55 protein-coding genes (2 of these 55 running past the window's edge) are annotated in these 56571 nt (G+C 61.3%); 23 read left to right on the plus strand and 32 right to left on the minus strand.

Annotated features, from left to right (window positions below; all coding sequences use genetic code 11):
- Positions 1-75, minus strand: partial view of a hypothetical protein gene (locus JKL48_RS11125; RefSeq protein ID WP_201982407.1) — the 5' portion only. 219 nt of this gene lie to the left of the window's left edge; the window shows 75 of its 294 coding nt (coding positions 1-75); its start codon is at positions 73-75; its stop codon lies beyond the left edge, outside the window.
- Positions 76-247: 172 nt separating this feature from the next.
- Positions 248-1048 carry a PhzF family phenazine biosynthesis protein gene (locus tag JKL48_RS11130; RefSeq protein ID WP_201982409.1) on the minus strand — a complete coding sequence of 267 codons (801 nt, stop codon included), beginning with the start codon at positions 1046-1048 and terminating at the stop codon, positions 248-250.
- A 193-nt stretch (positions 1049-1241) separates the two neighbouring features.
- Between JKL48_RS11130 and JKL48_RS11135 the strand changes: the two genes are divergently transcribed.
- From JKL48_RS11135 to JKL48_RS11145, 3 genes are all read left to right on the plus strand, one after another.
- Complete coding sequence (locus tag JKL48_RS11135) at positions 1242-1814, plus strand: RNA polymerase sigma factor (RefSeq protein ID WP_201982413.1); 573 nt, start codon at positions 1242-1244, stop codon at positions 1812-1814.
- Positions 1811-3586, plus strand: coding sequence for a hypothetical protein (locus JKL48_RS11140; protein ID WP_201982416.1), 1776 nt, complete (start codon positions 1811-1813; stop codon positions 3584-3586). Before JKL48_RS11135 ends, JKL48_RS11140 begins: the two co-directional genes overlap by 4 nt.
- A gap of 82 nt (positions 3587-3668) precedes the next feature.
- Positions 3669-4691, plus strand: a complete 1023-nt coding sequence (locus tag JKL48_RS11145) for a hypothetical protein (RefSeq protein ID WP_201982418.1) — start codon at positions 3669-3671, stop codon at positions 4689-4691.
- Between the two features lie 50 nt (positions 4692-4741).
- Here the strand turns inward: JKL48_RS11145 and hutI are convergent, their stop codons facing one another.
- The 3 genes from hutI to JKL48_RS11160 all read right to left on the minus strand — a co-directional run bounded on the left by hutI (position 4742) and on the right by JKL48_RS11160 (position 8788).
- On the minus strand, positions 4742-6010 hold the full coding sequence (hutI, locus tag JKL48_RS11150; protein WP_201982419.1) for an imidazolonepropionase: 1269 nt from the start codon (positions 6008-6010) through the stop codon (positions 4742-4744).
- Between the two features lie 340 nt (positions 6011-6350).
- Positions 6351-6836: a BLUF domain-containing protein gene (locus JKL48_RS11155; protein ID WP_201982421.1), complete on the minus strand. Its 486-nt coding sequence runs from the start codon at positions 6834-6836 to the stop codon at positions 6351-6353.
- Positions 6837-7156: 320 nt separating this feature from the next.
- A complete protein-coding gene (locus JKL48_RS11160) occupies positions 7157-8788 on the minus strand; it encodes a glycosyltransferase family 39 protein (protein WP_201982423.1) in 1632 nt (543 codons plus the stop codon).
- A 167-nt stretch (positions 8789-8955) separates the two neighbouring features.
- Here JKL48_RS11160 and JKL48_RS11165 point away from each other — a divergent pair, with 167 nt between their 5' ends.
- Positions 8956-9573 carry a hypothetical protein gene (locus JKL48_RS11165; protein WP_201982424.1) on the plus strand — a complete coding sequence of 206 codons (618 nt, stop codon included), beginning with the start codon at positions 8956-8958 and terminating at the stop codon, positions 9571-9573.
- Between the two features lie 85 nt (positions 9574-9658).
- On the opposite strand, the gene JKL48_RS11170 is transcribed toward JKL48_RS11165, so the two are convergent.
- Positions 9659-10660 carry an alpha/beta hydrolase family protein gene (locus JKL48_RS11170; RefSeq protein ID WP_201982425.1) on the minus strand — a complete coding sequence of 334 codons (1002 nt, stop codon included), beginning with the start codon at positions 10658-10660 and terminating at the stop codon, positions 9659-9661.
- A gap of 51 nt (positions 10661-10711) precedes the next feature.
- Entirely contained in the window at positions 10712-11002 is a 291-nt protein-coding gene (locus JKL48_RS11175; protein WP_201982428.1) for a hypothetical protein, read from the minus strand.
- Positions 11003-11119: 117 nt separating this feature from the next.
- On the opposite strand from JKL48_RS11175, the gene JKL48_RS11180 reads away from it, so the two are divergent.
- Positions 11120-12466, plus strand: coding sequence for a YfcC family protein (locus JKL48_RS11180; protein WP_201982430.1), 1347 nt, complete (start codon positions 11120-11122; stop codon positions 12464-12466).
- A 39-nt stretch (positions 12467-12505) separates the two neighbouring features.
- Here the strand turns inward: JKL48_RS11180 and JKL48_RS11185 are convergent, their stop codons facing one another.
- Both JKL48_RS11185 and JKL48_RS11190 read right to left on the minus strand, forming a co-directional pair.
- On the minus strand, positions 12506-12913 hold the full coding sequence (locus JKL48_RS11185) for a DUF6960 family protein (protein ID WP_201982432.1): 408 nt from the start codon (positions 12911-12913) through the stop codon (positions 12506-12508).
- Positions 12914-13055: 142 nt separating this feature from the next.
- Positions 13056-13736, minus strand: a complete 681-nt coding sequence (locus JKL48_RS11190; RefSeq protein WP_201982434.1) for a hypothetical protein — start codon at positions 13734-13736, stop codon at positions 13056-13058.
- Between the two features lie 192 nt (positions 13737-13928).
- Here JKL48_RS11190 and JKL48_RS11195 point away from each other — a divergent pair, with 192 nt between their 5' ends.
- Positions 13929-15851, plus strand: a complete 1923-nt coding sequence (locus tag JKL48_RS11195; RefSeq protein WP_236668731.1) for an alpha-amylase family glycosyl hydrolase — start codon at positions 13929-13931, stop codon at positions 15849-15851.
- An 89-nt stretch (positions 15852-15940) separates the two neighbouring features.
- Entirely contained in the window at positions 15941-16825 is an 885-nt protein-coding gene (locus tag JKL48_RS11200; protein ID WP_201982436.1) for a YitT family protein, read from the plus strand.
- Positions 16826-17012: 187 nt separating this feature from the next.
- Here the strand turns inward: JKL48_RS11200 and JKL48_RS11205 are convergent, their stop codons facing one another.
- A complete protein-coding gene (locus JKL48_RS11205; RefSeq protein WP_201982439.1) occupies positions 17013-17642 on the minus strand; it encodes a nitroreductase family protein in 630 nt (209 codons plus the stop codon).
- Between the two features lie 179 nt (positions 17643-17821).
- On the opposite strand from JKL48_RS11205, the gene JKL48_RS11210 reads away from it, so the two are divergent.
- The 7 genes from JKL48_RS11210 to trpS all read left to right on the plus strand — a co-directional run bounded on the left by JKL48_RS11210 (position 17822) and on the right by trpS (position 24758).
- Positions 17822-19660 (plus strand): glycosyltransferase, encoded by a 1839-nt coding sequence (locus tag JKL48_RS11210; protein WP_201982440.1) that lies wholly within the window; start codon positions 17822-17824, stop codon positions 19658-19660.
- A gap of 118 nt (positions 19661-19778) precedes the next feature.
- A complete protein-coding gene (locus JKL48_RS11215; protein ID WP_201982442.1) occupies positions 19779-20648 on the plus strand; it encodes a DUF4198 domain-containing protein in 870 nt (289 codons plus the stop codon).
- A gap of 70 nt (positions 20649-20718) precedes the next feature.
- Positions 20719-21093, plus strand: a complete 375-nt coding sequence (locus JKL48_RS11220) for an STAS domain-containing protein (RefSeq protein WP_046246220.1) — start codon at positions 20719-20721, stop codon at positions 21091-21093.
- Between the two features lie 161 nt (positions 21094-21254).
- Positions 21255-22166: a ribonuclease Z gene (locus tag JKL48_RS11225; protein WP_201982444.1), complete on the plus strand. Its 912-nt coding sequence runs from the start codon at positions 21255-21257 to the stop codon at positions 22164-22166.
- A gap of 141 nt (positions 22167-22307) precedes the next feature.
- Entirely contained in the window at positions 22308-23054 is a 747-nt protein-coding gene (locus JKL48_RS11230) for a queuosine precursor transporter (RefSeq protein WP_201982445.1), read from the plus strand.
- A gap of 64 nt (positions 23055-23118) precedes the next feature.
- A complete protein-coding gene (locus JKL48_RS11235) occupies positions 23119-23697 on the plus strand; it encodes a hypothetical protein (RefSeq protein ID WP_201982446.1) in 579 nt (192 codons plus the stop codon).
- An 86-nt stretch (positions 23698-23783) separates the two neighbouring features.
- Entirely contained in the window at positions 23784-24758 is a 975-nt protein-coding gene (gene trpS, locus JKL48_RS11240; RefSeq protein ID WP_201982447.1) for a tryptophan--tRNA ligase, read from the plus strand.
- A gap of 81 nt (positions 24759-24839) precedes the next feature.
- Here trpS and JKL48_RS11245 read toward each other — a convergent pair whose 3' ends face one another.
- The 5 genes from JKL48_RS11245 to JKL48_RS11265 all read right to left on the minus strand — a co-directional run bounded on the left by JKL48_RS11245 (position 24840) and on the right by JKL48_RS11265 (position 28927).
- Entirely contained in the window at positions 24840-25760 is a 921-nt protein-coding gene (locus tag JKL48_RS11245) for a hypothetical protein (RefSeq protein ID WP_236668732.1), read from the minus strand.
- Between the two features lie 138 nt (positions 25761-25898).
- Positions 25899-27068 (minus strand): CaiB/BaiF CoA transferase family protein, encoded by a 1170-nt coding sequence (locus JKL48_RS11250; RefSeq protein ID WP_201982448.1) that lies wholly within the window; start codon positions 27066-27068, stop codon positions 25899-25901.
- Positions 27069-27119: 51 nt separating this feature from the next.
- Positions 27120-27809: an ATP-binding cassette domain-containing protein gene (locus JKL48_RS11255; protein WP_201982450.1), complete on the minus strand. Its 690-nt coding sequence runs from the start codon at positions 27807-27809 to the stop codon at positions 27120-27122.
- Positions 27806-28138, minus strand: a complete 333-nt coding sequence (locus tag JKL48_RS11260; protein ID WP_201982452.1) for a hypothetical protein — start codon at positions 28136-28138, stop codon at positions 27806-27808. The genes JKL48_RS11255 and JKL48_RS11260 overlap by 4 nt, the downstream gene beginning before the upstream one ends.
- Positions 28139-28180: 42 nt before the next feature.
- Positions 28181-28927: a methyltransferase domain-containing protein gene (locus JKL48_RS11265; RefSeq protein ID WP_201982454.1), complete on the minus strand. Its 747-nt coding sequence runs from the start codon at positions 28925-28927 to the stop codon at positions 28181-28183.
- 259 nt (positions 28928-29186) lie between these two features.
- Between JKL48_RS11265 and JKL48_RS11270 the strand changes: the two genes are divergently transcribed.
- On the plus strand, positions 29187-30911 hold the full coding sequence (locus tag JKL48_RS11270; protein ID WP_317191925.1) for a DEAD/DEAH box helicase: 1725 nt from the start codon (positions 29187-29189) through the stop codon (positions 30909-30911).
- Positions 30912-30966: 55 nt separating this feature from the next.
- On the opposite strand, the gene JKL48_RS11275 is transcribed toward JKL48_RS11270, so the two are convergent.
- From JKL48_RS11275 to JKL48_RS11315, 9 genes are all read right to left on the minus strand, one after another.
- Entirely contained in the window at positions 30967-31569 is a 603-nt protein-coding gene (locus JKL48_RS11275) for a hypothetical protein (protein WP_201982456.1), read from the minus strand.
- Between the two features lie 38 nt (positions 31570-31607).
- Positions 31608-32507: a 1,4-dihydroxy-2-naphthoate polyprenyltransferase gene (locus JKL48_RS11280; RefSeq protein ID WP_201982457.1), complete on the minus strand. Its 900-nt coding sequence runs from the start codon at positions 32505-32507 to the stop codon at positions 31608-31610.
- A 155-nt stretch (positions 32508-32662) separates the two neighbouring features.
- Positions 32663-33250, minus strand: coding sequence for a glutathione peroxidase (locus JKL48_RS11285; RefSeq protein ID WP_201982458.1), 588 nt, complete (start codon positions 33248-33250; stop codon positions 32663-32665).
- Positions 33251-33449: 199 nt separating this feature from the next.
- Positions 33450-35495: a HelD family protein gene (locus tag JKL48_RS11290; RefSeq protein WP_201982460.1), complete on the minus strand. Its 2046-nt coding sequence runs from the start codon at positions 35493-35495 to the stop codon at positions 33450-33452.
- A gap of 69 nt (positions 35496-35564) precedes the next feature.
- Positions 35565-36146 carry an LOG family protein gene (locus JKL48_RS11295; protein ID WP_201982461.1) on the minus strand — a complete coding sequence of 194 codons (582 nt, stop codon included), beginning with the start codon at positions 36144-36146 and terminating at the stop codon, positions 35565-35567.
- 84 nt (positions 36147-36230) lie between these two features.
- A complete protein-coding gene (gene argS / locus JKL48_RS11300) occupies positions 36231-38027 on the minus strand; it encodes an arginine--tRNA ligase (protein ID WP_201982463.1) in 1797 nt (598 codons plus the stop codon).
- 427 nt (positions 38028-38454) lie between these two features.
- Complete coding sequence (locus tag JKL48_RS11305) at positions 38455-38964, minus strand: carboxypeptidase-like regulatory domain-containing protein (RefSeq protein WP_201982465.1); 510 nt, start codon at positions 38962-38964, stop codon at positions 38455-38457.
- Between the two features lie 246 nt (positions 38965-39210).
- A complete protein-coding gene (locus JKL48_RS11310) occupies positions 39211-39561 on the minus strand; it encodes a VOC family protein (protein ID WP_201982467.1) in 351 nt (116 codons plus the stop codon).
- Between the two features lie 110 nt (positions 39562-39671).
- Positions 39672-40646 (minus strand): arginase, encoded by a 975-nt coding sequence (locus JKL48_RS11315; RefSeq protein WP_201982469.1) that lies wholly within the window; start codon positions 40644-40646, stop codon positions 39672-39674.
- A 312-nt stretch (positions 40647-40958) separates the two neighbouring features.
- Between JKL48_RS11315 and JKL48_RS11320 the strand changes: the two genes are divergently transcribed.
- Positions 40959-42356, plus strand: coding sequence for a type III PLP-dependent enzyme domain-containing protein (locus tag JKL48_RS11320; protein WP_201982471.1), 1398 nt, complete (start codon positions 40959-40961; stop codon positions 42354-42356).
- A 96-nt stretch (positions 42357-42452) separates the two neighbouring features.
- A complete protein-coding gene (locus JKL48_RS11325) occupies positions 42453-42608 on the plus strand; it encodes a hypothetical protein (RefSeq protein ID WP_201982472.1) in 156 nt (51 codons plus the stop codon).
- A gap of 134 nt (positions 42609-42742) precedes the next feature.
- Here the strand turns inward: JKL48_RS11325 and JKL48_RS11330 are convergent, their stop codons facing one another.
- Both JKL48_RS11330 and JKL48_RS11335 read right to left on the minus strand, forming a co-directional pair.
- Positions 42743-43033: a GIY-YIG nuclease family protein gene (locus JKL48_RS11330; protein ID WP_201982473.1), complete on the minus strand. Its 291-nt coding sequence runs from the start codon at positions 43031-43033 to the stop codon at positions 42743-42745.
- An 82-nt stretch (positions 43034-43115) separates the two neighbouring features.
- A complete protein-coding gene (locus tag JKL48_RS11335; RefSeq protein WP_201982475.1) occupies positions 43116-43655 on the minus strand; it encodes a D-glycero-alpha-D-manno-heptose-1,7-bisphosphate 7-phosphatase in 540 nt (179 codons plus the stop codon).
- 69 nt (positions 43656-43724) lie between these two features.
- Between JKL48_RS11335 and hemG the strand changes: the two genes are divergently transcribed.
- The 3 genes from hemG (at position 43725) to JKL48_RS11350 (ending at position 46917) form a co-directional block, all read left to right on the plus strand.
- A complete protein-coding gene (hemG, locus tag JKL48_RS11340) occupies positions 43725-45062 on the plus strand; it encodes a protoporphyrinogen oxidase (protein ID WP_201982476.1) in 1338 nt (445 codons plus the stop codon).
- Positions 45063-45185: 123 nt separating this feature from the next.
- Positions 45186-45926 carry a polyprenol monophosphomannose synthase gene (locus JKL48_RS11345; RefSeq protein WP_201982478.1) on the plus strand — a complete coding sequence of 247 codons (741 nt, stop codon included), beginning with the start codon at positions 45186-45188 and terminating at the stop codon, positions 45924-45926.
- Between the two features lie 70 nt (positions 45927-45996).
- The gene (locus tag JKL48_RS11350; protein ID WP_201982480.1) at positions 45997-46917 is read left to right on the plus strand and encodes a TerC family protein; all 921 of its coding nucleotides are present in this window, start codon (positions 45997-45999) and stop codon (positions 46915-46917) included.
- Between the two features lie 99 nt (positions 46918-47016).
- Here the strand turns inward: JKL48_RS11350 and JKL48_RS23555 are convergent, their stop codons facing one another.
- Positions 47017-49146 carry a transglycosylase domain-containing protein gene (locus JKL48_RS23555; RefSeq protein ID WP_201982482.1) on the minus strand — a complete coding sequence of 710 codons (2130 nt, stop codon included), beginning with the start codon at positions 49144-49146 and terminating at the stop codon, positions 47017-47019.
- Positions 49147-49485: 339 nt separating this feature from the next.
- Here JKL48_RS23555 and purB point away from each other — a divergent pair, with 339 nt between their 5' ends.
- The 3 genes from purB (at position 49486) to JKL48_RS11370 (ending at position 52535) form a co-directional block, all read left to right on the plus strand.
- Positions 49486-50826 carry an adenylosuccinate lyase gene (gene purB, locus JKL48_RS11360; RefSeq protein WP_201982484.1) on the plus strand — a complete coding sequence of 447 codons (1341 nt, stop codon included), beginning with the start codon at positions 49486-49488 and terminating at the stop codon, positions 50824-50826.
- Between the two features lie 32 nt (positions 50827-50858).
- Complete coding sequence (locus tag JKL48_RS11365; protein WP_201982485.1) at positions 50859-51335, plus strand: DUF6252 family protein; 477 nt, start codon at positions 50859-50861, stop codon at positions 51333-51335.
- Positions 51336-51437: 102 nt separating this feature from the next.
- Entirely contained in the window at positions 51438-52535 is a 1098-nt protein-coding gene (locus JKL48_RS11370) for a glycosyltransferase family 9 protein (RefSeq protein ID WP_201982487.1), read from the plus strand.
- A gap of 42 nt (positions 52536-52577) precedes the next feature.
- Here the strand turns inward: JKL48_RS11370 and JKL48_RS11375 are convergent, their stop codons facing one another.
- From JKL48_RS11375 to JKL48_RS11395, 5 genes are all read right to left on the minus strand, one after another.
- Positions 52578-53711, minus strand: a complete 1134-nt coding sequence (locus tag JKL48_RS11375; RefSeq protein ID WP_201982489.1) for a glycosyltransferase — start codon at positions 53709-53711, stop codon at positions 52578-52580.
- 13 nt (positions 53712-53724) lie between these two features.
- Positions 53725-54702, minus strand: a complete 978-nt coding sequence (locus JKL48_RS11380) for a glycosyltransferase family 2 protein (protein WP_201982503.1) — start codon at positions 54700-54702, stop codon at positions 53725-53727.
- Entirely contained in the window at positions 54695-55219 is a 525-nt protein-coding gene (locus JKL48_RS11385) for a DUF4199 domain-containing protein (RefSeq protein WP_201982490.1), read from the minus strand. Before JKL48_RS11385 ends, JKL48_RS11380 begins: the two co-directional genes overlap by 8 nt.
- Positions 55220-55253: 34 nt before the next feature.
- Positions 55254-55811: a DUF4199 domain-containing protein gene (locus JKL48_RS11390; RefSeq protein WP_201982492.1), complete on the minus strand. Its 558-nt coding sequence runs from the start codon at positions 55809-55811 to the stop codon at positions 55254-55256.
- 81 nt (positions 55812-55892) lie between these two features.
- Positions 55893-56571: the 3' portion of a BatA domain-containing protein gene (locus JKL48_RS11395; RefSeq protein WP_317191926.1), read on the minus strand. 1379 nt of this gene lie beyond the right edge of the window; 679 of the gene's 2058 nt are visible here — the last part of the coding sequence; the start codon falls outside the window, past its right edge; it ends in the stop codon at positions 55893-55895.

Here is a 56571-nt window from a genome sequence, read left to right on the forward strand (position 1 = left end):
AGCGCTTCCAACGTTTTTGGTGGTCGCGCAGGCTGTAATAACCAGTAAACCCACCGAAAGTCCGATTTTGCTCATTTTGCTCAGTGTAATTGTGTAAGCCATGCATCCAGTCCTTTGCGCACAACTGCTTTGCTTCGGAAATAGTATGCTGCCTGCTTGATGCCCAATTTGTCTCAATTACACAGGTTACGCTTTCGGGCGGCTACCGCTTTGCGCAAGCCCCGTCTTGCCTGGTCAATGAAAGGGCTCAACTCATTACTGCAATTTCCCCCGCCGCATACGTCACCGCGTAGCCGCTGATGTCCACCCGGTCGCCTTCGCGCAGGCGGCACCACAAGTCGCCACCGCGGGGCGAAATCTGGCGGGCGCGCAGCTCGGTTTTGCCTAGCTTCTCGGCCCAATAGGGAATGAGCGTGCTGTGGGCCGAGCCGGTCACGGGGTCTTCGGGCACGCCCACGCGGGGCGCGAAAAACCGGGACACAAAATCGACGCCGGGACTACCGGGCGCGGTGGCGATGACCCCCACGTACTCCAGCGCCGCGATGCGGGCGTAGTCGGGGCGCAGGGCCAGCACTTCGGCTTCGGTGTTGAAGACGACCAGCAGGTCGCGGGCGGCCAGCACGTGCAGCGGCGTGGCGCGTAGGCCGTCGACCAGGCCGGTGGGGTGCGCGGTTAGCTCCTGCGGCGGGCGCGAAGGGAAGTCCAGCGTGAGGCGGCCATCGGCTTCGCGGGCCACCCGCAAGGGGCCGCTCTGGCTGTGGAAGGTGACCTGCGCTTCGGAGAAGCCCAGGTGCGTGAACAGCACGTGGGCCGAAGCCAGCGTGGCGTGCCCACACAGGTCGATTTCCACGGCAGGCGTAAACCAGCGGATGTCGTACTCGGCCACGGTACCGGCGCGGGGCACGATGAAGGCGGTTTCGGCCAGGCTGTTTTCGGCGGCGATGTGCTGCATGAGCTCGGCCGAAGGAAAGGCATCGAGCGGGCACACACCGGCGGGGTTGCCGGTGAATGGGGCTTGGGCGAAGGCGTCGACGTGGAAATAGCGCATGGGGACGGCGGGAGCAGTGACGAATGGGTGCGGCAAGAATACGGCGGACAGCGCAAGGCGGAGGCATTGCCGGGGCCGGGCCGTGATTTTTTTCAAAATAACTTAGGGGCCACGCAACCGCGCCGGCCGGCCGCCGGTCATGAGCCCAGATGCCGGGGGCTGTACACCCCGGTTTCTTCTACTGTCCTTCTGCATGCCGCCTCCCCTCGCCCCGGTTGATGAGGCCCTGCTGGCGGCGTGCCGGCGGGGCGAATCGGCTGCGCAGCACCGGCTCTATCAAAACCTCTCTTATCTGCTGATGGGGGTGTGCCTGCGCTACTGCCCCAACCGGGCCGAAGCGGAGGACGCCCTGCAAAACACGTTCGTTAAAATCTTCACCCGCCTCGACCAATACCGCGGCCAGGGGCCTTTCGAGGCCTGGGCCCGGCGCATTGCCGTCACCACCTCGCTGCACGCCGTGGAGCAGCACCGCCTGCGCCACCCCGGCCCCGGCGGCGAGGCCCTCGAGGACATGGCCGCCGACCTGCCCACGGCCGAGCCTTCCGCCCTGGAGCACCTGGCCGCCGACGACCTGCTGGCCTTGCTGGCCACGCTGCCGCCCGGCTACCGCGCCGTGCTCAACCTCTACGCCGTGGAAGGCTACTCCCACCAGGAAATCGGCGAGCTGCTGGGCATCGCCGAAGGCACCAGCAAATCGCAGCTGGCCCGGGCCCGCCGGCTGCTCGAAACCCGCCTGGCGGCCCAACACCACCCCCAATTGCCATGACCGACCGCGAACCCGACGACTTATACGATGCCCTGCGCGACCGCCTGGCCAACTACGGCCAGGAGCCGCCCGCGCCGCTCTGGGCCGACATTCGGGCGCAGCTACCGCCGCCCGTGGCCGTGCCGCAGCTGCGCCAGCGCAAGCGGCGGCGCGCCGTTTGGCTGGCGGTGCTGTTGCTGATTGTGAGTGTGTTCTGGCAGTGGCGGTTATCGGAGTGGCTTCAAAAAGTATCTCGGTCCGAAACTACAGCTCGCTCCACTTCCATTCAGCACACGCAAACCCATAAAGCCCTACGCACCAATCCGGCTACGCAACTACCTGCCGCGGATGGGACAGCGGTCACTGCTGAGGGCACCTCCACCGGTATTGCCTCGAACAATGGTGGCGCTGGCTTGGCTGCCGGCACTCGCCCGGCCGACCAACTGATGGGTGCGGGTAGCAACACGGCGGCAACGGCCGGCACGCCGGCACCCGTTCGGTCGGCTACCGGCGCCGGCCGCGCTGCCACCGTGGCTGCTGGTCGGCTGGCAATGGCTTCGGTTTCCCCATCTGGCTCTCGCAGCGCAGCTAAAACGGCAGCAGGCATTTCGGCCAGGCGCCTGGGCAAGTTCCGGGCAAGCCGCAACGGGCGGACCGGCGCTGTCTCTCAGACCGAAGCGGCAACGGGGAGCAGTGCCGTTGCAGTGGCTACTACTCTTGCTACCCAGGCAACTTTTGCCACTGCTGGCTCCCGCCGTCGCGTCCGCTACGCCAAGGCAACCACTCGCCCGGCCGCCGGCCAACTGCCCCGGCCCCACCTCAACCCGCAGCGTCTGGCCACGGCAAAGAATGCGCTGCCAGGGCCTGCTGCATTCGCGTCAGCAGCAGGGCCTGCGAGTGCACCCGTATCCGAGCTTCCCACTGATGCTGGCTCTTTCGCGGCCTGGAGCCGGCTGCAGCCGCTTCTGGTGGCACTTACGCAAACAGCAGGAGCCACGCCAACTGGCCAGGCTCAACTCATCGGCCACCAGCACCCGGCCGTGGCACAAGTGTCCCGTTGGGCGGTGCAGGTGCTGGGTGGGCCGGCGCTCACGTACCGGTATCTGGGCACAGCTTCGGGCCTGAGCTACTCCACTACGCCAAACATTACCGCTGCTGCTCCCACGGGCAGTACTTCTACCGCTGCTACTTCTTCGGTGGCGGAGTTGGAACGGCCCGCTCTGGGCTACGGCGCGCAGGTGAGCGTGCGCCGGGTGCTCAACGGGCGCTGGGCCGCGAGCGCCGGCCTTGGCTACGCCGAATATGCCACCCGGCTGGCCCTGCAACGGGTGAGTTCGACAACCGGTTTGCCCTCGAATACCATACTACATGCGCTGGACAGCGCCAATCGGCTGAGCGCTGCCAATACCACCATTCACCGCCGCGACACTTACCGGTTTCTGACCGTGCCGCTACGGCTAAGCTATACCTGGGCGGCCGGCCCCCGCTGGCAGGTCAACGGCCTGCTGGGAATGGATGTGGCGGCCTACCTCGGCGGCAACAGCACCGAGGGCACGGCCTGCGCCTGCCAAACCCAAAGCTGGGGCGTGTCGGGCAGCCCGTACCGCCGCGTCAGCCTGGGCGCCAGCCTGGGCATCGAAGCCCGCTACCACCTCACCGATAAGTGGACCCTGCTGGCCCAGCCCACGGGCACCTACCTACTCACGCCGCTGGCCAAGTCCACTACCTCGCTCTACCAGCGCTACCTGTTTGGGGGTACGGCCCTGCTGGGGGTTTCCCACGACTTGCCTTAACCCAACGGGCTGCTTGCTTTGGGTTAAACAGTAAATTCTTATCTGATAATCTGATACTTATCCTCTTTTTCGATTTTACGCCATGAAGCCTTTCGTATTACTATTCTTAGGTGTGGCCCTGCTGGCCGCCTGCCGCAAAGATGACGTAATTGTGTGCGACCCGGTAGTCGCGCCGTCTTCATTCGCCGACATACGGGCTGCCGCTCCGGCGGTCCAAAGGTTCACGTTCAATCTGGCACAGGCCCAAAGTTTGCTCACCAGCAAAGGAACCAGACTGGCTTTCGGGCCCAATGTGTTCTATCTGCCCAACAATACCCTGGCCACCGGCCAAGCCGAATTGAGGATACGCGAGGTGTTTACGGTTGGTGATATGCTGCTGACCGATATGCCGACTACCACGGGCTCGCCCTTTGGTTCCTATAGATTCGGCAACCCTTTTTCTGGACAAGTGCTTATTTCTGGCGGCGAGTTCAATATCCAGGTGTGGCAAGGAAACAACCGCCTTCGCTTCGCCACTTTTGCTTCACCGGCCAATGGCGTTTCCGGATTTATGCTCGCCTCGCCGGTGCCTGCCGCGGGCCTCGATACCACGCGCATGCTGCTCTGGAACCAGCCGGCAACGGCCTGGGGTAGTATCGCGCGCGACACGGCCGGCTGGCAGCGTGTATTTTATCCTACGGCTATTGGTTTCGGCCCCCAAATTCCGGTTGCAACAGCGGCGGGCAATTTTTCGGTCGTTTTACCGCTTGACTCGCTCGGCAACTGGAATCTCGACCAACTATGGCATGCTTACCAGGGTGCTTCTTCGGGGCCCATTGGCGTAGAAGTGCCATTATCTACCTCTGCCACAGCCACCCGCGTGTATGTTCGGCCCGTGGGATTCAATGGCTTGGCGCGTTGTGGCTATACTAATTTCGGAACCGGCAGCCGCTGGTATTGCCTGTTGCCCTACGGTGCCGCCGTCATTGCGGTGGTGCTGCAAGAGCGCGGCGGTGTGCTCTACTATGGCACCCAGCGCACCACCACAGCGGCCAATCTGGTAATAACGCCCCCGCTGGAAGCCGTGAGCGCGGCCGAAGCAGTTCGGCGCATTCGTCTGCTGTAAGCAGGTTCAGCAAGCAGCCCCGAGCAACCCTTTAACACGCAACGCCCGCCCTACAGCTGTCCCCCAATAACCACGTCACGCACCGGGTTTTCGCCCAGCCAATACGGGATTTCGGCTACGCTGCCCACGTTTAGCACCAGCACATCGGCCCGCTTGCCGGGCTCCAGGCTGCCGCAGTCGGCGGCGTGGCCAATGGCCCAGGCGGCGTTGAGGGTGGCAGCGGCCACGGCCTCTTTGGGCGTGAAACCCATTTTGAGGCAGGCCACCGACAGGGCCAGCCACAGGTTTTTGCTGGGGCACGAGCCGGGGTTGAAATCGGTGCTCAGGGCCACCGGCAGGCCGTGGTCGATGAACTCGCGGCCGGGCGCGTACACCGACTGCCGCAGAAACAGCGGCACCAGCGGCAGCAGCACGGCCACGGTTTGCCCGGCGGTGTGCTGGGCAATGCGGGCGGCGGCGGCGGGCGTGAGGTAGTCGCAGTGGTCGACGCTGGTAGCGCCCAGCGCGGCGGCCATTTCGCAGCCGCCCAGGTCGTGCAGCTGCTCGGCGTGGATTTTCAGGCCGAAGCCCATTTTATGCGCCTGCTCCAGGTAATACTTCGACACATCGAGCGGAAAAGCCCCGGCTTCGCAGAAAACATCCACGAAAGCCGCCTCCCCTTTCAGGTCCGACAGCACCTCGCGCAAAATGAAATCGACGTAGGCCTGCGGGCCCGCTTCCTTGAACTCGGGCGGCACCACGTGGGCGCCCAGAAAGGTGGGCACCACCCGCACCGGCTGCTGCCGGCCGGCCGTGCGCGCCACCCGCACCAGGCGCAACTCGGTGTCGCGGTCGAGGCCGTAGCCACTTTTGGCCTCCAGCGTGGTGATGCCGTAGCGCCGAAAGCCGTCGAGGTGGTGCAGGGCATTGGCCAGCAAGTTGGCTTCGGAGGTAGCACGAGTGGCGCGCACGGTGCTCAGGATGCCACCGCCGCTGGCCAGAATGTCGAGGTAGGACTCGCCGCGCAGCTTGCGCTCGAACTCGTGGGCGCGGTTGCCGCCGAACACGAGGTGGGTGTGGCACTCCACCAGACCGGGCATCACCACGCAGCCGGTGGCGTCCACGAGGCGGGTTTCGGGGCCGAGGTGGGCCAGGTTCAGCTCGGCCATGGGGCCCACGGCCACAATTTCGGCGCCCACACAGGCCACGTAGCCTCGCTCAATAATGGTCCAATCGCCGAGTGCGGAGCCGGCCAGCGGGCGGTGCGGGGGGCCGCCGGCCAGGGTGAGCACCTGCGCGGCGTGCTGAATGAGCAGGGTGTAGGGCGTGGTCTCGAACATGGAAGCAGGCGCCAAGTTAACCAGAGAACGGTTTCAGACCGGTGTTCCATATGAAGTTAAAAGCCACGGCTGTTGAGAAAATGCTCTTCGCGCGGGCAGCCCGCTACGCCGAAGCACCTTCCTGAACAGCTTTTCTACAGCCGTTTCGAAGTCAATGTACGTGCGGTCAGTAGCGCGGACTTTGTCGTTCGCGTGCCAGAACGAGCTAGCGGCGCGGGGACGCGAACGATAAGGTTCGCGCTACGGTATACCGATTCCGAAACCGCTGTAGTAGCGGGCGTAAAAACCGAAAACCGCTCCAACAGTCCTTTTACACTCGCCTTCTTTGCCCGGCCCACCGTTAGCGCCGTGCTTTACCACCGGGCAGGCTGCCTACGGCGTGGTGCGGCTCGCCCAGCCCGGCAAGGCGCCCGGCGATGAATTCGTGGAGCAAATTCGCCACTACGTCCGGCATCGGGCAGGAGCGCGGCAGCAGGGCCGTGCGGGTTTGCGGGTCGAGGTAAGCGGCCAGGCGATGAAGCACCTCGGGCGATGCCTGCTGAAACCCCAGGCTCCAGGCGGGAAAGATGCGCTGCGGCACCGCCTCCTGCAACAGGACCCGGAGCTGGGTGTGCCGCTCGTCCTCGCTGATTTGCTCGTGCAACTGCTCAACGGCGGCGGCTTCGCCTTCCAGCACCTGCAGGATTTGTTGGTCGGCGTAAAGCAACACCCCCGTAATGTTCTGGCTGTAGTTGTAGATGCGGGCCTGCAAAACCAGGCGCTTGAGCTCCGTATCGCCCAGCAGGCGGGTGGCGGTGCTGCGGTAGATTAGCTGATGAATAGCCATGGTAGGAAAGCAGTATTTCCTTGGACAGGTAGAGCGCGAGCCCGGCAGGCAATCGCGGCGGCGAATCCGTAATAGTACGTATCAGAAACTTATTGTGAAGCTGTTTGGGAAGGGTGTTGTTTGCCGGTCCGACGCCGTAGGCGTCCGACCGGTCGTCGCCAGAACGATTCCCATACAACCGTCGACCAACAACCGGTCGGACGCCTACGGCGTTAGACCGGGCGGAACCGTCTTTCTACACAGCTTCTGTGGCAAAAGAAGCTCCAAACTGGCTAATGGAGCGGCTTTTAAAATTCAATAAATACGCAAAACAAGCTGCACTAATTCCCTGAAGACGTCGGCTTTTCCCAGGCTGCCAGCGCGGTGCGCCACTCGCGGCGCACCTGGTTGTGCAGGACGCTGTCGGGCCGGATGCCGATGGTGATGGCGGTGCCCCGCTCGCGGGCATACGGGTCGGCCACGGCGGCAAACCGGCGCCAGGAAGCAAAGTGGGCCGCCAGGGCTTCGTCCGGCTCGTCGTCGACGACAATGATGGCTTGCTCCGTACCCAGCGCCGGCTGCCAATACAGAAAGCTGCCGTTGAAGCTGTTAGCCGCGGGCAGGCCCTGGCCGTGGTTGAAGTAATTGATGGCGCTGGCCTGCCCGTAGTTGGCGCATTGGATGAGCGTGTGGGCTTGCAGCGCCGCGGGCAGGCTGTGGTAGGCGGCGCGGGTTTTGCGGGCCAGTTCGCGCCAGCCGCGCATGTCGGCGTAGTCCTGGGGCAGGTTGTGGTCCTGGCCATCTTCCCAGCGGTAGAGGCCCAGGCTGGCAAAGCGGGGCCGCAGGGCGGCCATCTCGGCCGGCCCGCGCAGCGGGTAGATGAAGGGCACTATGGGCAACAGCAGCAGCACGGGCAGGGCCACCAGCACCAGCTGGAGCGCCATTTTGGGGGAGGAGTAACGGGGTTGCCCAAGCGGTAGTCGCGGGTTGAAACGAGTCATTCGCCCCACATTTGCCAATGGCTCGGAGGGGTTGGCATGCTGGGAATGCCCCAGCAGCAGCTCCCACCACCGCGCCCCAAAGCTGAACAACACCGGGTAGTAGCCCAGGGCGTAATAGTCCTTGCCGTGCAGGGCAAACAGCAGGCCCACGCCCAGCACCACCACTAGGCCCACCGCCCGATAGGGCCGAAACGTGCTGCCCAGCAACAGCGCCAGCAGCCCCGGCACCCACACCCAGAGCGCCGCCACGCACATCAGCAGTTGCGCCTTCCAGAAATCGACGGCCGAAACGTGCACCAGCTGGCTGTCGTGCAGCAGCTGCATGTGGTGCCGGAAGGGAATGCCGTGGCTGATTTGCCAGGCCAGATTTGGCCCCCAAACCAACAGCGCCAGTCCCGCCGCGCCCAAGAAATGGCGGTTCAGGAACAACCGGCGCCAGGGCGTGAGCAGCAGCGCCCCACCCAGCGCCGCGATGAAAAACAGCGTGGTGTACTTGTTCAGCAGGCTCAGCCCCAGCCCTAACCCCAGCAAATACAGGTCCCGTGGATTTTCCTCCTGAAAATACCGCACCAGCCAATACAGGCAAAACACGAAGCCAAATACCTCAAACGAGTTGGGCTGAAACAACAGGTTGAGCCGCGCGAAAGCCGTGCCCAGGTAGCAGGTGCCGGCCAGCGCCGTGGCAAACCAGCCGCCGCCCAGGCGCTGCGCCAGCCGCATCACGAGGTAGAGCGTGGCCGCGCCCCACAGGTAGGGCCAGAACCTCACCCAGCCTTCCCCGCCGCCCAGCGCCATGCTTACCCAGCCCTGCGCCGCAATGAGCGGCGGCACCTCCAGGTAGCCCCAGGCCGGGTGCATGCCTTGGTTCAGATAGAGGTATTCATCGCGGTGCAGGTCGTAGGCGGGGCTGCTGAGGAAGTACCCGGAAGCAAACTTGAGCAGGGCAAAGGCAAGGGGCAGCAGGCGTTTCATGGACGGCAAGGTAGGGCGGCAGGGGCATTTTTCGCCGTAGGCTGCCCTGCTTTCATGCTCGGCTACAGGGGGCCATTTTTTTGCTCACCGGTTGGATTGGCTTGCTTCGGCACTTTACTTTTAGCCTTCCACTGTTGCCATTTTTCGTTGCCCGACTCCTACCCTACATGGTTATTTACGGATTAAACACCACTCCCCTGCGCACCGAGCCCTTGCTGGGGGTGCCCTGCCCGTCCTGCGCAACGCCCAACAAATTGCAGGTGAGCATTGCCGGCCGCTACGCCCACGCCTACTGGATTCCTTTTTTTCCATTCGGAAAAATTGCTACGGCTTCTTGCACCCACTGCGGCCTGTCCTTGCAGGGCAAGGCGCTACCCGAGGCCGCCCAGGAGCAGGCCCGCGACCTCAAAAAGCAAACGTCGCTGCCGCTCTGGACGTGGTCGGGAATGGGGTTGCTGGCAGCGGGGCTACTGTGGGCCTCCATCGCCGGCCGCCACCATGCCCAAGCCGAGGCGGGCTACCTGGCCGCGCCCCACCCGGGCGACATCTACACGGTGCGCGCAAACGACAAAGCCACCGATTACTCGCTCCTGAAGGTGGTGGACGTGAAAGGCAAAACCGTGGACGTAGTGGCCAACGAGTACCAAATCGACAACAGCCACCCGCTCGACGAGCTCAACTCGCCGGCCAAGTACAGCAAAACGCCCTACCCTCTCACCCAGTTTGAGCTGCAAATTATGAAAAACAAAGGCCAGCTCACCAGCGTGGACCGGCCGGAAGAATAACGAGCCGTAGCGCGGATTTTGCAGCCCGCGTGTCCACGTCATGGCGCGGGTTTCTGTTGGGGACACGCGGACTACAAAATCCGCGCTACGGCTCGTTCAGCAGCCCGGCCCAACGCAGGAAGTCGTCACCCACTTGGTCCCAGTAGAAATCCTTGTAGTCTATCTGGCCATTCTTGACGCCGAAAAAGTTGTGTTCCCGGCCAGCGTATTCGCGGAAAGTGAAGTTGGTGCGGTGCTGCCGAATGGCCTCCAGGCGCAGGAAATCGTCGCCGGCCACGCCTCTGTCGAGGGTGCCGAAGCCGATGAACATGGGCACTTTCGTGCGCAGCAGCACCGGCATTTGCGACACCCCGAAGCCGATGCTGTTGCGCGGGTCGTCGCCTTGGCAGTCGGCAATGGTGGGGTCGGCCACCACCTGCTGCCAGCGGCGGAAAATCCAGCCCACGGCTGCCGTATCGGCCGCCTGCCGGTCCTGGGCCAGCATCGACATGTTGCGGCCTAGCGGGTTGCCGCTCAGGTACACGGCGTGGCTCACTAGGCCGGGCACAGCGGCCAGGTGGGCCACGATGGCGCTGCCCTCGGAGTGCCCGCCCACCACCACGTGCCCGGCGTCCACCCACGGCTGCTTCTTGAAATAGCGCAGCAGGGCCATGTCGCGCCGCACGTAGTAGTCGAGGTAATTACGGGCGCAGTAGTAGGCCGGCGGCTGGCGCTCACGAAACATTTCGTTGGCGTTCTGCCCGGTCACATCAGCCGTCAGCGGCAGGCCGGGCTTGCTGATGATGACCAGGTGGCAGCGTTCGAGCACCTTTTTGGGGTGGAAGGGAAACACCGGAAAAGCGCCGTGCTGGTCGTAGAGCACCAGCGGCGTGGGCAGCGAGCCCTGCACCCACAGCAACAGCGGCTTCTTCAACTGCTCCTCGCCGGGCTTCGAGAGCAGCAGCACCTGCACGCTGTCGCGCCCGAACATCACCACCACCTGGCGGTAGCCAAACTCCGCTGGCGTGCGCGCCGCGGCCTTGCTTTGGGCACGAGCCGGCGCCGACAGCCCCGCCAGCAGCAGTAGAAACAGAACCAAAACGCGCATATTTTCTTCCGGCAATGCCCGAAGCGGCAGTGCCAGGGCGGCGCAAGGACCTTAGAGGCCGGCAGGCAGTTGCACCAGCCGCAGGTAGTCGCCCAGCCCCGCCGGCTTCTGAAACACGTGGATGAACAGGATGTGCTCCTCGCCGCGGCTGCGCCAGATTTCGGCGTAGAAGCCCGCCACCGCATACAGCGTCAGGTCGAAGCTGTCTTCCTGGCGCTCGGCCAGGCGGGTGCCGTGCCGGGCAAGGTGCTCGGCCTGGTGGCGCTGGTGCAGGGCTTTAAAATCGAGGATGGTCACGGTAGGCTGGCACAAAAGAACGTCATGCAGAGCGTAGCGAAGCATCTTTACCGAGAAAGTAACTGATTGCATTGCGCGGTAAAGATGCTTCGCTACGCTCTGCATGACGTGCTGCTGGCGTTCTTTTGTTCCCTTAATCCTCGTTCTGTCCCCCTTCTTGCTTTGAATACCTTTCGCTTTCCCCACCCGCTGGTGCTGCTGGTGGGCTTCATCATGCTGGCCGCGGCGCTGAGCTACGTGCTGCCCGCCGGCCAGTTTGCCCGCCAGAAAAACGCAGCTACCGGCCGCGAGGTGGTGGTGCCCGGCTCCTACCAGCGCGTGGCGCCCAGCCCGGTGAGCCCGCTCGACATGCTGGTCGACCTCCCAAAAGGCATGGAAGCCGCCGCGGACATCATCTTTCTCATTTTCCTGGCCGGCGGCGCCTTCACCGTGCTCGACCAAACCGGCGCCCTGCGCCACGGCGTGGACTGGCTGCTGGCCCGCGCCCAGGGCCGCGAGGTGCTCGTCATCCCCATCGTGAGCCTGCTGTTCGCCACCATGGGCGCGCTCGAGAACATGGGCGAGGAAATTGTGCCCCTGGTGCCGGTGCTGCTCGTGCTCATGCGGCGGCTGGGCTATCCCGTCATCACGGCGGTGGCGGCCAGCCTGGGGGCGGCCATCGTGGGCGCCGCCTTCAGCCCCATAAACCCGTTTCAGGTCGTCATTGCGCAGCAGCTGGCGCAGCTGCCCTTTTTCTCGGGCGGCGGCTTTCGCATCGCCCTGCTGCTGCCCGCCGTGGCCCTGTGGATTGCGGGCACCATGCGCCACGCCACCCGCCACCGCGTGGCCCCCGACCTCACCGTTGCCGACGTCGTGGCCGATGCCCGCGGGGCCGGCCGCCACGGCCTGGTGCTGCTGTTGCTGCTGGTGTGCTTCAGCATCTTCGGCTACGGGGTGGTGAGCCTGGGCTGGAATTTTGACCAGATGGGCGCGCTGTTTTTCGTGCTGGGCGTGGGGGCCGGCCTGCTGGGCGGGCTGGGCCTCTCGGGCACGGCCGAGGGCTTCGTGACCGGCTTCCGCGACATTGCTTTTTCGGCCCTGCTGATTGGCTTTGCCCGCGCCATTTTTGTGGTGCTGGAGCAGGGCCACATCGTCGATACCATCGTGCAGGGCCTGTCGGCGCCGCTGGCGCATTTGCCCGTCACGCTATCGGCGCTGGGCATGATGGTGGTGCAAACGGCCCTGCACCTGCCCGTGCCCAGCGTGAGCGGGCAGGCCACGCTCACCATGCCCCTCTTCGCGCCACTGGCCGACATCATCGGCCTGTCGCGCCAAGTGGTGGTGCTGTGCTTTCAATACGCCGCCGGCCTCTGCGAGCTCATCACGCCCACCAACGGTTCGCTGCTGGCCATGCTGGCCATCTGCGGCATCCGCTTCGACCAGTGGATTCGCTTTGTGGCCCCGCTCTACGGCTTGCTACTGGCGCTGGGCGTGGCAGGTGTGGTGGCGGCTATTGCGCTGGGCGTGTGAGACTTGCAATGACATGACGTTTTGTGAGTGTATTTTGCCTCAATCGGCCCGCAGCTCCGCAGCCTGAAACACGTGCGGCAACTTGCGCTTGCGCTCCACAATCTGAAACGACGCCGTGTCGGTGGCCTCGTCCCAAAACACATCCGACACGTGCCCGAAGTGCCGGTACTGGCCCGGCGCGGGCGTCACTTCCTCCACGGCGTCGCCAAAGCTAAACTTGGGCCGGTGGTAGATTTCCTTGAACAGTTCGGGCCGCACCAGAAATTGCTGCTCGTCGTAGCGGATGGTAATCCAGTCGCCCTCTTCGTCTTCGGCAATTTTTTCAAAGAGCTTGCCCACTGGTTCGAGGAGCTCAAAAGCCCGGCGGTTGGCCGGGTGAATGTAACGGAAGCCGTACTCGGGCGACCAGCCGTAAAGGCCAAAAATAACGGGTTTGGGACGGGGCATTCTGTTTGGCAGGTAATAGAGAACAAAAGAACGTCATGCCGAGCGCAGCCGAGGCATCTCGCGTGCTTCAACTAACTCAATCGAATGGTTTACTAGCACAAGCGAGATACTTCGCTGCGCTCTGCACGACGTTCTTTTTCTTTTAACTGTTCCTTTTCGTCTGCACATGCGCTAGCAGCCGGTCGCGGTGGGCCGCGCCATCGTGCACATTCGCAAAGGAAATGCGGTGCGTTTGGCCGTTGGGGCGGTGCACCAGCAGGTCGGCAGGGCCGGCGGGCTCCACGGCGGCAATGTCGGCCCAGCGCAACGCCGTGCCGCTCCCCAGGCGCGTGGTGCGCAGGGCAAACCCGTCGGGGTGCAGGTGCAGAAACCGCCGGCCGTCCAGCTTTTTCATGCGAAAGGCCATGACCACGAACATGACCGCGACCGCCGCATACAGCCCGGGCAGGATGAGGGTTTTGTGCGGCTTCCCGGCCAGCTCGGCTTCGCGGTGACGGTACCAAATGTGGTAGCTTTCGAGGGCCAGAATGGCCGCTGCCGCCAGCTCCAGCCACGCCACCGGCTCGCGATGAAACGGGTTGTGGCGCAGGTGCAGCAGCTCGCGCACCATCAGCGTGAGGTAGGCGGCCCCGACCAGCACTTCCAGCCCAAGCAAGAGCGAAAACGGTTCGGCGCCGGACAACACAGGCACAATGGCCATTAGCAGCACAACCGCCGGGCCGAAATGCCCAAACGTTTTGCCCACCTGCTGCCTGGTGTGCCGGCGGTGGTAAAGCGTGGTGGGCCCTGCGGAGGCAGCATCGGGCGAAGCGAGGGTATTCATGGCCGAAAAATGGCGAAAAATTAGTTAGCGCTCAAGTATCCTGCTCCGGCTACTGTTCTGAAAGGCAGCAAGCTTGCGGCTGCTCCGGTTTCTATTTTGGCCAAAAGCCCGACAGTTTCGTATGCTGCATCACCTACCGTCCCGTACCGGCCGCATTTTCGGCTGCCCCGGCGGTGGGCAGTCCTTTAGTCGATGCCCCACGCTTCCGCTTCTAAACCCGCTTCCCGCGCTACGTCCGCTTCGAAAGCGCCTTCCAAATCAGCCCCGGCCAAAGCTGCTGCGGCCAAACCAGCTTCCGCCAAAGCCCCTTCGCCCGCCCTCGCGCCCGCCCGGCCCGGCATGGGCGCCGTGCCCCACGCGGCCGGCACCACCTTCCGGGTCTGGGCCCCGCACGCCGAAAGCGTGGCCGTTACCGGCACCTTCAACAAGTGGAAAGCCGACAAAAACCCGCTCCAAGCCGAAGAAAATGGCTACTGGGCCGCCGATGTGCCCGAAGCCAAGCCCGGCGACGAATACAAGTTCAGCTTGGTGAACCAAGGCAACCGCATCGACCGCAACGACCCCTATGCCCGCGAGGTGACCAACTCGGCCGGTGCCTCGGTGGTGCACGACCCCGCTTTCGACTGGGGCGACGACAATTTCCAGATGCCGGCCTGGAACGAGTTGGTGATATACGAGCTGCACGTAGGCACCTTCAACGCCCCCGATGCCGAGCAGGTGGGCACCTTCGCCAGCGTGGCCGAAAAGCTGCCCTACCTGCGCGACTTGGGCATCAACTGCATCGAGCTGTTGCCGGCCACGGAGTTTCCGGGCAGCCGGTCGTGGGGCTACAATCCATCCAACCCGTTTGCGCTGGAAAGCGACTACGGCGGGCCCGTGGCCTTCAAGGAACTGGTGAAGCAGGCCCACCAGCACGGCATCGCGGTGGTGCTCGACGTGGTGTACAACCACTTCGGCCCCGGCGACCTCGACCTGTGGCAATTCGACGGCTGGAGCGAAAACGGCGGCGGCGGCATCTACTTCTACAACGACTGGAAAGCCAAGACGCCCTGGGGCGACAACCGCCCCGACTACGGCCGCCCCGAGGTGCGCCAGTACATCCGCGACAACGCCCTGATGTGGCTGCAGGACTACCGCTGCGACGGCCTGCGCGCCGATGCCATTGCCTTCATCCGCAACGTGCACGGCGAGGAAGACCCCGGCGCCGACCTGCCCGAGGGCTGGAGCCTGATGCGCTGGATTAACGAGGAAATTGACCAGACCATGCCCTGGAAAATTACCATCGCGGAGGACATGCGCGGCAACGCCGGCATCACCGAGAGCGTGGCCAAGGGCGGCCAGGGCTTCGACTCGCAGTGGGACAGCTCCTTCGTCTATCCGGTGGTAGAAGCCCTTACCACCCCCAACGACGCCGACCGCAACATGCTGGCCGTGGCCGATGCCCTGGCCGTGACCTACAACGGCGACGCCTTCCGCCGCGTCATTTATACCGAAAGCCACGACGAGGTGGCCAACGGCAAAAGCCGCGTGGCCGAGGAAATCATGCCCGGCGATGCCGACCACTATTTCGCCAAGAAGCGCACCACGCTAGGCGCCGGCCTGGTGCTCACGGCGCCCGGCATTCCCATGCTGTTTCAGGGCCAGGAGTTCCTGGCCGATGGCGAGTTCAACGACGCCGAGCCCCTGGTGTGGCAGGATGTGGAAGCCCGCGCCGGGCTGGTGCACCTCTACCGCGACCTGATTGCGCTGCGCCGCAACTTTCACGGCCAGACGCGCGGCCTGGGCGGGCAGCACACCCACGTTTTCCATGTGAACAACGCGGAGAAGCTGGTAGCCTTTGCCCGCTGGGCCGACGGCGACGGCGGCCCCGGCGACACCACGGTGGTGCTGGCCAACTTTGCCAACCAAGCGCACGAAGCCTACACCATTGGCCTGCCCGGTCCCGGCCACTGGACGGTGCGCTTCAACAGCGACTGGAAGGGCTACGACGGCGAGTTTGGCGATTTTGAGAGCTTCGGCACGGACGCCGAGGAGGGCGAATACGACGGCTACGCCTGGCATGGCAGCATTGGCCTGGCCCCGTACGCGGTGCTGGTTTTGTCGCAGGAGGGCTAACCCGACGCAGGCACCAGAAGAACGTCCTGCTTCGACTGCGCTCAGCAGGACGTTCTTTGAGCTTATCCTTTCCTCTGACGATACCTAACATGCCTTCCCCTGCCAAAACCATTAACCGCCCTGCTTCCGAGGTTCAGAACGCGTTTTTCATTACCGCCGGGGTGTTTGCGGCGGCCTTTGGACTGAAGGCTTTCCTGCTGTCCAGCCATTTTATTGACGGCGGCGTTACGGGGGTTTCCATGCTGCTGGCCACGGGTTTCCGGCTGCCGCTATCGGTGCTGATACCGGTTATCAACCTGCCCTTTATTGCCCTGGGCTATAACCAAATGGGCCGGCGGTTTGCCGTGCGCAGCGCCATTGGCATTGGCGGGTTGGCGCTGGTGCTGGCCTTTGTGCCGTTTCCCGACATCACCCCCGACCGCCTGCTTACCGCCGTATTTGGCGGGGTATTTATTGGCGCCGGCATTGGGCTGGCCATGCGCGGCGGGGCCGTGCTCGACGGCACCGAAATTGCGGCCCTGCTCGTGAGCCGGCACTTGGTGCTGCTCAAAGTCAGCGACTTGATTCTGATTCTCAACGTCGTCATTTTCGGCGTGGCCGTGTGGGTGCTGGGCACCGAGCCGGCGCTGTATTCCATGCTCACCTATTTCGCCGCTTCCCGCGTCATGGAGTTCGTGCTCAACGGCATCGAGCAGTACACGGGCGTCACCATCGTATCGGAGCACAGCAACGACATTCGCCGGGTCATCACCGAAAAGCTGGGCCGCGGCGTCACCATGTACCAAGGCAAATCGGGCTACGGCAAGCGGGGCGAGCAAGGCCTCGAGCGCGACATCGTCTTCACCGTCGTCACCCGCCTCGAATTGCCTGCCCTGCGCACCGCCGTGCAGGAAATTGACCCGCGCGCCTTCATCGTGCAATACCGCATCGACGATGCGCAAGGCGGCATCATCAAGAAGCGGGCCCTGCATTAGAGCAGTGAGCAGTGAGCAAAAGAACGTCCTGCTGAGCGCAGCCGAAGCATCTCTACCGCTTCGCCTAACGCGGAACCTCACCCCCGGCCCCTCTCCCGCGGAGAGGGGAGCCTAACGAAGCCGTAGAGATGCTTCGGCTGCGCTCAGCATGACGTTCTGCTGTTTAATGCGTTACGCGTTAGCTGCACTACACCGTTGCTTGGTCGTAGCGCTCGCCGGCGGGCGTGGGCCATGCGCCTTCGAACAGGAATTCGGCCAGCGGCTTGCGGGTGCGCGGGGCCTCTTCGCGCTCGCGCAGCGGGTCGGGCAGGTCGGAAGCCGGGCCGGGGTAGCCCAGCGTGAACACCACCACGGGCTCGAAGCCTTCGGGGATGTTGAAGGCGGCGCGCAGGGCGTCGGGCGAGAAGCCGGCCATCTGGTGGATTTGCAGGCCCAGCTCCGTGGCCTCAATGGCGAGGGTGGCAGTGGCCTGGCCCACGTCGTATTTGGCCCAGCCGTTGGCATTGTTGTCGTGCGAGAAGTGCAGCTTGGCCACGCCCACGGCCAGCGCACCGGCGTTTTTGGCCCACACCTGGTTGAACTCCATCAGGCCGCCCAGAATTTTCTGGAACGCTTCGGGGCTGGTCGATTGGCTGCCCAGAATGTAGCGCCAGGGCTGCTCGCCAAAGCAGGACGCGGCGGATGAGGCGGCGGTGAATACCTGCTCCACCACTGCGGCGGGCACTGGTTTGCTCGAATAGGCGCGGGGGCTGCGGCGCTGCGCGAGCACCGGCAGAATCTCGTGTTCGAGGGTGAGGACGTTGGTGGTATCAGACATGAGGGAGAAATGGCACGTTAGTTTCGACGAGGCTAACAGCCACGTGCTGGCGAAGTTTTGGCGGACCAAGGCACTTCTGCGTAAACAAGCCCGAAAAAAGGGCGCTGGCCGTGGTATTTAACACCCCCTGCGCTTACCTTTCGCCGCGTTCAAACTTCGCCTCTTCTCTTCCCACCCGTATGCAGTCCTTGCCCCACGTCCCCGAAGCCCTGTTTCCCAACGCCTTGCTGGTGGAAGTTGCCTGGGAGGTCTGCAACCAGGTGGGGGGCATCTACACCGTTATCCGGAGCAAAGTGCCGGCCACCGTGCCCGCCTGGGGCGACCGGTACTGCCTGCTGGGCCCCTACTTCCCCAGCATGGCCCAGGGCGAGTTTGAGCCCTTCGATGAGCTAACGGTGCACACCGGCGCCGACCCGTTTGTGGCCGCCGTGCGCATCATGCGGGCCCAGGGCTACGACGTGCAGATTGGCACCTGGCTCATCACCGGCCGGCCGCGCGTGGTGCTCATCAACCCTTTCCAGGCCTACAACGAACTCCCCCGGCACAAAGCCGAGCTCTGGCAGCGCCACGGTATTCCCTCGCCCGACAACGACGATTTGCTGCACCAAGTCATTGCTTTCGGGCACCTCACCACGGTTTTCTTCCAGCATGTGGCCAGCCAGCGGGCCGAGGGCCAGCGCCTGCTGGGCCACTTTCACGAGTGGATGACCGGCGTGTCCATCCCGGAACTGCGCCGCCTGCAAGTGCCTGTGCACCTGCTCTTCACTACCCACGCCACCCTGCTGGGCCGCTACCTGGCCATGAACGACCCGGCTTTCTACGACCACCTGATGTGGGTAAACTGGGAAAACGAGGCCAAGCATTTTAACATCGAGTCGGCGGTGAAGATGGAACGGGCCGCCGCCCACGGCAGCCACGTCTTCACGACGGTGAGCGAGCTGACCGTGCGCGAGTGCATCTACTTGCTGGACCGGATTCCGGACGCGGTGCTGCCCAACGGCCTCAACATCGAGCGCTTCGTGGCCCTGCACGAGTTCCAGAACCTGCACCAGCAGTACAAGGCCAAGATTCACGAGTTCGTGATGGCGCACTTCTTCCAGTCGTATGCCTTCGACCTAGACAAGACGCTGTACTTCTTTACCTCGGGCCGCTACGAGTACCACAACAAAGGCTTCGACCTGACCCTCGAAGCCCTGGCCCGCCTCAACTACCGCCTCCAGCAGAGCGGCATGGAGGGCCAGGTGGTGATGTTTTTCATCACCAAGCGGCCCTTCACCAGCATCAACCCGCAGGTGCTGGAGCGCCGCGCCATGCTGGACGAAGTGCACGAAACCTGCCTCGCCATTGAGCGGCAAGTGGGCGAACGGCTGTTCTACGCCGCCGCTTCCAGTCCCGACCACAAGCTGCCCGAGCTGGGCGCCATGGTGGACGACTACTGGAAGCTGCGCTACCGCCGCCAGCTGCAAAGCTGGAAAACCAACGCCCTGCCTCCCGTCGTCACCCACAACCTGGCGAACGATGCCGACGACGACATCCTGAACTTCATGCGCCAGGCCAACCTGCTCAACCACAAGCACGACCGGGTGAAAATGGTGTACCACCCCGATTTTGTGTCGCCGGCCTCGCCCCTGCTGGGCATGGAGTACGGGCAGTTTGTGCGCGGCTGCCACCTGGGCGTGTTTCCGAGCTATTACGAGCCCTGGGGCTACACCCCGCTCGAATGCGTGGCCCGCGGCGTGCCCGCCATCACCTCCGACCTCTCGGGCTTCGGCGACTACGTGCTCGAAACCATTCCGGACCCCGAGCAGAAAGGCATTTTTGTGGTACACCGCCAGGAAAAATCCTTCGACGAGTCGGCCGACGAGCTCACCGAAATGCTCTGGCAATTCGTGCAGCTCAACCGCCGCGACCGCATCATGCAGCGCAACGCCGTGGAAAGCTCCGCCGAGCTGTTCGACTGGAAAAACCTGCGCGTGCACTACGACCGGGCCTACGCGCTGGCGCTGGAACGGCAGTAGTTGCTCAGCGAACCTGCGCGTCTCTTCTACGTCCTCTGCGGCAACTTCCGTTGAACGACATCACCGCTGAGGACGCAGAAGAGACGCGCAGGTTCGCTGAGCCCCATTCCAACTGGATATGCAGAAGATACTAGCCATAGCCGCGCTTATATCCTTGGTTACCACCGCCCTCGCCCACGAGTTCTGGCTTGAAGCCCCGTCTTTCCACGTCCATCCTGGCCAAACGGTGAACGTGCACACCTTCATTGGGGCCGACTTTAAGGGCGAACCCTGGACCACCAAGGCCACCAAAATCCAGCGCCTGGTGCGGTACGGCCCTACGCCAACCGACAGCACCAACCTCACCCCCAGCAGCCCGGCCGAAACCGACACTTTCCGCACAGCCTTCACCTTCGTGCAGCCGGGCACCCACGTCGTGCTGCTGCGCTCCACCAACTCCTTCATCGAGCTGCCCGCCGCGCAATTCACCGCCTACCTGCGCGAAGAAGGCCTCGACTACGCCCTGAAGTTGCGCCAGGAGCGGGATGAGATGGACAAACCCGGCCGCGAAACTTACCGGCGCTGCGCCAAAACGCTGGTGCAGGTGGGCGAAGCGGCCGCTACTGCCCCGGTCACTGACAGCGCCTGCCGCCGCGTGTACGGCCTGCCGCTGGAGCTAGTGCCCGAGCAAAACCCCTACCGGCTGGGCACCGACAAAGCCCTGACTGTGCGCGTACTGCGCGCCGGCAAGCCCGCCTTTGGGACGGCCGTGCAGGTGTGGCAGCGGCAGCCTAGCGGCTTGCCTACCACCCATTACACCACCCGCGCCAACCAAAACGGGCGAATCTTGTTACGCTTGTCCGGACCGGGGCCCTACCTGCTGGCTGCGGTGGATATGAGCACGGCCCCGGCCAAGCTCCGCGACCGCGCCGACTGGCAATCGACCTGGGCTTCGCTCACTTTTGCCGGGCCGCCCGCTGCCGCTCTGCACACGCCGGCAAAACATTGACCAGCTTCACCCAAAATTTTGGGTTTTTTCTTTACCTTCGCCGTTCCCTTACCCTCCTCGCTTACGCTGTATGAAGTACACGATTGATAAAAAAGAAAGCTACACCATCATCACGATTGAGGAAAAGAAGCTCGATACCACTGTCGCGCCCGACCTCAAATCGGAGTTCGTGAAGCTGAACGCTGAAGGCATTAACAACCTGATACTGGACCTCACCAACGTGAAGTACACCGATTCGTCGGGCCTCAGCTCCATCCTCATTGCGAACCGCCTGTGCAATTCCACCGGTGGCCTGCTGGTGCTCACCGGCCTGCAAGACCACGTCCTCAAACTCATCACCATCAGCAAGCTCGAATCGGTGCTGCACATTCTGCCCACGGTGGAAGAAGGCATCGACCGCGTGTTTCTGCACGCCATCGAGCGCGACCTGACGGACAAAGAGTAGGTTTTTTTAGCTTCTAGCTATTGGCTGTTAGCTGTTAGCCTTCTTCTCAGGAGCGCAACAGTTGGCAGCCAATTTCATTTTGCCGTTTCGCCGCGCTTGGCTTGTCCTTTATTTCACCTTAAAAAAGCTAACAGCCAGCAGCTAATAGCGAACAGCTACTTGTGACTTTTGAGCTGAAAATTCTGGGCTCGGCCTCGGCCACCCCCACCGCCGGGCGCCACCCCACGGCGCAGGTGCTCACGGTGGGCTCGTCTAACTACCTCATTGACTGCGGCGAAGGCACGCAGTGGCAGATGCTGGAGTACCGCGTGCGGCCTCATCACATGCGGGCCATTTTCATTTCGCACCTGCACGGCGACCATTATTTTGGGCTGTTTGGGCTGTTGGGCACCATGCACTTGCAAGGCCGCACCCAGCCGCTGTGCATCATTGGCCCGCCGGGCCTCGATGAGGTACTGGTGACCCAGGCGCGGGTTTCGAGCATGCAGCTCGGGTTTGCCATGACCTTTGTAGTTGTCGATACGGAAGCGCACGCCGCGGTGTATGAAGACGAGAACGTAACGGTGGCGTCGTTGCCCATGCGCCACCGCATTCCGTGCGCCGGCTACCTGTTTGCCGAAAAGCCGCGCCGCGCCAACCTGCTGAAGGAAAAGCTGCCCCCCGGCCTCTCGCCCGCGCAGCTAGCCCGCCTGGCCCAGGGCGAAGACCTCGAAGCCGACGACCAGACGCCCGCCGTGCGCCACGCCGATGTATCGGTTCCGGCCCCGCCGCCCCGCCGCTACGCCTTCTTCTCCGACACCCTCTACACGCCAGGCCTCGCCAGCCTCATCCACGGCGCCGACTTGCTGTACCACGAGGCCACTTTCCTGGAAGAACTGCGCGACCGCGCCGCCCAAACCCACCACAGCACCGCCCGCCAGGCCGCCCAACTAGCGCACGATGCCGACGTGAAACGGCTCTTGCTGGGCCACTTCTCCAGCCGCTACAAGGCCCTGGACCCGCTGTTGAGCGAAGCGCAGGCCGTATTTCCTACCGCCGAGCTGGCCACTGAGGGCTTGGTGGTGAGCTTGTAATAACCAAACCCCATCGTTCCCCTCCTCTCATCCTGAGCACGGCAAACGCCCTTGTCGAGATAGAAACCAAGTCGGCTTGACGTAGTAATAGGTCCCTCGCTGCGCTCAGGATGACAGCGTACCTTGGTAACCCATTTTTTCATGAACACCTTCGCCAGCAAAAAACAACAGCTCTACCTCGTTCTCAGCGGTATTTTTCTGGTTAACGCGCTGCTGGCCGAAATCATTGGCGTCAAGATTTTTTCGGCGGATAAGTTGATGGGACTGCCCGGCAGCCTCACGGCGGGTGTGCTCATCTGGCCGGTGGTGTTTGTGACCACGGACATCATCAACGAGTATTTTGGCAAGGAGGGCGTGCTGCGCATCAGCTACCTCACGGTGGTGCTCATTCTGTTTGCTTTTGGCGTTATCTACCTCACCACTAAGCTACCCCCAGCCGATTTTTGGCTTGACGTGAACAAGACCGATAACCTGGGCCGGCCGTTCAACATCGATTTTGCCTACCAGAGTATTTTCCGGCAGGGCCTGGGCATCATCACGGGCTCCATTGTGGCGTTTGCGGTGGGGCAGGTGCTCGATGCCACCATTTTTGCAGCCATTCGCCGGGCCACGGGCGGGCGCTTGGTGTGGCTCCGCGCCACGGGCTCTACGCTGATTTCGCAATTGGTCGACTCGTTCGTGGTGCTTTACGTGGCGTTTTACCTGTTCGGCAACTGGACTTTCGACCAGGTTATCGCGGTGGCCAACACCAATTACTGGTACAAATTTGCGGCGGCTGTTTTGCTGACGCCCGTGCTTTACCTGGCCCACTTTCTGATTGACAAGTACTTGGGACAGGAAGAAACCAGCGAGTTGCAAGTGGAAGCCGCCGAAAACGTGAGTGTGTGAATTCGCACGCGGGCAATGGGGTTCTGGCCCCATGAGCGTTCGATTTTTTTTAGTAGTAGCCGGAATGGCTGTGGGGCCCGGCATTGCGCAGGCGCAATTTGCCTTTGCCCCCGGCACCTACGAATTGGCCAACGGCAGCAAAGGCAGCGCCCAGCTGAAGCTGGTGCTGGCCGAAGGCGGCAGCCCCGCCACGGTGGTGGGCAGCAAAAACGGCCGCGAGCGCACGTTTCGCAGCCCCGAGCTGCCGGTTTTCACCATTGATACCCACCGTTTTGTACGAGCGAATGACTTCCGGCTGCTCAGTGGCACCGATGCCGAATCCAAGGACCCGGCTTGGCTCGAAATCCTGGAAACCGGTTCGGTCGAGCTCTACTTTTACTATTATCAGGTCGAGATGGGGCCCAATTTTAAGGCGCACGTGAAGCTGCCGGTGCTGCGCAAGCCCGGAACCAGCACGTACTTTGCGTATAGTCCCGGCCGCACGCCGGGGTTCGACCAAAAATTAGCGCCCGGCACCTTTGTGGCGGCGCTCTTTCCGGCCGACCCGGTGCTGCAACGGCAATTTGCTACCAACGCCGTGAGCCGGGCTCAGCTCGCGGCCGTCGTGCATGCTTACAACCAAGGCGTGCGCTTAACCCCTTAATTTGGTTGGCAGTCATCATTGCTCGCGGTAATTCAACCAGCTACACGAACAACTGACAACTGGCAACTGGCAACTAAACTCTCTGCATGTCCCGCATTCTTACCGGCATCCAAAGCACCGGCCGCCCGCACCTGGGCAACCTGCTCGGCGCCATCCTCCCGGCCATCGAGCTGTCGAAAAATCCGGCCAACGACACGCTGTATTTCATCGCCGACCTGCACTCGCTCACCACCGTGCGCGACCCCGCGCTGCTGCGTGCCAACACCTACGCCGTGGCCGCCGCGTGGCTGGCCTGCGGCTTCGACACCGAAAAAAACCTGTTCTACCGGCAGTCCGACGTGCCGCAGGTCACCGAGCTGACGTGGTACCTGAGCTGCTTCACGCCCTACCCGATGCTGGCCAATGCGCACAGCTTCAAGGATAAAAGCGACAAGCTGTCGGACGTGAACGCCGGCCTCTTCACCTACCCCGTGCTGATGGCGGCCGACATCCTGCTCTACGACGCCGACATCGTGCCAGTGGGCAAAGACCAGATTCAGCACCTCGAAATAGCCCGCGACATCGCCCAGGCCTTCAATACCCGCTACGGCGACACGCTGGTGCCGCCCCAGGCCCGCGTCGATGCCGAACTCATGACCATTCCCGGCACCGACGGGGCCAAGATGAGCAAGAGCTACGGCAACATCATCGACGTATTCGCCCCCGAAAAGGAGTTGCTGAAAGCCGTAAAAAGCATTATTTCGGACAGCACACCGCTGGAAGCACCCAAAAACCCGGATACGGACGTCACCTTCAAGCTGTATTCGCTGCTGGCTACGCCCGCCGAGACGGCCACCATGCGCCAGCACTACGAAGCCGGCGGCTACGGCTACGGACACGCCAAAAAGGAGCTGTACGAGCTGATTCTGCGCCGCTTTGCCACCGAGCGGGAGCTGTTCGACTTCTATCTGGCAAACCTGCCGGAGCTGGACGCCAAGCTCGCCATTGGGGCCAGGCGCGCGCAGGAATACGGCGCCGGCGTGCTGGCCAAAGTGCGCCAGAAGGTGGGCTACGGACGGTAGTTTTTGCACAGCGTGAAAAGAGGGACAGAAGTTTGAACGGCTCCGTCAAGCTTCTGTCCCTCTTTTCACGCCGTGCAAAAACTAAAAGGTTTGCTGCTGCTGCGCCGAGAAGCTGAAGCCAACCTTGCTGCCGCGGCTGACTTGCTGATTTTCGAGCTTTTGCTTGACGCTGATTTTCTGAATTTCGGGGAGCAGCGGGGCAATGAGGTCGTTATTGACGGCCGCAATCATGGCGCTTTCCACGAAAAGGCGCATGGCATTGGGCGTAATGATGTTGTCGGACATGTCGTTGTCGGGGAGCTCCAGCTGCTGCACCCCCTCGAGGAAGTAGTGGTTTTCGATGTTGACCAGCAGACGGCCCACCAGGTAACCGGGGTCGTTCAGGCGCTGGTATTTGATGCTGTCGGCCATGAAGTTATAGGCCATGATGTGGCCAAAGAAGCGGCGGCGAAAATCCGCCTCCACGTACTTGCTGGGCATGGGGCCGTACTCGTCGGGGAAGGTGACGATGTTGGAGTGCATGACGAACACCAGCAAATCGCCCGAAAAGCGAATGTGAAACTCCATGTCGTTGATGGAGCGGTACTCAATCACCACGCTCGAATCGAGGGGCGTGAGGCGGCGCGTAAGCTCCACCACCAACTCCTGCGACACCAGCCGCAGGCAATCGAATGCGGCCTGGGTGTTGCGGTAAATGGCCTGCTTGGCGGTGGATTTTTGTTTGAGGCCTTCAAAAATCTGGTCGAGCCGGTCGGGCGGAGCTTCTACCGGCGAGCCGGCTTCGGCGGTGGGATGGTCGTTGGTGGCCGTGGCCCCGCTGTGGCTGGTGTCGGGGGCCGCGGGCTTCTTATCCGGGAGGCGGTCGGCGTCGGCCTTGCGGGCTTTGGCGCCCCGTTTTTTGGGCGGGACGGGCGTTACCAGCTGCTCAGCAGCACCGGCGGGCGTTTCGGATGGAGCAAATAGCTCCGGCTCCGCGTTTTTTGTGGTGGGTGACTTGGCCATACGAGAAGGAAATGGCGCCCCGCAGAGTGGGAGGCGGAATGAAAAGCAACCACGGCAACTGCTGCCCCGATTCCACGGCTGCTCTTGGTAGGTACGAAAGCAAGCGGGCGCATAGTTGCAGAGCTGGCCGAGCTTTTCTTATTCGGTGGGCCTTGCCTCCCTCGCCCCAGCACCCAGCGCCGGCGGCGCACTCAGCCCGGCCGCCACCGCCCACGCCGGGCTGCGAAACGCCACCGTGCGCAGGCCGGCCCGCCCGCCATCCCGGCCCGGGAGCAGCATGCCCGCGGCCGCCGGCTGGCTCAGTGCCTCCCCCACCGAGCGCACGGCCCCGGCCGGCACGGCCCGGCGCTCCAGCTCGGCGAGCAGCGCGTCGCCATCCAAGGTGGCAATCTGCTGCGTGAGCAGCGCCTCCAGCTCGGCGCGGTGCGCCACGCGGGCCGTATTGGTGGCAAAGCGCGCATCAATTGCCCATTCGGGCCGGCCCAGGGCCGCGCACAGCTGCCGGAACTGGCCATCGGAGCCCACGGCCAGCACCAGCTGGCGGCCATTGGCCGCGCGGTACACGGTGCCGTAGGGCACAATGCTGGGGTGGCCCGAGCCCAGCGGCTGCGGGTCGTGGCCCGTAACGAGGTAGCTAGCGGCCTGGTTGGCGAGGGAGGCCAGCGCGCTATCGAGCAAACTTACCTGCACCAGCGCGCCGCGCCCGGTGCGCTCGCGCTGCAACAGGGCCGTGAGCAGGCCTTCCTTCAGCTGGTGCGCGGCCAGCAAATCGACCATGGCCACGGGCATTTTCTGGGGCGGTTGGCCGGGGCCCGCGGCATTGAGATACATAAAGCCGGCTTCGGCCTGCAGCACGGCATCGTAGCCGGCGCGGGCATTGTCGGGGCCGTAGCCAGTGAGGTGGCCGTAGACAAGGCGCGGGCTTTCCTGAGAAAGCGTGGCGTAGTCGGCGCGCAGCTTCTCGGCGTCGCCGGGCTTGTAGCTGGCGAGGATGATATCGGCCTGGGCAGCCAGGCGGTGCAACGCAGCTTGGCCGGCGGCGGTAGTCAGGTCGAGCACGAGGGACTTTTTGCCCCAGTTGGAGGCCGCGAAATAGGCCGAAACCGCCGCCTCTCCGGCGGCCGTAGCGGCTGGTGCGGCGGCGTTTTCGGCGCTGGTTTTCCAGGTACGGGTGACGTCGCCGGCTGGGCTTTCAATTTTTAGAACTTCGGCCCCCAGCTCGGCAAAAAACTGCCCCACCTGCGGGCCAGCCAGCACAGAAGCCAGCTCGAGGATGCGGAGGTGGGCGAAGGGCAGTGAAGAAGGCATACCAAGCAAAATGGAAAGCCGGCAAGCTACGCGCCAACGCGAAGATTTGCGTCAGCTCGCCAGGTAGCCGTAGTCGCGCAGCTGCTCACGCACGTCGCCTTCCAGCGTCAGCAGGCGGCCCTGGTGCAGCAGGTACACCACGTCGCAGATGGGCAGCACCTCAGCGTAGCGGTGGTCGGTGATGAGCAGGCCCTTGCGCTGCTTGAGGCGCTGCATCTCCTCGGCCAGGGTTTCGACGTGTACCGGCATCACGCCCGAAAACGGCTCATCAAACAGCGAAAATGCGGTGTCGGCGTGCAACAGCAGCAGCGCCTGCACCAGCCGCGCCGACCCACCCGACAACTCGCCCAAACGCCGCCCAAACTGCGGCCGCAGCTCCGGGAAGCGGGCCGTGGCAGCTCCAATATCAACCCCCAGCAGCTTGGCGGCCCGGGCCAGCGTCAGCGAGGGCGGTAGCAGCGGCTCCTGCGGCAGGTAGTTCAGCAGGCCCGGCTGCCGGAAGGCGGGCACCACGCGTTGGCCATTCACCCGCACCGAGGCATCGGGCACGGCACGGGCTCCGAAAATGGCTTGGAGCAGCACCGACTTGCCGCTGCCGTTGCGGCCCAGCAGGCCCACAATTTGGCCCGTCTGCACCCGTAGGTAGATGCTGCCCAGCACCTGCCGCTCGCCAAACCCGATGCGAATACCGTCGGCCTCCAGCACCTGCGGGCCGGCCAACTGCTGCCGCGCGCTGCTCATGCCAGCACCGCCCGCACAAGCCAGGCGCCCCCCAGAAACAGCCCGCCATCCAGCGCCACCACACCGGCCCACAGCCGCCGCCGCGATAGGTGCAGGTTGAAATAAAACCAGTACTGCCCCGGCCGCCATTGCTCCGACAGGTACCACACCACCGGCGCGGTGGCCAGCTTGGTGAGCAGCAGCGCGGGCATCACGCCCCCGCTCCTGCCCTCGACTATGGCTGGCAGCAGCACCGCCAGCAAAATCAGCCCCGAAATGCCCCCCATCAACGGCGCCACGCTGCGGTAGAACAAGCCCACGGCGCGCAATTGAGTAGCCAGAATAGTCATCGAAAACGCTTGGTTCGGCGGGTCAACGCGGCGGCCGGCCGTTTAGTCTACCCGGCCGGCCCGGGCAAAAACGGGGAATGTAGCCGGGCGCGCCTGCGGGCCCCACAGCCGCCGCAACTCATCGGCTACCAGGGCCACCATGTCGGCCCCGGCGTGCTGCCGGGCGTAGTTGGCCGTGGCCGACCAGGTGCGCAGATAGTTCAGCATGTCATCCACCGTCCAGTGCTTTACCACGGCGAAGCGGGCGTGCTGCACATCGGCAAACGGAAAGGGCAGGTTGGCGTACTCGTTCTCAATGTGGCGGCGGTTGGCATCCCAATACGGGCCGGAGGTGACGTCGTGAAACGCATCGAGCACCTGGTTCAACTCGGGGGTTTCGAGGCGGCACAGCTGGTAGCCCCACTCGGCCAGTACCGCGCCGGGCCGGGCCACGCGGCGCACCTCGCGGTGGTAGGCCGCGCTGTCGAACCAGTGCACGGCCTGGGCCACGGTGATGAGGTCGAAGCGCTGGTCGGGGAAGGGTGTGTGCTCGGCCGTGGCGCGCTGGTAGTGGATATTGGGGCGCGGCGGCGCTTGGGCCAGCTGGTTTTCGCTGAGGTCGGTGGCATCCACCCGCACGAACGAATCGGCCAGCACGGCCGCCACCTGGCCGTTGCCGGTGGCGCAGTCCCAGGCGCGCTCGCAGCTGGGCACTTGCGGCAGCAGCCAGGCATAGAGCTCGGCGGGATAAGCAATGCGGTAGCGGGCGTAGTCGGCGGCCTGGGTGGAGAAACGGTCGAGGGCGGGCATGGGCGGGTTGATGGGTTAGCGGACAGGACGCCCAAAGAACGTCATGCAGAGCGCAGCGAAGCATCTTGCCCGCAGCAAGTAAACCAATCGGTAGGATTAGTGGTGGCGGGCAAGATGCTTCGCTCTGCATGACGTTCTCTTTGCGCAGTTCCGCCCGTTGTCGCCTCAACCGCCGCCCGCCGTATCTTTACCTCAAATCAAGCGGTTTGCTGGCCCAGGCATCACGGTCAGCCATTTACCCATTTCAATTAGCTGAACCTTGACGTTTCACGAATTCAACCTCCACGACGACCTGCTCGCTGGCATCGACGCCATGAACTACCAGCAGGCCACCCCCATTCAAGAGCAGGCCATCCCCAAAATCATCGAAGGGAAAGACCTGATTGCCTGCGCCCAAACCGGCACCGGCAAAACCGCCGCCTACCTCCTGCCGCTGCTCGACAAGATTTCGCACGCCAAGCACGGCCACACCACCACCCTCATTCTGGTGCCCACGCGCGAGCTGGCCACTCAGATTGACGAGCAGGTGATGGGCTTCGGTTACTACGTGGAAGCCAGCTCGATAGCCATCTACGGCGGCGGCAAATCCGAAAACTGGGAGCAGCAGAAGCGCGCCCTCACGAGCGGGGCCGACATCATCATCGCCACGCCCGGCCGCCTCATCGCGCACCTGCAAATGGGCTACGTGAAGTTCGACCAAATTAAGTACCTGGTGCTCGACGAGGCCGACAAGATGATGGACATGGGCTTCTCAGATGACATCTTCAACATCGTGCGCCAGCTGCCCAAGGAGCGCCAGACACTGCTGTTTTCGGCCACCATGCCGAGCAAAATCCGGGAGTTCTCGCAGCAGATTCTGCATAACCCCGACGAAATTCGGCTGGCCGTATCCAAGCCCGCCGCCGGCATCGACCAGCAGTTTTACATGGCGTACGACCGCCAGAAAATCTACATCCTCGAGCACCTCATCAAAACCCAGGATGTGCAGAGCATGGTGCTTTTCACCAGCCAGAAAGCGGCCGTGGGTGGCATCGTGAAAGCGGTGAACAAGCTCGGCATCGAAGCCCGCGGCATCAGCTCCGACCGCACCCAGGAAGAGCGCGAGGAAATCATGCGCGCCTTCAAAAACAAGCAGTTTCCCATCCTGGTGGCCACCGACGTGCTCAGCCGCGGCATCGACATCGACTCGCTGAGCCACGTGGTGAACTACGATATTCCCCGCGCCGCCGAGGACTACGTGCACCGCATCGGCCGCACGGCGCGCGCCGCCACCAAGGGCACCGCCATCACCTTTATCTCGGACCAGGACCAGGACCGGGTAATCAAAATTGAGCGGCTCATCGAGCGCGAAATTGAGAAGCAGAAAATCACCGAAGAGCTCGGCTTGGGCGAAGCGCCCGAGTTTGACCCCAAGCGCTTTGCTGGCCTGGGTGGTAAAATCGGCGGCCGCCCGGCTCGTGGTGGCCACGGCGGTGGTGGCGGCGGCCGCGACCGCGGCCCGCGCCCCGAAGGCAGTGACCGTGGCCCGCGCCGCGAAGGCAGCGGTGGCGGCGGCCGCGATGGTGGCCGCGACGGCGGCAAGCCCCGCCGCGACGCTCCCGACCCCAAAGACCCCAAGCACCTGGAGCGCCTCGCCGCTGCCAAAAACGCGCTGGCCGCCCTCGATGCCGGCCACGCCCCCAGCGTGCCCTACCAGCGCCCGCCCCGCCCCGAAGGCGAAGAGCGCCGCGACCGGGGCCCCCGCCCCGAGCGCACCTCACGTCCCGAAGGCGAAGCCCGGCCCCCGCGTGAGCCCCGCGCCCCACGGCCCGAAGGCGAGGCCCGCCCGCCCCGCGAACCGCGGCCCGAAGGTGAAGCCCGCGAGCCCCGCGCCGACGGCGAGCGCCGCCGCAGCCGCGGCGGCCGCAACCGCAAGCGCGGGCCCCGGCCGGAGGGTGGTAAGGAGGCTCCGACGGCCACAAGCCCCGCTCCTGCTGCCGAATAAGCGCTAAAGTCAAAAGCCCCGCTGCCAAAGCAGTGGGGCTTTTTTGCACTAATGCCTATCTACTATTTTGCCGGTGTCGATACAGCAAATATTGCATCAGTGGCGAATCGTAGTGGTTCCACGCCCTTGTTTTTTCATCATAGTTTGCTAGCCTAGTCTCTACAAATGCTAGCATCTGTTCAATTGTGATTGGGAACCAACCATCAGGGGGCGTACTGGATGCCATACCCGCAAATATTTTATACAGGCCGACACCATTGAAATTAAATAAATGAGTTTCTCCTAGAGCCAATTCACATTCGCGGAGAATATCATCAGCAATAATTCCTAGCCGCCTCACACAACTCGGCAATCTGCTGCCACTAATTTGTCCAGCCCAATTTTCAGCCCCTTTGACCTCGCAAATAATTCCTATTAATGTACAGTTGCTTCCGTTTAATAATTGCTCCAGTCGTTCGCATAAATCAGAGTTACTTCTAATTCCAACTCCTTCTTTAACATTACTCGGCCTTATTCCAAGCAGGTCATTATCGGCATGATTTGTTCTTTGACCAGTGCCTGACAGATTTTCTGAATGGTGAGAAACATAATTTTCTATCAGAAAGAACCCGTTTAACCTGAAATACCAGTAGGCTATTTCCTCTGCAAAATTTTTCATATTGCTGTATCAAGCAACAAAACCAAGTAATTATATCGTTACCCCAGCACCTGCCCCACGCCAAACAGCACCGTGAACACCAACGTGCTCAGCGCCATTTGCTTGAGCAGCGGGTCAATCTGCATCGATTCCTGCCGCTGCCACACCTGCAGGGCGTTGAACACGAAGAGCGGAACGGCCAGCGCAAACAGCCACTGCCAAGGCGAATGGTACGTGAGGGCCACAAACACCGTAGCGCAGCCTACCCCCAGCACCAGCAGCAGCCAGTGGTAGCGCCGCGCATGCAGCGGCCCCAGCCGCACCGGAATGGTGATTTTACCGGCCAGCACATCGGACTTGATGTCCCGGATATTATTAACGTTCAGCACGGCCGTGGCGAAGCAGCCGAGCGCCGCAGCGGGCAGCAGCACGGGCAGCGGCAGGCTGCGGGCCTGCAAAAAGTAGGTGCCGCACACGCCCACAATACCGAAAAACAGGAACACCGAAATATCGCCCAGCCCGGCGTAACCGTAGGGATTCGAGCCCGCCGTGTAGTTCACCGCCGCCCAGATGGCGGCCAGCCCCAGCGCCAGAAACCCCAGGAACAAGCCCAGCCCCGCCGCTGCGCCCAGCGCCACCCACAGCAGCGCCAGGCCGCTGCCCAGCGCCAGCAGGCCGCAAATCCACATGCCGCGCTTCATCTGGGCGGGCGTGATGGCGCCGCTCTGCACGGCGCGCTGCGGGCCCTCGCGGTGCACGCTGTCGGCACCGTTTTGGGAGTCGCCATAGTCGTTGGCCAAGTTACTGAGAATCTGGAGCAGAACGGTGGTGAGGGCGGCCAGGCCCACAATCAGGCCGTCGAACTGGCCGGCGGCAGCAGCGAGAAACGCACCGGTGAGAATGCTGGCCAGGGCCAGCGGCAGCGTGCGGGGGCGGAAGGCGGATATCCAGGGAGACATGGGCAAAGGGAAAATCAAACAACAAAACAGCACGTCATGCTGAGCGAAGCCGAAGCATCTCTCCCGCTTCGTTGCAACGACGAAATTAGTTGCGCGGGAGAGATGCTTCGGCTTCGCTCAGCATGACGTGCTGAACAAACCAGACCAAGCAAGAATTACTTCGTGATATCCGCCACCAGCTCGGGGCTCAGCGGCGTCACTTTGGAGTTGTAAAATTTCACGACGTGGCCTTTCTCATCGACCAGGTATTTGCAGAAATTCCAGCTTGGCGCGTCCGATACGGCGCCGTTTTTGGTTTTGTCCGACAGGTATTTGTAGAGCGGGGCAGCGTCGGCACCTTTCACGGCCACGGTTTCGAACAGCGGGAAAGTCACGCCGTAGTTTTTCTCGCAGAACGTGGCCACTTCGGCATTCGAGGCCAGCTCCTGATTGAAGCTGTTCGATGGAAAACCCAGAACCACCACCTTATTGCCGTATTTCTTCGACAGCTCCTCCAGCTCCTTGTACTGCGGGGTGAAGCCGCACTTCGAGGCGGTGTTCACGATGAGCAGCTTTTTGCCTTTGTACTGGCTCAGCTTCACGTCCTTGCCATCGATGGATTTCACGGTGAAATCATACACGGAGGGCGCGGCTTTTTCGGTTTCGGCGGGCGTGGTCATGGCGGGAGAACTGGCGGGTTTGGCGGCGATGAAAACCACGGCCGTGGCGGCGGTGGCCAGCGTGAGGAGAAGGGATTTTTTCATGGGTTGAAGGTAATGGATTGCGCGGTTGTAAGCCTAACCATACGAAGCCCGGCAGGGTTTCGGACCTTGACCTGGTGGGTTATTTAGGTGGCGGGGCCGTCTGAGGTAGAGACGCATAATTGCATCTCGTCATTGAACGGAATCGTTTGGACGATTCCCGAACGGCGCAAACGACGAAACACAATTATGCGTCTCTACCTCAGACGGTTAAAAACGCCATCAATTCCCCCGCATACGTGAGCGTGAGGCGGTGCATGGCGCGGGTGCAGGCCACGTACAACAGGCTCTTGTCCACCGCCGTCCGGTAGTTGGGGACCGAAACGAATGGCACGACGACCTCATCAAATTCCAGCCCCTTCGCCAGGTGCGCCGTAGTGAGAATGACTCCCTCCTTGAAATGCGTGGAATCTTCGGTGAGCAGCTGCACGCCCTGGCCTTCCAGCGCCTGTTGTACCTGCTCGGCCTGCCGGTGCGTTTTGCAGATGATGCCCAGCGAGTTGCTGCCGGAGGCTTTAAAGGCCGCGACCAGCTGCTTCAGTGTCGCCAGCTCCTCATCGGGGCCGGGGCAGCGCACGAGGGCCGGCTCCGCGCCGTGCCGCTCCAGCGGGATGATGTCGGGGTTGGGCGTGATGCGCTGCGCGAAGGCGGTGATTTCCATCGTGGAGCGGTAGCTGCGGTTCAGCCGCACCACGTCGGCCTGCGGGAAGACGCGCTCAATGGTTTCGGCCGACGAAGCGCTGTAGGGGTTCACCGTCTGGCTGACGTCGCCGAGAATGGTTTTCCGGCAATTGAACACCCGCGATAGCACGGCGTACTGCACGGGGGTATAGTCCTGCATCTCGTCCACCAGCAAGTGCTTCACGTGGTCGTAGGCCGAAATGCCTTCCAGCCGGATGCGCAGATAAATCAGGGCAAAAACGTCGGCGTATTCCAGCGGCTGGCCATGTTCGTAGCGGAACAGCTCGGGGCGGCCCAGCCAGCGGTAGAAGTCGCGGTAGAAATCCAGCACATTGTTGAAGCGGAACATGCGCGTCAAGGCCTCCCCTATCGTGCTTTTCTCCCCATTGGTCAGCTTGCGGTTGGCGGCGGTGCGCACGTAGGCGCGCACATCGTCGCTCACCAGCGGGAAACGCTTGAGCAGCGGCACGCGGTGGTAGCCTTTGAACTTATCAAGCAGCAACTGGCGCGGCACCACCGTCCGGCCCACCCGCAGTTCGCTCGCGGCGAAGTAGTTGTTCTCGACGTGCAGCAGGTACTTGTTGAGCTGGCTCAGGAATTCAAATGAGGACTTGAACTGAATGCGCTCGATGAACTTCGGGTTGTGGTGCTCCACCAAGGCCGATACCTGCTCGAAAAACGTTTGAAAATGAAACTGTTGGCCCAGCAAGTCGGCGGCCAGCTCTTCCATCACGGTCTCCGGAATGTGCTCTTCGCCCAGCTCGGGCAGCACGTTCGAGATGTAGTCGGCAAAAACTTTGTTGGGCGAAATGATGAGGATATCCTTGGCCGAAATAGTGTCGCGGTAGCGGTAGAGCAGAAACGCAATGCGGTGCAGGGCGATGGAGGTTTTGCCCGAGCCGGCCACCCCCTGAATCACCATCACCGTGGCCTCCTCGTTGCGAATCACCGCGTTTTGGTCGCGCTGAATGGTGGCCACGATGTTTTTCATCTTATCGTCCGAGGATTTGGCCAGCTCGCGCTGCAGCACCTCGTCGTGGATGTTCACGCCGTTTTCAATCATGAATTCCAGGCGGCCATCCTGGATTTTGTACTGCCGTTTCAGGTCAATGCGGCCGTGAATGGGGCCGGAGGGCGTGTTGTACGACGCTTCGCCCAGCTCATAATCATAGAACATGGACGAGATGGGCGCCCGCCAATCGTAGATGAGGCCGCGCCGCTGCCGCTCGTCCACGAACGAATGCACACCGATGTACACCGGCATGGTGCCGCCTTTTGGAGTGGTGAAGTCGATGCGGCCGAAGTAGGGCGACTGCGCCAGCTTGATGAGCTTGCGCTTGCGGGCCACGGCGCCGGCGCCGGTGTAGGCCATGCGGTCGATGGACTGGCCGGCGGCCACCATGTCGGCATCATCCATGCCCGACTGATGCTCGTGGATGTACTCCTTTTTCTCCCGCAGCTCGCTGGAAAACTGCCGCACGGCATCATCTACCCGCCGCACGGCCACCGCCAGCTGCTCCTTGATTTCTTCGAGGTATTCCCGCTCTTCCTGTTCCGTTGTGTTCATGGGTAGTTGGTTTGTAGGGGCAGGCCCCGCCCCTACTCGTTCAGCTGTGCGCAGAATATGCGCGCTGATTCAGGTAGTCGGCAGTGTCAGCCACTTCTCCAGCTGCACCGGCTGGTAGGCGGCCATCTTCGCCAGCAGTTCTTCCGGGTCGGCCGATTGCAGGAGTTGGGCGCGGTTTTCGGCGCGCAGCAGCTGGTCGTCGCGCATGCGGTCGAGGGCTTGCAGGAGCAGGTCGTAGTAGCCGTCCACGTTCAGCAGGGCCACGGGCTTTTGGTGCAGGCCGAGCTGGCCCCAGGTCAGGACCTCAAATAGTTCTTCGAGTGTACCATACCCGCCGGGCATGGCAATGAAACCATCGGCGCGGTCGGCCATCATCAGCTTGCGCTCGTGCATCGACTTCACGACGTGCAGCTCCGTGCAGCCTTCGTGGGCCAGCTCCTTGGCATCCAGAAAATCAGGAATTACGCCCACTACCTGGCCGCCCAGCGCCAGCACCGCATCGGCGATGGTGCCCATGAGGCCCACGCGGCCGCCACCGTACACCAGCGTGAGGTTTTGGGCCACCATGGCTTTGGCCAGGGCCTGCGCCTGGAGGATAAAATTCGGGTTGGTTCCGGCGCTGGAACCGCAGTAAACAGCAATGCTTTTCATGTTTGAACGTAGCGTGGACTCTGCGAGTCCGCGCGTGGTGGGAGTGAAATGGCGCGGTTCCGGCGCGGACTCGCAGAGTCCACGCTACATGCGCTCGGGCACCTGAATGCCCAGCAGGCCGAGCGAGGCCTTAATCTGCTCGCCGACGCGGGCTGACAGCGCTAGACGCAAGCGACGCTTGGCCTCATCAGTCTCGCCGAAAAAGGGCACCTGCACAAACATGCGGTTGTAGGCTCTGGCCAGTTCGTAGCAATACTGCGCAACAACAGCCGGCGAAAGCGTACGGGCTGCGGTAGCCACTACCCCCGAGTAACGGGCCAATTCCTGAATGAGCTCGGTTTCCGAAGACTGCAAGGCTGAGATATCGCCCAGCTCGCCGGTGGTATCAATGCCCATTTCAGCGGCTTTGCGACCAATGGAAGCGGTTCGGGTGTACGAATACTGAATAAAAGGACCGGTATCACCTTCCAGGCTCACTGACTCTTCGGGGTTGAAGAGCATACGTTTCTTGGGGTCTACTTTCAGCAGGTAATACTTCAGCGCGCCCAGGCCCAGCATGTGGTACAGTTCTTCCAGCTCTTCATCGCTGAGGCCTTCGGTTTTGCCCTTTTCCAGAGTGGCGGCTTTGGCGGCGGCCACTACGTCGCGCACCAGCTCGTCGGCATCGACTACGGTGCCTTCGCGCGATTTCATCTTGCCGGAGGGCAAATCCACCATGCCGTAGCTGAGGTGATGGATGGCGTCGGCGTAGGGTTTGCCCAGCTTTTTGAGCGTGGCTTGCAGCACCTGCATGTGGTAGTTCTGCTCGTCGGCGATGACGTAGATGCTGCTGTCGTAGCCGAAATCCTGGTATTTCAGCTCGGCCGTGCCCAGGTCCTGGGTGATGTAGACGCTGGTGCCGTCGGCGCGGAGCAGGAGCTTTTCGTCGAGCCCCTCGGCCTGCAAATCGACCCAGACGGAACCGTTTTCTTTCTTGAAGAACACACCTTTTTCGAGACCCTCTTCTACCCGCTCCTTGCCCAGGAGGTAGGTTTCGGACTCGTAGTAATACTGGTCGAAATCGACGCCGATGTTTTTATAAGTCTCGTCGAATCCTTCGTACACCCAGCCGTTCATTTGGCTCCAGAGGGCTTTTACGGCGGGCTCGCCGGCTTCCCAGGCTTGCAGCATCTGCTGGGCCTCGGTCATGAGGGGGGCGCTTTTCTTGGCGATGTCGGGGGTAACGCCCTCGGCTTCGAGCTGCCTGATTTCTTCGCGGTAGTGCTTCTCAAACAGCACGTAATACTTGCCGGCGAGGTGGTCGCCCTTCATCCCGGCCTGCTCGGGGGTTTCGCCGTGGCCGAAGTGCTGGTAGGCAATCATCGACTTGCAGATGTGGATGCCACGGTCGTTCACCAGGTTGGCTTTGGTGACAGTGGCGCCGGTGGCTTTCAGAATCTCGGCCACCGAGTAGCCCAGAAAATTGTTGCGCAAGTGGCCCAGGTGCAGAGGCTTGTTGGTGTTGGGCGAGGAGTACTCGACTACTACGTTTTGCGGACCGCCGTCGGTGCCTACGGGCGCGGTGGCAGGCTGAGCGCGCAGCTGCTCAAACACGGCCAACCACTCGGCATCGGCAATTTCGAGGTTCAGGAAGCCTTTCACCACGTTGTAGCCGCTCACGCGGGGCTCGTGGGCTTTCAGCCACTCGCCCAGGGCTTGGCCGATTTGCTCGGGGCCTTTGCCAAAGGCCTTGGTGAGTGGGAACGTGACGAGGGTGAAGCTGCCGGCAAACTCCTTGCGCGTGGGCTGGAGCGTGAGGCTGGCGGCGGGGATTTCAAGGCCAAAAACTACCTGAGCGGCGGTTTGCAGGGCGGTTTTGAGGGAGGATTCTAACTGTTGCACGGGGCAAAGGTACGTGCCGACAAACGGTCATGCGGAGCGTAGTCGAAGCATCTTTACCGCTTCGTTGAACGGTTCGCCTCACCGCCTGCCCTTCTCCGAAAAGGAGAGGAGAGCCAAACGAAACGGCAGCGAAACTGCGCTGCGCGCTGGCCGCCACGGCCTCACGCCCCCGCCGGCCGAATAACCCACCGAAACTTATAAGCAGCACAAAGCCCCGTCAGTGTCTGGCGGAGCTTTGTGATTTGCACGAATGAAGTTCAGGAAACTCATGCTCGTACAGCATTTCCTAAACTTTGATTAGTAGACGAGTTTCTTAAACTCGGACCTACTTGTTAAGGCCTGTTTCTGCCCTTTAATAAATTCAGTCAGCTCTTTAGATTAGTAGTCTACTGAAAAGAGCGTTTTGCTTCGCGATGGCGACAGTGGCTTACAACTCTTTCTGATGGAGTGGGCAGTAGTAGCGGGGGTCGCAGCCGGTTAGTTGGCAGCCGCCCAAGTAGATTTTCCCGGCTTTGGCCCGTGCCATGGCCTTTTTACCCGGCAAGCCATACACAATTGGCAACAGGTGGTCCGTGTGCCCACCAACACAAGCCGGGCGCTGATTCCCCGAATAGCGAAAGGTGCAGGGGCCGGGAAAGTCCAGCACGAGCGGTAGAGAAGCGGCGGTGACGACCACGCCGCGAACCGTTCGGGCGCGGAAGCCGAGAGCCTGAATTTCGACGTCGTAGGTACCGGGGCCAATCGAGGCCACGCGAAAGTGGCCGTCACTGTCCGTGCCCGCGCCCGTAACGGTCGCATCCCCCTGTTTGAAGAGCAGCGTGGCTGCGGGAAACCCGTGCGTGGATGCTGTTTCCGTAACCGTTCCGGTCAAGGCCGTGCCCTGGGCATGGCCCCGCTGAGCGACGCACAAAGCAAGCAGGAGAACGAGGGACTTCATGGCAACAGCGCAACACGACGGGGCGCATGGTAAGGGAGTGGTGAAAGTAGAGGCAATGGCTCAGATTGCTGTGTGCATCTGAGGCACACGTTCAAGAAAATGGTAGAATTTATAGCCTGCTAATTTTTCGCAAATTAGTAGGCTTAACGAAACCACACCAAAAAAGCCCCGCCAGTAGCTGGCGGGGCCTTTTGTTTCTTTGACGGCTTAGGCGGCGGGCTTGGGGGCCGGGTCGCAGTTGGTGCCTTACGCTTCGCCGCAAACGGATAACTCGTTGCCATTCGGGTCGGTGAAATGAAACCGCCGGCCGCCCGGGAAAGAGAAGATGGGTTTGCTGATGCCGCCGCCGGCCGCTTCTACTGCGGCTTGCGATGCCTCCAACGCATCGGCCCAGAGCACTACCAGGGGGCTGCTGGGCGGCACGCTTTCGGCGCGGTAAAACCCACCCGATAGCTGCCCGTCCTCAAAGGCCACGTAATCGGGCCCGTAATCCTCGAATGACCACCCGAAAGCCTGGGCGTAGAATCGTTTCGTCGCGGCCAAATCAGTGGCCGGAAATTCGACGTAGAAGACCGAATTATTGATTGGTTTACTCATTTTGCAGCATGCGTGAGGGGTGAGGCGGCGAAGCTATTTAATAATTCGGTCTTAACCGTCCTGCTTCGACTACGCTCAGCAGGACGGCCTGTTCCAGACCGACGACTCCCCTACCTACTCACCACTTCCTCCAGCCGCAGCCGGCGCTCAATGGCCTCGGTAGCTTTTTCCAGGATGTTGAAGGCGTTCTTGGCCATCGTATTGCCGTTGTCCAGCGTGGGGTTGATTTCGACCATTTCGAAGCACACCACCCGGTCGTTTTCCAGCAGGTCCTGGCAGAGGTTTTCGGCTTCGGAGAGGTAGAGGCCATCTTCCACGGGCGTGCCCGTGCCGATGCTAAAGCTGGAATCGAGACTATCCACGTCGAAGGAAATGTAGACCAGGTCGCAGAAGCGCAGGTGCTCGTAAATCTCGCGGGTGAGCTGGCGCGAGCCTTTGGCCTTGATTTCGGGCAGCTTTATCCACTTGATGCCCAGCTCTTCGATGAGGGCATCTTCCTCCTCCTCGGTGTCGCGCACCACCACGTACACCAAGTGTTCGGGCTTGAGCTTGGGGCCGGGCTCGCCCAGGTTTTGCAGGCGGCGCCAGAAAAACTCCGTTTCGGCGTCGGGAATGTTGCGCTGGTGCTTGAGGTTATCGACGCCCAGCGAGGCGGCCAGGGGCATGCCGTGCACGTTGCCGCTGGGCGTGGTGTAGGGCGAGTGGATGTCGGCGTGGGCATCAATCCAGATGACGCCCAGCGTTTTGGTGGGATAGGCGGCCTTGATGCCGGCAATGGTGGCGTTGGCGCTGCTGTGGTCGCCGGCCAGCACCAATGGGAACTCGCCGAAGCGCAGCGTCTGCTCCACGGTGGCGGCAATGCCCTTCTGCACGGTGTAAATGGCGTCGATGTGCTTGGCGAACGGGAACGGCGTTTTGTCGAACAGCACGTGGTTCAAATCGGGTACGACCACGGAGTTGAACCGGCGGAAATAGTCGGAGCCTTTATTCAAGCAGGCCACGCGCAGGGCGTCGATGCCCATGCCGGAGCCCCGGGTGCCGGCCCCGAGCTCGGAGCGGACTTCCAGTAATTTGATGCGTTTCATCGGAGGGTGGGAATTTGGGATAGCAGGATGGCGGCATCGCTTTCTTAGTTATTAATGGTTAATGATTAGTGATTAATTTTTCGGTAGCCCGACAATTAATCATTAACCATTTATCACTAATCATTCGAATTGCGCTGCCTTGCGGCAGAAGAATCTGCCGTAGCCAAGTCGCTTATTATTCCATCGTCACGATGCGGGGCCGGATAGCGGGAGAACAACCAACGGTTCCCGGTCATTATCCTGACCCCGGCGGTACTTTTGTCCCGCCCGCCGTAAAGGTCGGATATTTCCCGCTGCATTCAAAAATTCCGAATGGATACGTACCACGACCTCATTTCCCAAACCTTCGACTTTCCCACGGCCGATTTCACCGTGCAGGACCACGAGTTGCAATTCCACGACATCGACCTCATGGCGCTGGTGGAGAAGTACGGCACTCCGCTCCGCCTCACCTACCTGCCCAAAATCAGCTCCCAGATTCAGCGGGCCAAGAAGTGGTTTGCCGAAGGCATTGAGAAAACCGGCTACACCGGTTCGTATTCTTACGCCTACTGCACCAAGTCGTCGCACTTCCGTTTTGTGCTCGAAGAGGCCCTGAAAAACGACATCCACCTCGAAACGTCGTCGTGGTTCGACATCAGCATCATCCGCAACCTGCACGCTCAGGGCAAGGTCGACAAGCAGAAGCACATCATCTGCAACGGCTTCAAGCCCGAGGCTTACAAAAAGGAAATTGCCGACCTCATCAACGACGGGTTTGTGAACTGCATGCCCATCATCGATTCGCCCAACGAAATCGAGTACTACCACGACCACGTGCGCGAAAACGTGAACATGGGCATGCGCCTGGCCTCCGACGAGGAGCCGCGCTTCCAGTTCTACACCTCGCGCCTGGGCGTGCGCTACGCCGACGTGATTCCGCTTTACGAGCAGCGCATCAAGGACGACCCGCGCTTCACGCTCACCATGCTGCACTACTTCATCAACACCGGCATCAAGGACACGTCCTATTACTGGTCGGAGCTGAGCCGCTTCGTGCACAAGTACTGCGAGCTGCGCAAGGTATGCCCCACCCTCACCACCATCGACATCGGCGGCGGCTTCCCCATCCAAACCAGCATCCAGCCCGAGTACGACTACCCCTACATGGTGGCCGAAATTTTGCGCACCATCCAGCGCATCTGCAAGGAAGAAGGTGTGCCCGAGCCCAACATTTTCACCGAGTTCGGTATCTTCACGGTGGGCGAAAGCGGCGCCATCATCTACAGCATTCTCGACGAAAAGCTGCAGAACGACAAGGAGCTCTGGTACATGATTGACGGCTCGTTCATCACCAACCTGCCCGACACCTGGGCTCTGAATCAGCGCTTTATCCTGTTGGCGGTCAACGGCTGGAACAAATCCTACAAGCGCCTCCAGCTCGGCGGCCTCACCTGCGACTCGCAGGACTACTACAACGCCGAGAAGCACATCTACCAGGTGTTCCTGCCCGAGCGCAAGCCGCAGGACGAGCAGCCGCTCTACGTGGGTTTCTTCCACACCGGCGCCTACCAAGAGAGCCTCAGCGGCTACGGCGGCATCAAGCACTGCCTCATTCCCGCCCCGCAGCACGTAATCCTCGACCGCGCCGCCGATGGTACCCTCACCGATACCGTTTTTGCGCCGCAACAGGAAGCCAGCAGCATGATGCGCATCCTCGGATACGAATAATTCAATTTCGGCGTTAGGAATTTTTCACAAAATATAGCGTTGGCTGCTTATCTTTGAAGCTCAGCGCGTCATCCCTCACCCGTTTTAATATAAATTATGAAAAAGTTCGTATTGCTCGCCGCCGCCGGTGCCGCCCTTACCCTCGGCGCCTGCAACCGCCAGAAGTGCCCCGCCTACAGCAGCACCAAGGAGGCCAACCGTATTTCCTCGCCCATCACGGCCAGCACCGCCCAGAAGGTAGAGCGCCAGTAGTTTTATTGGTATTGAAAGTAGAAAGGCCGGCCTCTCGCGTGAGAAGCCGGCCTTTTTTTGACTTCTTTTTGGGCGAGTGTTAACACCAGGCCGTCATGCAGAGCGAAGCGAAGCATCTTTACCGCTTCGTTGAATTAACCCTCCCACGTTGCCAAATCAATAGGTTGCCAAGTTAGGTTGAACGCGTTTATTAGCGCATCTTTTTTAGCACGGCTCCATCCCTTCAATTCTTTTTCGCGGGCTACGGCTTGCGAAGGAGTAGTAAACAATTCGAAATAAACCAGCAAATCGGTTTGGTACCGGCCCGTGAATTTGCGGGCATCGCCCCTCCCAGAGCTATGCTCATATAAGCGCCGTCGCAGGTCATTGGTGATGCCGATGTATAGAACTGTACGGCCGGTGTTGGTTAGAATATATACGTACATGGGCTAGCAATACAGTTTATCGTTCCACGATACGGTAAAGATGCTTCGCTTCGCTCTGCATGACGGCCTTATAGCAAGGGCCTCATGCTGGCAGAACATCACACCTTAAGTCTTGCTTCAAAATAACAGCCGTGGCCGCTCGCAGGTCCGCCACGTGGGGCAAGAACCCGGTTTCCTCCTCTCCTACCAGAATGCCGCGCACGCCAATGTTGGCGCCGGCTTCCATGTCGCGGAGGCGGTCGCCCACTATCCAGCACTGCGCGACGTCGAGGTTGAAGCGGGCCACGGCTTTCTCAAACATGCCCGAATCGGGCTTGCGCAGGATGGAGTCGCTCACGCTGGGGTGTGCGTCGGCGAAATACAGGGCGTCAATGATGCCGCCGCAGGCACTTTGCAGCTTGGCGTGGCAGGCGTGCACATCGGCGGCGGTGTAGAGCTTTTTGGCAATGCCGGCCTGGTTGGTGACGACTATCAGGTAATAGCCGGCGGCTTTCAGGCGGGCCAGGCTTTCGGGCACGCCGGGGCAAACGATGAATTTCTCGGGCTGCCACACGTAGGTGCCGATTTCTTCATTCAGCACGCCGTCGCGGTCGAGAAAAATGGCTTTGTTTTTTGTTGTCATCGCAACAAAGCTACGGGCCTCCGCAGGACACCGAAGCTACCTTTGCCGGCTCATTTGCGCGACGACTCTATGAAAATTGGCATCATCGGCGGCGGCATCAGCGGCCTCACCCTGGCGTGGTACCTGCAAAAAAGCGGCGTGCCCTACGACTTGTTCGAGGCCGATGCCCGGCCCGGCGGCAACCTGCACAGCCTGCCCACGCCCGAAGGCTACCTCCTCGAAGTGGGCCCCAATTCCCTGCAGCTAAGCCCCGAGCTGGAAGAGCTGCTGGCCGACCTTGGGCTGACCGACCAGATTCAGGAGGCTGCCGCCGTGAGCCAGCACCGCTACGTGCTGCGCAACGGCCGTTACCAGATTTTGCCCAGCTCGCCGCCCAGCCTGCTCACCAACGGCTTTTTCAGCCTGAAAGCGAAGTGGCAGCTGCTGAAAGAATTCCGCCAGCCCGCCGCCCCCATCGACCCGAAGGAAACCGTGGCGCACTTTTTCCGCCGCCGCTTCGGCCCCGAAATCGTGGACTACGCCGTCAATCCCTTCATGGCCGGCATCTACGCCGGCGACCCGGAGCAGTTGCTCATCAACAAAACCTTCCCCCAAATGCCGGCGCTGGAGCAGCAACACGGCTCGGTGCTGCGCGGGCTGATGAAAGGCGCGGCCGGCGCCAGACGCCGCCGCATCATCACCCTCAAAAACGGCATCCAAACCATTACCGACACGCTGGCGGCCAGGCTCACCTACTACCAGTCCGGCACGGCCGTCACCGCCATTTCCCGCGCCGCCGATGGCACCTACCAGCTGGAGCTGAAAGGCCCGCAGGGCCTGGAAGCCGCCCCGGGCTATTCGCATCTGGCGCTGGCGTTGCCGGCTTACGCAGTGGCCCCGTTGCTGCAGCCGTTGTTTCCGCAGGCGGCAGAGGCGCTGGCCGCCGTGCCCTACCCGCCCATGTGCGCCGTGTATTCGGCCTACGACCGCGCTGCCGTGGCGCACCCGCTCAACGGCTTCGGGGCGCTGAACCCGAAGGTGGAGGGGACCTACGCGGCCGGCTCCATCTGGACCAGCAGCATCTACCCCAACCGGGTGCCGGCAGGGCAGGTACTCTTCACCACGTTTGTGGGCGGGGCGCAGTACGAGCAGGCCGCCGGGCAGGCCGAGGACGTGCAAAAAGCCGCCGTACACGCCGAACTGAGCAAGTTCTACGGCATCACGGGCGCCCCGCGCTGGCAATACCGCCACAGCTGGCCGCGCAGCATTCCGCAGTTCGACCAGCACATTGTGGGGGCTCACGCCGCCGCCGCGGCCCTCGAAACCGAGCACATTGTGGCCGTGGCCAACTGGCGGGCCGGCGTGGGCGTGCCCGATTGCGTTCGCCACGCCCGGCGCATGGCCGAGGCGTTGGCGTCTGAACAATAGCAACTTGCTTTCCAGCGTTGCACATTCAGGGGTATTTGAATACTTTTATAGCTTGGCAAAAAAGCCGCTCAGGGCCCCGCGCAACCGTGCAGCTTCGCACCGCGAAACCCTATCTTTGACCCCATGAGCGAAAGCCTCGTCCTAATTCCCACGTACAACGAACGCGAAAACGTAGAGCTGATAATCCGCAAGGTGATGTCGCTGCCGCGGGCGTTCGATGTGCTGATTATCGACGACGGCTCGCCCGACGGCACGGCGGCCATTGTGCGCGGCCTGCAGGCGGTGTTTCCGGGCCGGCTGTTTTTGGAAGAACGCGCGGGCAAGCAAGGCCTGGGCACGGCCTACATCCACGGCTTTCGGTGGGCGCTGGCCCACGGCTACGAGTACATCTTCGAGATGGACGCCGACTTCTCGCACAACCCCGACGACCTCGTGCGCCTCTACGACGCCTGCGCCCAGGAAGGCTACGACGTGGCCATCGGCTCGCGCTACATCCAGGGCGTGAACGTGGTGAACTGGCCCATGTCGCGGGTGCTCATGTCGTACTTCGCCTCCTGGTACGTGCGCCTCGTCACGGGCATGCCCATCCGCGACGCCACCGCCGGCTTCAAATGCTACACAGCGCGGGTGCTGCGCGCCATTCCGCTCGAGAAAATCCACTTCGTGGGCTATGCTTTTCAAATTGAGATGAAGTGGCTGGCCTACCAGTTGGGTTTCCGCATCAAGGAAGTGCCCATCATCTTCACCGACCGCACGCGCGGCACCTCCAAAATGTCGAAAGGCATTGTGCAGGAAGCTTTTATTGGCGTGCTCCAGATGAAAGCCAGCAGCTGGGTGCACCCGCTGAAACCCGTAGGAAAGTAGCCTGTTACCATTGGGGCCGGCGCGTGGCCAACCAATTGGCCCGTTGCCCCGCCGTATCTTGCCCCAACGCATGGAAAACACTCCCTTGTTTTGGCTGGTCTTCATTGCTTTTGTCATTGGGCTGCTGCTGCTCGATTTGCTGGTTTTCAACCGCAAAGCCCACGAAATCAAGTTGCGTGAAGCCTTGGGCTGGAGCGCCTTCTGGGTGGCGTTGTCGCTGGGCTTCAACCTGCTGGTGTACCGCACCATGGGCCACCAGGCGGGCCTGCAATGGCTGACGGGGTACCTAGTGGAGAAAGCGTTGAGCGTCGACAATTTGTTCGTCTTCCTGCTCATCTTCAACTACTTCAAGGTCCCGGGGCAGTACCAGCACCGCATCCTGTTCTGGGGCGTGCTGGGTGCGCTCATATTGCGGGCGGTTTTTATTCTGATTGGAGGGGCGCTGCTGGCCAAGTTCCACTTCCTGCTCTATCTGCTGGGCGCTTTTCTGGTGTACACGGGCATCCGAATGGGGATAGCCGGCGACACGCCCGAAATCGACCCCGAGCACAACCCCGTGGTGCGGTTCCTGAGCCGGCACCTGCCCATCACCCGTCAGCTGGAAGGGGGGCGGTTTTTCATCAAGAAAGACGGGCTGCGCTTTGCCACGCCCCTTTTCGTGGTGCTGGTGATGGTAGAAACGACCGACGTGGTTTTTGCTGCCGACTCCATTCCGGCCATTCTGGCCATCACGCGCGACACGTTTGTGGTGTTCACCTCCAACGTATTAGCCCTGCTGGGCCTGCGGGCCATGTATTTTGCCCTGGCCAGCATGATGCGCCTGTTCCACTACCTGCACTACGGCCTGGCACTTATTCTCGTGTTCATCGGTGCCAAGATTCTGCTGGAGCAGGTGTTGCCCATTCCCATGCTGTTCGCACTGGGCATTGTGGGCGGCCTGCTGGTTGTGAGCATTTTGGCTTCTGTGCTGTGGCCAAAACGAGAAGCGTAAACTTTGCAGGATAGAGTAACCCATTACCCGCCAGTAAAAAAGGCCTGCCGAAATCGGTAGGCCTTTTTTACTGTCTGCTCTCAACCGCCAAGGTTTAGCTTATGGTTGTTTGGGCGCCTTGCCCGCTTCCACATCGGGAGCGTTGGAGTTAACGCCGGCGTCGGGGGCGGCGCCGGTATTGAGCAGGTCGATGAGGTTGAGCGGCTCAAACTGGCTCGAATCGGCGGGCGACACGGAGCGGGTAGTATCGGGGCGGGCGGCGAAGGCCATGTACTGGCGGGCCGGCCCGTTGAGGTTGAGCGAATAGGGCAGGTTTTCGCGGTCGGCCCCCGTGATGAGGTTGCGGGCGGCCATGATGTCGGCAATGAGGCGGAAAAAGTAGCGCGTGCTGCGCCGCAGGCCCCCGTACGCATCGAAGGAATAGCGGGCGAACTTGGGCTTGGGAATGATACTGGCCAGGTACAGGCTTTCGGACAAGGTCAACTCGTCGGGGCGCTTGCCGTAGTAAAACAGGGCCGCCTCCTTCACGCCGTAGATGCCACGCTTGCCGCTGGGCCAGCGGTACTTGCTGGGTCCCCACTCGATGATGTTGAGGTAGACCTCAAACATGCGCTGCTTGCTCACGAGGTGGGTGTTTTCGATGAGCCATACAATGAGGGCTTCTTCGGCCTTGCGGCCCACGGTTTTCTGGCGGCTCAGAAACACGTTTTTCACCAGCTGCATGCTGATGGTGCTGCCGCCCCGCGCAAAGCGGTGCTCTTTGATGTTCTGAATGGCCGATTTCACAAACGCCTTCTCCATGAAGCCGTGGTGCGCAAAAAAGCGCGGGTCCTCGGCCGTGGTGATGGCCGCCCGCAGGTAGGGCGACACGTCGTTGTAGGGCGTAAAATCCGGATTGCTGGGCCCTACGTGAAAGGTGCGCAGCGAGTCGCCTTTGTCGTTGTAGGCCGTGTAGGCAAAATCGGTGTTGAGCTGGTTCAGGTTCTCTTCGCCGAAGCTGCTCACGGCAAAGTTCTTGCCTTGCAGGCTCGAATCGAAATGCAGGCTGTCGACGCGGGCCAGGTCCACGTCGCCGTGCATGCGGTAGGTGAGCGTGCCGGAGCCCCGAATGCCTTGGGTGGCGTCGAAAATGCCGGTGGGCAGCGACGAAAAGAAGTCGTTGGCCGCCGTTTCAGCCGATTCTACCTTGATGCGCACGGCTCGGCTGGGCTTCATCCGCACGCTAATTTCGGGGTAGAGCCGCAGCTTGTTCACCACCATTTCGCTGCCTTTGTCGAGGCTGGCGGTGCCGCGGCCCAGCGTGGCAATAAAATTCAGCGCCCCGGCTTTCACCTCAATCTCGTTGGAGGCCAGCTTGGGATGATAGAGGCTGAACCCCCGGGCCGCCAGCGAGCCGCGCACCGTGAGGTGGCCGCCGGTGTCGTCGTCGTCAAAATCCTTGCTATCGAGCCGCACCAGTACCGTATCGAAGCTCACCAGCGCCCCAAAACGGCGCGGCACGTAGGGCAGCTGCACCGAGCTGCCCACTCCAAACACCCGCGCCGTGAGGGCATAGTCGCCGGGCTCGATGTGCCCGCTGATGCCCAACTCATTCGCCACCGAATCGATGGTAGCGGTGAGGCGGCCGGAAATGTCGCCGTCCTGAATTTTCAGCTCCGGCAGCCGCAGCAGCGCGGTGTGGCGCGGGCTGAGGTAGCTCACGTAGAAATCCCTGAAGCTGGCCTCGCCCGGCACGTTGTCGAAGGCCGTTTCCAGGGCCGTATTGAGGAGCAGGCCGTAGTTGGTGCCCTTGGTGGTGTCGCGGGGCACGGTGCTGGTTTTCTGCTTTTTGATGAGAAAGCCGAAGTTGTCGGAAGTGGCCGTTTTGCGGGCCGTGAGGCGGGCCGTGATGATTTCGAGCCCGCTAAACACCGGCCGCCCGGCAAAGAGCGAGCGCACGCTCAGGCTGGCTTGCAGGCGTTTGGCGGTAAGGAGCGTATCGGTGGGGGCGGCCTTGGGCACGAGGCTCAGCCCGGCAATTTCCACGGTTTTGAAGCCCACAAATTGGGCCGGACCGAGGGTGATAATGACCGGGTACTTGCGCTCAACCTTGGCTTTTACCTCTTTCAGCGCGTAATTCAACAGCTGCTGGCGCTTCCATTGAAACACGGCGAAGGCCACGAGCAACAGCGCAACCACGCTGCTGGCAATGACGATGAGAAGTCGTTTGGTGGAAGGGGTAATGCGCACGGAACTCAATAAAGGGCAGTTTAGCCAACGCCAAAGGTAACAACAACGGAGACGTAGCAGGAATACGGAAGCGGCGCCTGAAAAGCCGAAATCCCCTCCTTGGTCAAGCAAAGGAAGCCGATGCGACGGCGGGGGCGGTTAGCTTCGCTGAGTTTGGGTAGTCGGCGCTGGCGAGCAGGTGAACGCTGTGAATAACGATGGCCAAAAGGGGCAAATGCACAGCGCACGACTATCGTTCAACGGCCCCCTCCCGTTGAGGCCTTGGCTCAACATCCCTGCCTTGGTAAGGAAGGGAGTTTTTTTGCGCTACCTGCTTGGCCTGAACCGTACTTTTGCCCCATGCCCAGTCCCCTCACCGCCCTCTCGCCCCTCGACGGGCGCTACGCCCGCGCCACGGCCCCCTTGGCCCCGCGCTTTTCCGAAATGGCCCTGATACGCTACCGCGTACTGGTCGAAGTCGAGTACTTCATCGCCTTGGCCGAGCTGCCGCTGCCCCAGCTGGCAGGTGTTTCGCCAGCGGCTTTCGCCCCTTTGCGCGGGTTGTATGAAAACTTTACCGAAGCCAATGCCGAAGCCATAAAAGCCCACGAAGCCGTGACCAACCACGACGTGAAAGCCGTGGAATACTGGCTGCGCGACGCGTTTACCAAGCTCGGGCTGGGCAGTTTCATTGAGTTTATTCACTTTGGCCTTACCTCGCAGGATGTGAATAACACGGCCATCCCGCTCAGCTTCCGCGATGCGCTGGTGGGCGAGGTGCTGCCCGCCTTCGCCAAGGTACGCAACGCGCTGGCCGCCCGTGCCCAGGAGTGGCAGGCCGTGCCCATGCTGGCCCGCACCCATGGCCAGCCGGCCTCGCCGACGCGGCTGGGCAAGGAGATTGAGGTCTTTGTGGCCCGGCTCGATGCGCAGGTGGCGCTGCTGGCCCAGGTGCCGTTTGGGGCAAAGTTTGGCGGCGCTACCGGCAACTTCAACGCGCATTACGTGGCCTACCCCGGCACCGACTGGCACGGCTTTGCCTCTACCTTCGTGAACGACCGGCTGGGCCTGCACCGCTCCTTCCCCACCACCCAGATTGAGCACTACGACCACTTGGCCGCTCACTGCGACGCGCTCAAGCGCCTGAACACCATCCTGATGGACCTGGCCCGCGACGTGTGGCAGTACATCTCACTCGGCTACTTCAAGCAAACCATCAAAGCCGGCGAAGTAGGCTCGTCGGCCATGCCGCACAAGGTAAACCCCATCGACTTCGAGAACGCCGAGGGCAACCTGGGCGTGGCCAACGCGCTGCTCGAACACTTCGCCGCCAAGCTGCCCATCTCCCGCCTCCAGCGCGACCTCACCGACTCGACGGTGCTGCGCAACCTGGGCGTGCCGCTGGGCCACATCCTCATCGCCCTCGGCGCCCTGCAGCGCGGCCTGGGCAAGCTGGCCCTGGATGAAACCGCCCTGCACCGCGACTTGGAAGCCAACTGGGCCGTGGTGGCCGAGGGCATCCAAACCATCCTGCGCCGCGAAGCCTACCCCGACCCTTACAATGCCCTCAAAGCCCTCACCCGCACGGGCGAGGCCATTTCAGCCGAGAACATTGGTGCCTTTATTGATGGACTGGATGTCGAGGATAGCGTGAAGGCGGAATTGCACGGCATCACGCCGCATAGCTACGTGGGGCGATAGCGCAGGCATTATTGACCCAATTTCTAGCCGATATGATTTCTTTCCTTCGCTGCTTTGCTACCGCCGGCACCTTACTCGTCCTGCCAGCCTGCTCATCGTCTGGCACCGATGCCCCTCCCCCCGCCATTTCCAGCATGCACTGGGCTGCAGACGGGGTAGCCATCCAAGCCACCACCGTCACCGTCAGCGCCCCACGCCCTTCTGACGGAAGGCTTACCATTGCCGGGGAACGAGGCACCGGCGCCGACGCGCGGGCCATTACCATGCAACTGCCCAGTCAGGAAGGCACGTACGATTTGGCACTTCCCTCCCCCCCGGCCCCGCTGGTGTTTTATACGGAAGGCAGCGCAGGCACCCGCATTGCGTACGCCCCCAAGGCAGGCAGTATTACGGTGAGCAGCTTTTCAGCAACCAATATTTCGGGCACCTTCCGTTTCACAGGTTCTACTTCGCCTCTGGCTTCTCCGGACAAAGAAATTACCAGCGGGGCGTTTACCGTGTATCGCTGAGGCAGCCGCGGCCGTGGTGTAACGGTTCGGCAGGGGCACCGTCACTTTCCGAAAGCTTCTTTGCTTCCGCTATTTTTACCGATTAATTCGCTTCCCCACTCCGTGCCCGAACTCCTGAACACCGTCGTTCATCCCGACTGCCGCCACTTTCGCGGCGACCTTCCCTGCCGTCCCAACAAAACCCACGGCTACGTCTGCGACGGCTGTCCGGTGTATGCGCCCGTAACCAGCCGGGTGCTCATTATCAAGCTCGGGGCCATTGGCGACGTCATTCGGACCACACCACTGCTGCGGCGGCTGCGCCAGGAACGGCCCGGCTGCTACATCACCTGGCTCACGCTCACGCCCGCCATTCTGCCGCAAGGCGAGATTGAGGAAATTCTCAAGTTCGATTTTGCCAGCGCCATCCAGCTCCAGGCCCGCGGGTTCGATGTGGTCATCAACCTCGACAAGGAAAAGGAAGCCTGCGCCCTGCTCAACACCATCGTGGCCAAGGAAAAATACGGCTACGCCCTGCGCCCCCACGACGGCGTGGCCTGGCCCGTGAACCAGTTGGCCGAGCACAAATACCTCACCGGCATTTTCGACCAGGTCAGCCAGGCCAACACCAAGCCCTACGTGCAGGAAATCTTCGAGCTCTGCGGCTTCGACTTTCGGGGCGAAGAATACGTGTTCGACACCCACGACGACAAAGGCTACGACTGGGCTGCGCTCCCCGCTGCCCGCCCCCGCATCGGCCTCAACACCGGCTGCGGCGACCGGTGGACCACCCGCCTCTGGAGCACCGAAAAGTGGATTGAGCTTATCCACGGCCTGCAAGCCGCCGGCTACACGCCCGTGCTGCTCGGCGGCGAGGCCGAAGACGCCCGCAACCGCGAGCTGCACGCCGCCACCGGCGCGGCCTACCTCGGCACCTTTCCTCTTCCCCAGTTCATCAACCTGATGAACCAGATGGACGGCATCGTGACGCAAGTCACCATGGGCATGCACATCAGCATTGCCCTGCGCAAGCCCACCATCCTGATGAACAACATCTTCAACCCGCACGAATTCGACCTCTACGGCCGGGGCCAACTGGTGCAGCCCAACAAAGACTGCGTGTGTTTTTACCGGGGCAGCTGCAAGCTCGGCACCAGCTGCATGGAAGATTTGCCGGCTGAAAAAGTGCTGCAAGCCGTGCGCGAAAGCGTTGTGCGGTAAGTTTCAGCTTGCCGCAATTCGTCTCTTACAACAAGCCAAAGCTTACCGCACTTCTGCTACTTCCTTCAGCGCCGCCACCATCACCGGCCACGAAAACTGCTTTTTCTGCGCGCGCACGCCGGCCACAAAATCCCCTTCACGCTGAGCGGCATAAAAATCCACTACGGCATTGGCAATAGCGGCCGGGGTGGGCGGCACCACGTAGCCCACCACACCATCCGGAATAAGCTCGGCTAGCCCGCCCACGTCCGTTACCAGCATGGGCCGCTCAAAATGATACGCTATTTGCGACACGCCGCTTTGCGTAGCATTCTTGTATGGCTGCACAATTAAATCGGCCGCGCAGAAATAATCGACTACTTTTTCGTTCGGAATAAAATCGGTAGCCCTGACTATTCTGTTTTCTAATTCAAACCGCGTAATTAATTCTTCATACGGGGCCGCGTCTTCATAAAATTCACCCGCAATAATTAATTTAACTGGTAATGCAGCCACCCGCTTGTCTGCAAAGGCTTCCAGCATGATATCCAAGCCTTTGTAGGCCCGAATAAACCCAAAAAACAGCAAATAGCCCGTTGTATTTGGCAGATTCAACGCCGCCAAGGCTTCGTTTTTTGACTTCATCGGGCCAAAATTATCATAGAGCGGATGCGGCCGGTAGTCGGCCGGTTTGTTGCCAAAGCCTAGCCGCTGCAAATCCTGCAATACGCTCCGGCTCATGGTTACAAACCCATCACAGGCACTCAGAAAATAACGCGTCAGCGGCCCGTCGCCCGGCCGCTTTTCGTGCGGAATCACATTGTCCGTAATGGCTACTACGCGCGTATGCCCATTGCCGCGCACCAGCCGGGCCACCGTGCCCAGCGCCGGCCCCATAAACGGCAACCAAAACCGGAAAACCACCAAATCAGGCCGTTCAGCCCGCAGCTTTCGCCCCACACGCAGCCAGGAAATGGGGTTTACGGAATTCAGACTTACGTCAATATCCAAATCTGCGGGCCCCGCCTCGGTGCTAAACTGCGTCTGGCCCGGAAACAAAAAATTGGGGTATTGCAGCGAAAACGTGACAATGCGCACGGCATCACCGGCTTCCCGAAAGGCGCGGGCCAGCCGTTCGTTGTAGGTCGCCAAGCCCCCCCGCAACGGATATGCTGGTCCGATGATGACAACTTTCATAGGCCAAGCATCATCAATTAATTGTTTCGCGCACTAAATAGTCGTTGCGCTTCGGTCCATTCAGCTGAATCATTTCGCCCAAGAACCCCGACACAAATAGCATTACGCCCACAATTACCGCCGTCAACGCCAGAAAAAACAGCGGTTGCTCCGTTACCTGCCGGGCTTTCAGGTTGTGCAGCGAAAGCCATACTTTCTCACCGGTCAGCCACAGCGTAATCAGCAGCCCTAACAGAAAGGAAAGCGTGCCCAACGTGCCAAAAAAGTGCATCGGAGCCCGCCGAAAACGGCCCACGAAGGTGATGCTCATCAAGTCCAGAAATCCGAAAATGAAGCGCTCCAAACCAAATTTGGTTACGCCATATTTCCGCTCCTGGTGCTGCACTACCTTCTCTCCAATCTTGCGAAACCCGTTCCATTTGGCAATCACCGGAATGTAGCGGTGCATCTCCCCATACACCTCAATACTCTTGACCACGCGCGAATCGTACGACTTCAGCCCGCAGTTAAAATCATGCAGCTGAATCCCCGACATCAACCGCGTCGCGCCATTAAATAGCTTGGTTGGAATCGTCTTCGACAAGGGGTCGTAGCGTTTCTGCTTCCAGCCGCTCACCAGGTCGTACTTGTCCTCCACAATCATGCGGTAGAGTTCGGGCAGCTCTTCGGGCGAGTCCTGCAAATCGGCGTCCATCGTGCACACCACACGCCCCCGGGTTGCTTCAAAGCCAACATTTAAGGCCGCCGATTTTCCGTAGTTTCGATTAAACCGAATGCCGCGCAACGTTGCATCATCGGCCGCCAATGCTTCAATTACGGCCCAGGAATCATCCGTCGAGCCATCATCAATCAATATAACTTCATAGGTCAGCCCATTTCCTTCCAAAACCCGCGCAATCCAACGCGTTAGTTCCGGCAACGATTCTGCTTCGTTCAGCAGCGGAATTACGATGGAGATTTCCACCGGAAAAGGAGCGGATGATTTATTCAAACTCAGGCTTGGAATTTTTAGTGAAGGCCGAAACCACCAGCGCAATCAGGAAGCCAAACAGCAGCGAGCCTAGCACTCCAAAAAGCACCATCCACCCTACCGTGCTAAATTTTTGCATCATGGCCATGGCTTGGTCGATTTGTTCGTCGGTTAGGTTGCCTTTGGCTTCCATCTTGGCCCGCGCCGTTTCCATAATCCGGCCCATGTAGTCGGGGTCGACAAACTTCATGTAAATAAAACTGAAGGCCGTTGACAAAGTTCCAGAAATCACGCTCATTATCGCGCCTATGCCCAGGCCCTCGGAATAATCCATGAAGCCGGCATTTGCCTGTTTATACGCGTTGTGTGCCAGCACCATGCCGCCCACCAAAATACTCAGCCCCAACCAGCGCACCGGCGATTGGTCGGTCTGCGTTGCAAAAAGCGCAAAGGAGAAAATGACATTTACTAGGCCTGTTAGCAAGCCATAGCGTAACCCTACCGAAGTAGTTGTAATCGGAGTAGCATTAGTTTCCATGGTTTGGGGCAAATGAACCGCAAGGTAAACCGAATTATTCCCGAAAAAATATCCCTCCCGGCAACGCCAACACCATCCCAAAGAGCAACACCCGCACAAAAGTACCAACCGCCAAGCCCTGGGCTGTGAGGTTGGCCACGTTTTGCTCCTGCTGCCGAAGCTCCTGCTCGCTGTGCTTCACTTTGGAATTCTCCGCTTGCTGCACCCGCACAATTTCCCGTACCTCGGCCCGGTTGCGTTCCAGTGCCGGCTCGCCCGCCCCGTAGGCCAACCCCAGCACGCCAATGGCCGATAGCACCGCTGCAATGAGCACCGTCAGGCTACCCACTTTCAATGCTCTGCCAAGGCCCGGTTTTTCCGGTTTCACCCGTTGCCCAAACCACCATTCGTTGGCCAGCGCCACCAGCGGCACCAACAGTTGCGCCAGTATCTGCTTCGGTCCAAAACCATTATTACCGGTTAGTTGCAGGCCCACCGTCCAAATCACGCATACCAGCCCGATTCCTAAGCCCGCCCGCACCGCCATACGCGTAGCCAATTCTGCTGCTGTATCGGTCGTAGATGCCCTGCCTTCAATGGAAGAATCAGCCATAGTTCGTGCTTCAATTAAAGCCGCAAGATACGTCCTACGACTTCCTCAGCCACCCAGCATGCACGTTCTTGAGCCCCTCACTCAAGCTGTAACAGCAACCTTTTTTGCACCCGCCTGGGTTCTGCCAAATCGAATCAGTAAGGCCTCCGCTAATAAGCAGCACAGCGCCAACACCACAAAATAGCGCCACAGCGGCTGTCCCGTTTGCTCTGCCTCAAACTTTGCCAGCCCAACCCCGTCCTTTCCCGCTTCCACCACCCGAATGTTCGGACGGTTGGGCCCAATCATTTGCCTCAGTTCGTCAGCTGAGTACACTGCTAATTCCGATTCTTGCCTATCCGGGTTAAAGGCCAAAGTAGTCAGTGTTTTTCCGCGCTGTTGCAATTCATAAAAACCCGGCGCATCCATGCCCGCCGGCAATTCAAGTCTCAAATCATTGCCCACCACCCGCTGCGCCGGAATTACCGACAGACTATCTCGCACCAACCGAAAACTCGCCTCATCAGTGCTTTCTGCATGGTTGCCAGCCACCCTGGCCATTGGTAATTTTAGGTTTACCGTTCCTTGGGTCAGACGGTATGCCGGTAACTGTTCGTTTTGGTAACTCAGCATGGCCAAGCGGTACATCACCGGCACAAACAGCGCATGCGACACAAAATCAGAATACTTTTCTGCAAACGGCGCAGAGAATACATACACTTGTCCTGCACCGCTCGCAAAATTTGCTAAATAACTCTCCCCATCGCGCAACCGCAAAATA

The organism is Hymenobacter rubidus, assembly GCF_016734815.1.
In the GTDB taxonomy this organism is placed as follows: domain Bacteria; phylum Bacteroidota; class Bacteroidia; order Cytophagales; family Hymenobacteraceae; genus Hymenobacter; species Hymenobacter rubidus.

What these genes read in the sequence shown, in the direction of transcription:
- JKL48_RS11130 (WP_201982409.1), bottom strand. Translation starts at nt 1,048, where the DNA reads ATGCGCTATTTCCACGTCGACGCCTTCGCCCAAGCCCCATTCACCGGC.
- JKL48_RS11135 (WP_201982413.1), top strand. Translation starts at nt 1,242, where the DNA reads ATGCCGCCTCCCCTCGCCCCGGTTGATGAGGCCCTGCTGGCGGCGTGC.
- JKL48_RS11140 (WP_201982416.1), top strand. Translation starts at nt 1,811, where the DNA reads ATGACCGACCGCGAACCCGACGACTTATACGATGCCCTGCGCGACCGC.
- JKL48_RS11145 (WP_201982418.1), top strand. Translation starts at nt 3,669, where the DNA reads ATGAAGCCTTTCGTATTACTATTCTTAGGTGTGGCCCTGCTGGCCGCC.
- hutI (WP_201982419.1), bottom strand. Translation starts at nt 6,010, where the DNA reads ATGTTCGAGACCACGCCCTACACCCTGCTCATTCAGCACGCCGCGCAG.
- JKL48_RS11155 (WP_201982421.1), bottom strand. Translation starts at nt 6,836, where the DNA reads ATGGCTATTCATCAGCTAATCTACCGCAGCACCGCCACCCGCCTGCTG.
- JKL48_RS11160 (WP_201982423.1), bottom strand. Translation starts at nt 8,788, where the DNA reads ATGAAACGCCTGCTGCCCCTTGCCTTTGCCCTGCTCAAGTTTGCTTCC.
- JKL48_RS11165 (WP_201982424.1), top strand. Translation starts at nt 8,956, where the DNA reads ATGGTTATTTACGGATTAAACACCACTCCCCTGCGCACCGAGCCCTTG.
- JKL48_RS11170 (WP_201982425.1), bottom strand. Translation starts at nt 10,660, where the DNA reads ATGCGCGTTTTGGTTCTGTTTCTACTGCTGCTGGCGGGGCTGTCGGCG.
- JKL48_RS11175 (WP_201982428.1), bottom strand. Translation starts at nt 11,002, where the DNA reads ATGCTTCGCTACGCTCTGCATGACGTTCTTTTGTGCCAGCCTACCGTG.
- JKL48_RS11185 (WP_201982432.1), bottom strand. Translation starts at nt 12,913, where the DNA reads ATGCCCCGTCCCAAACCCGTTATTTTTGGCCTTTACGGCTGGTCGCCC.
- JKL48_RS11190 (WP_201982434.1), bottom strand. Translation starts at nt 13,736, where the DNA reads ATGAATACCCTCGCTTCGCCCGATGCTGCCTCCGCAGGGCCCACCACG.
- JKL48_RS11195 (WP_236668731.1), top strand. Translation starts at nt 13,929, where the DNA reads ATGCCCCACGCTTCCGCTTCTAAACCCGCTTCCCGCGCTACGTCCGCT.
- JKL48_RS11200 (WP_201982436.1), top strand. Translation starts at nt 15,941, where the DNA reads ATGCCTTCCCCTGCCAAAACCATTAACCGCCCTGCTTCCGAGGTTCAG.
- JKL48_RS11205 (WP_201982439.1), bottom strand. Translation starts at nt 17,642, where the DNA reads ATGTCTGATACCACCAACGTCCTCACCCTCGAACACGAGATTCTGCCG.
- JKL48_RS11210 (WP_201982440.1), top strand. Translation starts at nt 17,822, where the DNA reads ATGCAGTCCTTGCCCCACGTCCCCGAAGCCCTGTTTCCCAACGCCTTG.
- JKL48_RS11215 (WP_201982442.1), top strand. Translation starts at nt 19,779, where the DNA reads ATGCAGAAGATACTAGCCATAGCCGCGCTTATATCCTTGGTTACCACC.
- JKL48_RS11220 (WP_046246220.1), top strand. Translation starts at nt 20,719, where the DNA reads ATGAAGTACACGATTGATAAAAAAGAAAGCTACACCATCATCACGATT.
- JKL48_RS11230 (WP_201982445.1), top strand. Translation starts at nt 22,308, where the DNA reads ATGAACACCTTCGCCAGCAAAAAACAACAGCTCTACCTCGTTCTCAGC.
- JKL48_RS11235 (WP_201982446.1), top strand. Translation starts at nt 23,119, where the DNA reads ATGGCTGTGGGGCCCGGCATTGCGCAGGCGCAATTTGCCTTTGCCCCC.
- trpS (WP_201982447.1), top strand. Translation starts at nt 23,784, where the DNA reads ATGTCCCGCATTCTTACCGGCATCCAAAGCACCGGCCGCCCGCACCTG.
- JKL48_RS11245 (WP_236668732.1), bottom strand. Translation starts at nt 25,760, where the DNA reads ATGGCCAAGTCACCCACCACAAAAAACGCGGAGCCGGAGCTATTTGCT.
- JKL48_RS11250 (WP_201982448.1), bottom strand. Translation starts at nt 27,068, where the DNA reads ATGCCTTCTTCACTGCCCTTCGCCCACCTCCGCATCCTCGAGCTGGCT.
- JKL48_RS11255 (WP_201982450.1), bottom strand. Translation starts at nt 27,809, where the DNA reads ATGAGCAGCGCGCGGCAGCAGTTGGCCGGCCCGCAGGTGCTGGAGGCC.
- JKL48_RS11260 (WP_201982452.1), bottom strand. Translation starts at nt 28,138, where the DNA reads ATGACTATTCTGGCTACTCAATTGCGCGCCGTGGGCTTGTTCTACCGC.
- JKL48_RS11265 (WP_201982454.1), bottom strand. Translation starts at nt 28,927, where the DNA reads ATGCCCGCCCTCGACCGTTTCTCCACCCAGGCCGCCGACTACGCCCGC.
- JKL48_RS11275 (WP_201982456.1), bottom strand. Translation starts at nt 31,569, where the DNA reads ATGAAAAATTTTGCAGAGGAAATAGCCTACTGGTATTTCAGGTTAAAC.
- JKL48_RS11280 (WP_201982457.1), bottom strand. Translation starts at nt 32,507, where the DNA reads ATGTCTCCCTGGATATCCGCCTTCCGCCCCCGCACGCTGCCGCTGGCC.
- JKL48_RS11285 (WP_201982458.1), bottom strand. Translation starts at nt 33,250, where the DNA reads ATGAAAAAATCCCTTCTCCTCACGCTGGCCACCGCCGCCACGGCCGTG.
- JKL48_RS11290 (WP_201982460.1), bottom strand. Translation starts at nt 35,495, where the DNA reads ATGAACACAACGGAACAGGAAGAGCGGGAATACCTCGAAGAAATCAAG.
- JKL48_RS11295 (WP_201982461.1), bottom strand. Translation starts at nt 36,146, where the DNA reads ATGAAAAGCATTGCTGTTTACTGCGGTTCCAGCGCCGGAACCAACCCG.
- JKL48_RS11305 (WP_201982465.1), bottom strand. Translation starts at nt 38,964, where the DNA reads ATGAAGTCCCTCGTTCTCCTGCTTGCTTTGTGCGTCGCTCAGCGGGGC.
- JKL48_RS11310 (WP_201982467.1), bottom strand. Translation starts at nt 39,561, where the DNA reads ATGAGTAAACCAATCAATAATTCGGTCTTCTACGTCGAATTTCCGGCC.
- JKL48_RS11315 (WP_201982469.1), bottom strand. Translation starts at nt 40,646, where the DNA reads ATGAAACGCATCAAATTACTGGAAGTCCGCTCCGAGCTCGGGGCCGGC.
- JKL48_RS11320 (WP_201982471.1), top strand. Translation starts at nt 40,959, where the DNA reads ATGGATACGTACCACGACCTCATTTCCCAAACCTTCGACTTTCCCACG.
- JKL48_RS11325 (WP_201982472.1), top strand. Translation starts at nt 42,453, where the DNA reads ATGAAAAAGTTCGTATTGCTCGCCGCCGCCGGTGCCGCCCTTACCCTC.
- JKL48_RS11330 (WP_201982473.1), bottom strand. Translation starts at nt 43,033, where the DNA reads ATGTACGTATATATTCTAACCAACACCGGCCGTACAGTTCTATACATC.
- JKL48_RS11335 (WP_201982475.1), bottom strand. Translation starts at nt 43,655, where the DNA reads ATGACAACAAAAAACAAAGCCATTTTTCTCGACCGCGACGGCGTGCTG.
- hemG (WP_201982476.1), top strand. Translation starts at nt 43,725, where the DNA reads ATGAAAATTGGCATCATCGGCGGCGGCATCAGCGGCCTCACCCTGGCG.
- JKL48_RS11345 (WP_201982478.1), top strand. Translation starts at nt 45,186, where the DNA reads ATGAGCGAAAGCCTCGTCCTAATTCCCACGTACAACGAACGCGAAAAC.
- JKL48_RS11350 (WP_201982480.1), top strand. Translation starts at nt 45,997, where the DNA reads ATGGAAAACACTCCCTTGTTTTGGCTGGTCTTCATTGCTTTTGTCATT.
- purB (WP_201982484.1), top strand. Translation starts at nt 49,486, where the DNA reads ATGCCCAGTCCCCTCACCGCCCTCTCGCCCCTCGACGGGCGCTACGCC.
- JKL48_RS11365 (WP_201982485.1), top strand. Translation starts at nt 50,859, where the DNA reads ATGATTTCTTTCCTTCGCTGCTTTGCTACCGCCGGCACCTTACTCGTC.
- JKL48_RS11375 (WP_201982489.1), bottom strand. Translation starts at nt 53,711, where the DNA reads ATGAAAGTTGTCATCATCGGACCAGCATATCCGTTGCGGGGGGGCTTG.
- JKL48_RS11385 (WP_201982490.1), bottom strand. Translation starts at nt 55,219, where the DNA reads ATGGAAACTAATGCTACTCCGATTACAACTACTTCGGTAGGGTTACGC.
- JKL48_RS11390 (WP_201982492.1), bottom strand. Translation starts at nt 55,811, where the DNA reads ATGGCTGATTCTTCCATTGAAGGCAGGGCATCTACGACCGATACAGCA.